This window comes from Rhodopseudomonas sp. BR0M22 (assembly GCF_010907035.1).
Taxonomy (GTDB): Bacteria; Pseudomonadota; Alphaproteobacteria; order Rhizobiales; family Xanthobacteraceae; genus Rhodopseudomonas.
In genome coordinates this window covers 57,672-98,860 of the sequence record NZ_QUMK01000008.1, presented here as the reverse complement: position 1 = coordinate 98,860, position 41,189 = coordinate 57,672, and the positions used below count along the sequence as shown (strand labels likewise).

General features: G+C 66.1%; 40 protein-coding genes (1 of these 40 only partly in view). 13 read left to right on the top strand and 27 right to left on the bottom strand.

Going from position 1 to position 41,189, the window contains the following annotated elements; all coding sequences use genetic code 11:
- The 9 genes from DY468_RS04285 to DY468_RS04245 all read right to left on the bottom strand — a co-directional run.
- The coding region (locus DY468_RS04285) for an acetyl-CoA carboxylase biotin carboxylase subunit (RefSeq protein ID WP_205511906.1) at positions 1–1,665 on the bottom strand (1,665 nt) is incomplete at its 3' end.
- Positions 1,662–3,284, bottom strand: coding sequence for an acyl-CoA carboxylase subunit beta (locus DY468_RS04280; RefSeq protein ID WP_164602686.1), 1,623 nt, complete (start codon positions 3,282–3,284; stop codon positions 1,662–1,664). The genes DY468_RS04285 and DY468_RS04280, both read right to left, overlap by 4 nt.
- Before the next feature lie 132 nt (positions 3,285–3,416).
- A complete protein-coding gene (locus DY468_RS04275; RefSeq protein WP_164602684.1) occupies positions 3,417–5,021 on the bottom strand; it encodes an AMP-binding protein in 1,605 nt (534 codons plus the stop codon).
- 163 nt (positions 5,022–5,184) lie between these two features.
- Positions 5,185–6,051 carry a beta-keto acid cleavage family enzyme gene (locus tag DY468_RS04270; protein WP_164602683.1) on the bottom strand — a complete coding sequence of 289 codons (867 nt, stop codon included), beginning with the start codon at positions 6,049–6,051 and terminating at the stop codon, positions 5,185–5,187.
- Positions 6,052–6,171: 120 nt separating this feature from the next.
- Positions 6,172–6,996, bottom strand: a complete 825-nt coding sequence (locus tag DY468_RS04265) for a helix-turn-helix transcriptional regulator (protein WP_164602681.1) — start codon at positions 6,994–6,996, stop codon at positions 6,172–6,174.
- Positions 6,997–7,160: 164 nt separating this feature from the next.
- Complete coding sequence (locus DY468_RS04260) at positions 7,161–7,811, bottom strand: glutathione S-transferase family protein (RefSeq protein WP_164602679.1); 651 nt, start codon at positions 7,809–7,811, stop codon at positions 7,161–7,163.
- A gap of 215 nt (positions 7,812–8,026) precedes the next feature.
- Positions 8,027–9,181: an acyl-CoA dehydrogenase family protein gene (locus DY468_RS04255; RefSeq protein WP_164602677.1), complete on the bottom strand. Its 1,155-nt coding sequence runs from the start codon at positions 9,179–9,181 to the stop codon at positions 8,027–8,029.
- A gap of 137 nt (positions 9,182–9,318) precedes the next feature.
- A complete protein-coding gene (locus DY468_RS04250; protein WP_164602675.1) occupies positions 9,319–10,458 on the bottom strand; it encodes an acyl-CoA dehydrogenase family protein in 1,140 nt (379 codons plus the stop codon).
- A 102-nt stretch (positions 10,459–10,560) separates the two neighbouring features.
- Entirely contained in the window at positions 10,561–10,872 is a 312-nt protein-coding gene (locus DY468_RS04245) for a c-type cytochrome (RefSeq protein ID WP_164602673.1), read from the bottom strand.
- A 222-nt stretch (positions 10,873–11,094) separates the two neighbouring features.
- Between DY468_RS04245 and DY468_RS04240 the strand changes: the two genes are divergently transcribed.
- Entirely contained in the window at positions 11,095–13,218 is a 2,124-nt protein-coding gene (locus tag DY468_RS04240) for a hybrid sensor histidine kinase/response regulator family protein (protein ID WP_164602671.1), read from the top strand.
- A gap of 49 nt (positions 13,219–13,267) precedes the next feature.
- On the opposite strand, the gene DY468_RS04235 is transcribed toward DY468_RS04240, so the two are convergent.
- The 4 genes from DY468_RS04235 to DY468_RS04220 all read right to left on the bottom strand — a co-directional run bounded on the left by DY468_RS04235 (position 13,268) and on the right by DY468_RS04220 (position 17,073).
- On the bottom strand, positions 13,268–13,705 hold the full coding sequence (locus tag DY468_RS04235) for a hypothetical protein (protein WP_164602669.1): 438 nt from the start codon (positions 13,703–13,705) through the stop codon (positions 13,268–13,270).
- A gap of 166 nt (positions 13,706–13,871) precedes the next feature.
- Positions 13,872–14,663: a COG3904 family protein gene (locus DY468_RS04230; RefSeq protein ID WP_164602667.1), complete on the bottom strand. Its 792-nt coding sequence runs from the start codon at positions 14,661–14,663 to the stop codon at positions 13,872–13,874.
- A 4-nt stretch (positions 14,664–14,667) separates the two neighbouring features.
- Complete coding sequence (locus DY468_RS04225; RefSeq protein ID WP_164602665.1) at positions 14,668–16,035, bottom strand: hypothetical protein; 1,368 nt, start codon at positions 16,033–16,035, stop codon at positions 14,668–14,670.
- Between the two features lie 129 nt (positions 16,036–16,164).
- The gene (locus DY468_RS04220; RefSeq protein ID WP_349644242.1) at positions 16,165–17,073 is read right to left on the bottom strand and encodes a DUF6662 family protein; all 909 of its coding nucleotides are present in this window, start codon (positions 17,071–17,073) and stop codon (positions 16,165–16,167) included.
- A gap of 652 nt (positions 17,074–17,725) precedes the next feature.
- On the opposite strand from DY468_RS04220, the gene DY468_RS04215 reads away from it, so the two are divergent.
- Both DY468_RS04215 and DY468_RS04210 read left to right on the top strand, forming a co-directional pair.
- On the top strand, positions 17,726–18,610 hold the full coding sequence (locus DY468_RS04215; RefSeq protein ID WP_246700873.1) for a sulfite exporter TauE/SafE family protein: 885 nt from the start codon (positions 17,726–17,728) through the stop codon (positions 18,608–18,610).
- Between the two features lie 180 nt (positions 18,611–18,790).
- Complete coding sequence (locus DY468_RS04210) at positions 18,791–19,015, top strand: hypothetical protein (RefSeq protein ID WP_164602660.1); 225 nt, start codon at positions 18,791–18,793, stop codon at positions 19,013–19,015.
- 68 nt (positions 19,016–19,083) lie between these two features.
- Here the strand turns inward: DY468_RS04210 and DY468_RS04205 are convergent, their stop codons facing one another.
- The 9 genes from DY468_RS04205 to hutW all read right to left on the bottom strand — a co-directional run bounded on the left by DY468_RS04205 (position 19,084) and on the right by hutW (position 27,200).
- A complete protein-coding gene (locus DY468_RS04205) occupies positions 19,084–19,260 on the bottom strand; it encodes a hypothetical protein (RefSeq protein WP_164602659.1) in 177 nt (58 codons plus the stop codon).
- Positions 19,261–19,457: 197 nt separating this feature from the next.
- Positions 19,458–20,312, bottom strand: a complete 855-nt coding sequence (locus DY468_RS04200; RefSeq protein ID WP_164602657.1) for an energy transducer TonB — start codon at positions 20,310–20,312, stop codon at positions 19,458–19,460.
- Positions 20,309–20,749, bottom strand: a complete 441-nt coding sequence (gene exbD, locus DY468_RS04195; RefSeq protein ID WP_164602655.1) for a TonB system transport protein ExbD — start codon at positions 20,747–20,749, stop codon at positions 20,309–20,311. Before exbD ends, DY468_RS04200 begins: the two co-directional genes overlap by 4 nt.
- A gap of 5 nt (positions 20,750–20,754) precedes the next feature.
- Positions 20,755–21,555, bottom strand: a complete 801-nt coding sequence (gene exbB, locus DY468_RS04190) for a tonB-system energizer ExbB (protein ID WP_164602653.1) — start codon at positions 21,553–21,555, stop codon at positions 20,755–20,757.
- Positions 21,548–22,084: a heme utilization cystosolic carrier protein HutX gene (hutX, locus tag DY468_RS04185; RefSeq protein WP_164602651.1), complete on the bottom strand. Its 537-nt coding sequence runs from the start codon at positions 22,082–22,084 to the stop codon at positions 21,548–21,550. Before hutX ends, exbB begins: the two co-directional genes overlap by 8 nt.
- A gap of 17 nt (positions 22,085–22,101) precedes the next feature.
- Positions 22,102–22,434, bottom strand: coding sequence for a heme-degrading protein HmuQ (gene hmuQ, locus DY468_RS04180; RefSeq protein WP_047309093.1), 333 nt, complete (start codon positions 22,432–22,434; stop codon positions 22,102–22,104).
- Between the two features lie 77 nt (positions 22,435–22,511).
- Positions 22,512–24,863 carry a TonB-dependent hemoglobin/transferrin/lactoferrin family receptor gene (locus DY468_RS04175; protein WP_164602649.1) on the bottom strand — a complete coding sequence of 784 codons (2,352 nt, stop codon included), beginning with the start codon at positions 24,861–24,863 and terminating at the stop codon, positions 22,512–22,514.
- Positions 24,864–25,080: 217 nt separating this feature from the next.
- Complete coding sequence (locus DY468_RS04170; protein ID WP_164602647.1) at positions 25,081–25,752, bottom strand: SDR family oxidoreductase; 672 nt, start codon at positions 25,750–25,752, stop codon at positions 25,081–25,083.
- Between the two features lie 8 nt (positions 25,753–25,760).
- Entirely contained in the window at positions 25,761–27,200 is a 1,440-nt protein-coding gene (gene hutW, locus DY468_RS04165) for a heme anaerobic degradation radical SAM methyltransferase ChuW/HutW (RefSeq protein WP_164602645.1), read from the bottom strand.
- Between the two features lie 332 nt (positions 27,201–27,532).
- Here hutW and DY468_RS04160 point away from each other — a divergent pair, with 332 nt between their 5' ends.
- From DY468_RS04160 to DY468_RS04135, 6 genes are all read left to right on the top strand, one after another.
- The gene (locus DY468_RS04160) at positions 27,533–27,736 is read left to right on the top strand and encodes a hemin uptake protein HemP (RefSeq protein WP_164602643.1); all 204 of its coding nucleotides are present in this window, start codon (positions 27,533–27,535) and stop codon (positions 27,734–27,736) included.
- Positions 27,733–28,707, top strand: a complete 975-nt coding sequence (locus tag DY468_RS04155; RefSeq protein ID WP_164602641.1) for a heme/hemin ABC transporter substrate-binding protein — start codon at positions 27,733–27,735, stop codon at positions 28,705–28,707. Before DY468_RS04160 ends, DY468_RS04155 begins: the two co-directional genes overlap by 4 nt.
- The gene (locus DY468_RS04150; RefSeq protein WP_164602639.1) at positions 28,704–29,786 is read left to right on the top strand and encodes a FecCD family ABC transporter permease; all 1,083 of its coding nucleotides are present in this window, start codon (positions 28,704–28,706) and stop codon (positions 29,784–29,786) included. Before DY468_RS04155 ends, DY468_RS04150 begins: the two co-directional genes overlap by 4 nt.
- The gene (locus tag DY468_RS04145; RefSeq protein WP_164602638.1) at positions 29,783–30,589 is read left to right on the top strand and encodes a heme ABC transporter ATP-binding protein; all 807 of its coding nucleotides are present in this window, start codon (positions 29,783–29,785) and stop codon (positions 30,587–30,589) included. The genes DY468_RS04150 and DY468_RS04145 overlap by 4 nt, the downstream gene beginning before the upstream one ends.
- 206 nt (positions 30,590–30,795) lie before the next feature.
- Positions 30,796–31,278, top strand: coding sequence for a flavodoxin FldA (gene fldA / locus DY468_RS04140; protein WP_164602636.1), 483 nt, complete (start codon positions 30,796–30,798; stop codon positions 31,276–31,278).
- A complete protein-coding gene (locus DY468_RS04135; RefSeq protein WP_164602634.1) occupies positions 31,257–31,673 on the top strand; it encodes a DUF2023 family protein in 417 nt (138 codons plus the stop codon). Before fldA ends, DY468_RS04135 begins: the two co-directional genes overlap by 22 nt.
- A 244-nt stretch (positions 31,674–31,917) precedes the next feature.
- On the opposite strand, the gene cynS is transcribed toward DY468_RS04135, so the two are convergent.
- The 4 genes from cynS to DY468_RS04115 form a co-directional block, all read right to left on the bottom strand.
- Positions 31,918–32,406 (bottom strand): cyanase, encoded by a 489-nt coding sequence (cynS, locus tag DY468_RS04130; protein WP_110785074.1) that lies wholly within the window; start codon positions 32,404–32,406, stop codon positions 31,918–31,920.
- Positions 32,407–32,449: 43 nt separating this feature from the next.
- Positions 32,450–33,337 carry an ABC transporter ATP-binding protein gene (locus DY468_RS04125; RefSeq protein WP_164602632.1) on the bottom strand — a complete coding sequence of 296 codons (888 nt, stop codon included), beginning with the start codon at positions 33,335–33,337 and terminating at the stop codon, positions 32,450–32,452.
- Positions 33,338–33,342: 5 nt separating this feature from the next.
- Complete coding sequence (ntrB, locus tag DY468_RS04120; RefSeq protein WP_164602630.1) at positions 33,343–34,182, bottom strand: nitrate ABC transporter permease; 840 nt, start codon at positions 34,180–34,182, stop codon at positions 33,343–33,345.
- A 120-nt stretch (positions 34,183–34,302) separates the two neighbouring features.
- Positions 34,303–35,688, bottom strand: a complete 1,386-nt coding sequence (locus tag DY468_RS04115; protein WP_164602628.1) for a CmpA/NrtA family ABC transporter substrate-binding protein — start codon at positions 35,686–35,688, stop codon at positions 34,303–34,305.
- Positions 35,689–35,850: 162 nt separating this feature from the next.
- Between DY468_RS04115 and DY468_RS04110 the strand changes: the two genes are divergently transcribed.
- Positions 35,851–37,776: a sigma 54-interacting transcriptional regulator gene (locus DY468_RS04110; protein WP_164602626.1), complete on the top strand. Its 1,926-nt coding sequence runs from the start codon at positions 35,851–35,853 to the stop codon at positions 37,774–37,776.
- Positions 37,777–37,818: 42 nt separating this feature from the next.
- Here DY468_RS04110 and DY468_RS04105 read toward each other — a convergent pair whose 3' ends face one another.
- Entirely contained in the window at positions 37,819–38,394 is a 576-nt protein-coding gene (locus tag DY468_RS04105; protein ID WP_164602695.1) for a helix-turn-helix domain-containing protein, read from the bottom strand.
- Between the two features lie 262 nt (positions 38,395–38,656).
- Here DY468_RS04105 and DY468_RS04100 point away from each other — a divergent pair, with 262 nt between their 5' ends.
- The 3 genes from DY468_RS04100 to DY468_RS04090 form a co-directional block, all read left to right on the top strand.
- Complete coding sequence (locus tag DY468_RS04100) at positions 38,657–39,289, top strand: response regulator transcription factor (protein ID WP_164602692.1); 633 nt, start codon at positions 38,657–38,659, stop codon at positions 39,287–39,289.
- A gap of 89 nt (positions 39,290–39,378) precedes the next feature.
- Positions 39,379–39,765 carry a response regulator transcription factor gene (locus tag DY468_RS04095; protein ID WP_164602624.1) on the top strand — a complete coding sequence of 129 codons (387 nt, stop codon included), beginning with the start codon at positions 39,379–39,381 and terminating at the stop codon, positions 39,763–39,765.
- A gap of 34 nt (positions 39,766–39,799) precedes the next feature.
- Positions 39,800–41,189, top strand: partial view of a trifunctional serine/threonine-protein kinase/ATP-binding protein/sensor histidine kinase gene (locus tag DY468_RS04090; protein ID WP_349644241.1) — the beginning only. It continues 3,701 nt past the right edge of the window; the window shows 1,390 of its 5,091 coding nt (coding positions 1–1,390); it begins with the start codon at positions 39,800–39,802; its stop codon lies off the right edge, out of view.

Here is a 41,189-nt window from a genome sequence, read left to right as displayed (position 1 = left end):
GTGGAACACCGCGGACTCGCCGAGGTCCTTCGCCTGGAAACGGACGCTGCCAGCGGACAGCTCCTCGATCACAAAGCTGATCGATTGCCCCTCCTGGCTCACGACGTAGCTGCCGTCGCGCTCACGCACCACCTCGCAGGCCTGCTCCGCGCCGTCGAGCTCGAACTTGAGCCGGGTCGGAAACACCGCCGCGAGCGAACGGCCCGGCCGATGCGGCGGCGCGTGGCGGTCGGTGACGTAGAGCAGCAGCGCCGCGACCGCGGGTGCCGGCACCGCATCGTCCGGCAGCGACCGTACTAACGCGTCGCGATGCTGCCCGATGAAGGCCGTGGTCGCCTCCCCGGCGGCGAACACCTGGTGGCGCAGACAGGCGGCAAGGAAGCCGCGATTGGTGGTGACACCGAAGGCAATGGTGCCGTCGAGGCCATGGATCAGCTTGCGCCGCACCTCATCCCGGCTGGCACCGACCGCGATCACCTTGGCGATCATCGAGTCGTAATACGGCGGAATCTCCGCACCCGATTGCAGCGCGTGCTCGACCCGCAGCTCGCCCGGCATCCGCCACAGCGCCATCCGTCCCGATTGCGGCATGAAGTCGTGGTCGGCATCCTCCGAGCACAGCCGCACTTCAATGGCGTGGCCCTTGAAGGTCACATCGTCCTGGCGCAGCGGCAGCGGTTCGCCGGCGGCGATCCGAAGCTGCAGCTCGACCAGATCGAGCCCGGTGATCGCTTCGGTCACCGGATGCTCGACCTGCAGCCGGGTGTTCATCTCCATGAAGTAGAAGTTGCCTTCGCCGTCGAGCAGAAACTCCAGCGTGCCGGCGCCTTCGTAGCCGATCGCCTTTACGGCATTCACGGCAACAGTGCCCATCTGCTCGCGCAAAGCTTCCGACACCGCCGGTGACGGTGCCTCCTCGATCAGCTTCTGGTGCCGGCGCTGCACCGAACAGTCGCGTTCGCCGAGATGGATGGTGGCGCCATAGCGATCGCCGAACACCTGAATCTCGATGTGGCGCGGCTGCAGGATCGCGCGCTCCAGGATGACGGTCGGATCGCCGAACGCGCTCTGCGCTTCCGAGCGCGCACTGCGCAGCGCATCGGGCAGCGCCGCAGCGTCTTGCACCAGCCGCATGCCGCGGCCACCACCGCCCGCCACCGCCTTGATCATGATCGGAAAGCCGATCCGCTCGGCTTCGCGGATCATCGCAGCGTCGCTCTGGTCTTCGCCCTGATAGCCCGGCACGCACGGCACGCCGGCCTTCAGCATGATCTCTTTGGCGCCGGCCTTGTTGCCCATCGCGGCAATCGACTCCGCCGACGGTCCGATAAAGACCAGCCCCGCATCGCGGCAGGCAGCGGCGAAGTCTTCGTTCTCGGCGAGGAATCCGTAGCCGGGATGCACCGCGTCGGCGCCCGCAGTCTTCGCTGCCTGGATGATCGCCGGGATGTTCAGGTACGACTGCGACGGCTGCGCACCGCCGATCGCCACGGCCTCATCGGCGGCGCGAACGTGGGCGGCGTCGCGATCCGCGTCGGAATAAACGGCGACCACACCATATCCCAGCCGGCGGGCACTGCGCATCACCCGCAGCGCGATCTCGCCGCGGTTGGCGATCAGGATCTTGGAGAACGGCGTCAGCTTCAACATACGGGTCACACTCATGGCCGGGACACCGCGAACTGCATGCGCTGCGGCTCGCGCGCTTCGCTCTCACGACAGATCGCCAATACTTCGGAGAGCACGGCGCGAGTGTCGCGGGGGTCGATCACGCCGTCGTCGAGCATCCGCGCCGAGGTCGCGAACACGTCCATCTGGCCGTTGAACACCGCGGTGATACCGGCCTTCATCTGATCGAGCTTTTCGCGGTCGACCGGCACGCCCTTCCGCGCCGCGCCGGCCTCGGCGACGATCGCCATGGTTTCGGCGGCCTGCTCGCCGCCCATCACCGCGGTCTTGGCGTTGGGCCAGGAGAAGCAGAACCGCGGATGGAAACCGCGGCCACACATGCCGTAATTGCCGGCGCCGAACGAAGCGCCGCAATAGATCGTGATCTGCGGCACGGTGGCCGAGGTCACCGCCTGGATCATCTTGGAGCCGTGCTTGATCATGCCGGCTTCCTCATAGGCGCGGCCGACGATGTAGCCGGTGGTGTTGTTGAGATACAGGATCGGGGTGCGCGACTGGCAGCAGGCCTGGATGAAATGCGTCGCCTTGTTGGCGCCGGCCGGATCGAGCGGACCGTTGTTGGTGATGATGCCGATCGCCATGCCGGCGATCCGCGCCTGGCCGACCACCGTGGCGGGGCCGTAGTTCGGCGACATCTCGGTGAAGTCGGAGTCGTCGACGACCCGCGCGATCACCTGGCGCATGTCGACCGGACGCTTGTGATCCATCGGCATGATGCCGAGCAGTTCTTCCGGATCGTACAGCGGCGGGTGATAGGTCGCGGGATCCGGCCCCGGACCGTAGCGGTCCCATGGCAGCCCGGCCATGATGTCGCGCGCGATCCGCAGCGCGTCCCGGTCGTCTTCGGCGAGGTAATCGCCGAGACCGGAAATCGAGGTGTGCATTTCGGCGCCGCCGAGTTCTTCCTCGGTGGCGATCTCGCCGGTGGCCGCCTTGAGCAAAGGCGGCCCTGCGAGAAACGCCCGGGTCCGGCCGCGCACCATCACGATATAGTCGGACAGGCCGGTCTGATACGCGCCGCCCGCGGTGGATGAGCCATGCGTCACCGTCACCACCGGCAGTCCGGCGGCGGACATTCGCGCCAGATTACGGAAGATGTTGCCGCCGCGGACGAAGTCCTCGACGCGGTAGCGCAGCAGATTGGCGCCCGCGCTTTCCACCAGTTGCACGAACGGCAGCCTGTTCTCCAGCGCCAGCTCCTGAATCCGCAGCGTCTTGTCGAGCCCGAACGGCTGCAGCGCACCGGCGTCGATGCCGGAATCGTTGGCGCTGATCATGCAGCGGATGCCGGCCACATAGCCGATGCCGCCGATCACACCGCCGCCGGGCACGCTCTTGTCGGCGTTGGCGGTGTCGAACATGTAGCCGGCGAGCGTCGACAGTTCGAGGAACGGTGTGCCGGGATCGAGCACCAGCGCGACGCGCTCGCGCGGCAGGAGTTGCCCGCGCTTGTGGAAGCGCTCGGCGGAGCCTGCCGACAGCGTCCGCGCCCGCGCCTCCAGCATCCGCATCCGCTCGATCAGCGCCAGCATGCCGTCGCGATTGGCCCTGAAGCCCTCACTCCCCGGCGCTACGGTGGATTCGATGATTGCCATTCACGCTTCCCTTAGTCGTTTCCGTCATTCCGGGGCGCGACCGCAGGTCGCGAGCCCGGAATCTCGATGTGTTCTGAACCTCGGGATTCCGGGTTCACGCCGCGTCGCGGCGCGCCCCGGAATGACGGTGAATCACCCCGTCTGCCCGAGCATGAAGTGATCGGTGTAGGCGCTGCGCAGTTCGACCTTGCGCAGTTTGCCGGTCGCGGTCATCGGCATGTCGTCGACGATGCGGAGCAGCTTCGGCACCTGGAAGCCGCCGAGATGCTTCTTGCAGTGCTCGATGATCTCGGCCTCGGTCGCAGCCGCACCGGGCTTGAGCTTGACGAAGCCGGACACCGCCTCGCCCCATTGCGGATGCGGCAGGCCGACAACCGCGGCATTCATCACCGCCGGGTGCGCCAGCAGCGTTTCCTCGATCTTGACCGAGGCGACGTTCTCGCCGCCTGACTTGATCATGTCCTTCTTGCGGTCGAGGAACAGCACCTCGCCGTGCTCGTCGATCAGCGCCAGATCACCGGTGTGGTGCCAGCCGAATTTTCGCGCAGCTTCCGTAGCTTCGGGATCCTTGTAATAACCGAGCATCACGTTGGGGCCGCGATGCACGATCTCCCCCACCTGACCGACGCCGAGAAGGTTGCCGGCGTCGTCCATGATCGCGGTCTCGTTGACCAGCGTCGACTCGCCCCAGTAATTGCCGAAGCGAGCGAGCTGGCGGTCCGGCTGCGACATCGTCGTCGCCGGATACATCTCGGTCTGCCCCGACGGCTGGACAAAGGTCGGGCAGAGCTCGGCGATCGCGCGTTCCAGCAGCGGCCGCGGCATCGGCGCCATGGTGTAGATGCAGCAACGCAGGGTCGAGAGATCGAACTCCTTGCGCCGCGGATGGTCGAGGATCACCTGATACATCAGCGGCAGGCCGATGAAGACGGTGAGCTTGTCGCGCTGGATCGCCTCCATGCAGGCGACCGGATCGAAGCCGCGCATCAGCGCCATCTTGCCGCCGACGATCAGATAGCTCAGCAGCACGACATGAGCGGCACAGTGGAACAGCGGAAATTGTCCGGTGATGCCGTCAGTGCGCGACAGCTGCATCTCGATCGCATTGCTCATCGCCGCCATCGTCACCGCAAGGTGGCCGTGCATCGCCCCCTTCGGCCGCGAGGTGGTGCCCGAGGTGTAGATGATCATCGCCAGATCGCGATCGTCGAACGCCACTTCAGGCTCGATCTCGGACTGGCCGTCGAGCAGTTGATCGAAGGTCGGCAGTCCGGTTTCGGCGGCCTTGCCGGCCAGATTGACAGCGATCAGATCGATGCCGCGCGCTTCCAGCGCAGCGCGGCGCTCCGGCTGGCCGTGCAGATTGTCGTCGATCACCGCAACCTTCACGCCGGCGTGGTCGAGGATGTAGCTCATGTCGTCCGGACCGAGCATGGTGTTGATCGGCACCCAGACGAGGCCAGCACGATGAATGCCGAACAGCGCTTTGACGAACTCGACCGAGTTGTTGCAGATCGTCGAGATCTTGGCGCCCGGCTGCAGCCCGCGCGCGACCAGAGCATTGGCGAAGCGGTTGGCGTCGCGTTCGAGTTCGCCATAGCTGACCTGACGGGCGCCGTCGGTCAGTGCGATGCGGTTCGGAAACCGCTTCGCCGATTTACGCAAGATGTCGCCGATCGCCACGCGGCCGATCCGCCCCGGCCCCGGCACGCCGCCGGTCGCTTCAAGACTGGTCATGGTTCACTCCCTCGAGGTGAGGCAGCTCTTCCGGCTGCTTGATGATAGAGCCTGTCCACCTGGTCATTCCGGGGCGCGCGCAGCGCGAACCCGGAATCTCGACACGCGCAGAACATCGCGGGATTCCGGGTTCGCGCTACGCGCGCCCCGGAATGACTCGTGATTAGTGCAGCACACCAAAGATCTTGCGCGCCTCTTCGGGCGAGGCAATCTCACGCCCTGCCCGGCGGGCGCAGCCGGCGATCTCTTCGATCAACTGCCCGTTCGAGGTCACCTTCTCGCCATTGGCCAGATAGAACGTGTCTTCGAGCCCGGTGCGCAGATGGCCGCCGAGGTCGGCGCAGGCCTGATGCAGCGGCCAGATCTCGGCGCGGCCGATCGCGGTGACCTGCCAATGCGCTTCGGGGCGCTTGAGCTTCAAGAGGATCGGCAGCAATTCGGGATCGGCCGGCATGCCCGAGGCGACGCCCATCACGAAGTTGTATTCGAGCGGGCCGGCATACATCCCGGTCTGCACATACATGCCGACGCAGCGCACGATGCCGACGTCGAAGCATTCGAACTCAGGGATGGTCCCGGCGTCCTTCATCGCGCCGAGGAAGTCCGCGATCTTTTCGACCGAATTGTCGAACATCATCGGCGGCCAGGCCCAGGTGTTGTCGGCCTTGACCTTAAGGTAATTCAGCGAACCGGCGTTGCAGGCGGCGATCTCCGGTTTGGTCTCGCGGATGCAAGCGAGCGGGCCCTGGTAGTTCGGACCCGAGGTGCCGGAGGTGTGGTTGATGATGATGCCCGGGCAGGCGTCGCGGATCGCCTGCTGGATCTCGCGCGAGACGTTGACGTCCCAGCTCGGCAGATGGCCCTTGTCGGGGCGCTGATCGCGCAGATGGATATGAACGATGGCAGCACCGGCATCATAGGCCGCCTTGGCCTCGCGGGCCATCTGTTCCGGCGTCACCGGGACGTGGTGCTGCTTCGGATCGGTCAGCACGCCGTTCAGCGAGCAGGTGATCACCGCCTTGTCGCTCATTCGCTTCCAGCCCTTTCAGGTTGCTGTAGCGCCGCCTGGGATTGCGACGCGAACCATGTTGGGCAGAATGATGCTGAGCACGCGCCGGCGTATCTTGCGCCGACGCGCTGAGTGCAGTGGCTAGGTGCGGCCGTGCCGCAGTTCGGCGACACGCATGCTGTGCGGATCGCTGCGCCAGATCGCCAAATGGCGCGAGCCGGAGAAGATCGCGCGCGGCTGCAGGCCGTAGAAGCGCCGGATCGAATGGCTGAAGTGCGTCGAGTCCGGATAGCCGATGTCCTGCGCCAGATGCGCGAGGTTGATATCGGAGTTGACGAAGTGCAGCAGATGCCGCGCCCGCTTCCAGGCGCGGAAGGCGCGGAACGAGACGCCGGTCTCGTCCTTGAACAGATGCAGGAAGCGCGACTGCGACAGGTTGGCGGCGCTGGCACAATCCTCGGCGCTGACGGTGTCGGTGCCGACGTCGTTGATGCGGGCGATCGCACGGGCGACACGCCGATCAATCGCGCGCGCCGGCAGCGGTTCGCCGAAGAACAAATCGTCGAATTCGGACGTTGTGAAGCCGTCGCGGCGCCCGGTCTCGACCAGAGCCCGATAAGCCTGGCGGATCCGGCTCGCGAGTGCCGGCGCAGTGGGCCCGGCAATCCGCGCTCCCAGGGCTGCCATTGGCGCCGGCAGCACGGTTTCGGGCTCGATCACCAGGCTGATGATGCAGCGCGAATCCGATTCGACGTTGTGTGGCAGATACGGCGGCACGAACGCGACCGCGCCGACCTGTTCGGGCCGGCCCTCGATCGTCACCCGCAAACTGCCCTGCATCGAAACATAGATCGCGTAGCCGCCGCTGGTGCGGCGTCGCGGACGGCCAAGCAGGCCGGCATAAAACACCCGTTCCGGGCTGATCAGCATCAGATGGCCGGAATCCGGACAGTCGTCGTTCGTCATCGGTCCTCCCGGGGCGGGTTGTCGCCCGTTGCCGCATTGTTCTGCGGTGCCCTCTTCGCGGAGCATCACGGACAATACAGCAACGCCCGGCGTTGTCACCGGGCGAGATGACGCGGAAGTTCCGTCCCCGGCGGAGCCTCTCGCCGGGGACGCGACGTCGGAGTTCAGGCCCGTTTCGGCACCTTTTGCTCTTCGCCGGCACGGGTTTCAGCTTCCAGAGCCCGCTGATAGCCGTCTCGCTGCTGCAGCCGGGCCCAGTAAGCTGTCACGTTCGGGCCAAAATCCTTGGCGAGGCCGAGATTACTCGCCAGCCGCAGCGCGTAGCCGATCACCACGTCGGCCGCGGTGAACCGACCGGCGCAGAGGTAGTCGCCCTGCCCGGCCGCGGCCTCGACAGCGCGCAGCCGGCCAAGGAACCACTTGCCGTAGTCCTCGACCACCTGCGGCTGACGCCGTTCCGCCGGCTCCAGCGTGCCGTAGCGCAGCACCAGAGTTTGCGGGAAGGTCAGCGTCGCGTCGGAGAAGAACATCCAATTGAGGTACGAGCCATAGGCCGGATCATCGACCCCGACCACCAACGGCGTCGGGCCGTGGCGCGTGCCGAGATACTGACAGATGCCGGACGACTCCGTCATCTTGGTGTCGCCGTCGATCATGAACGGAATGGTGCCCAGCGGATTGATCGCCAGATACTCCTTGGCGAGCGCCCGGGGCGGAAACGGCAACATCTTCAGCTCGTAATCGAGCCCCATCTCCTCCAGCATCCACAGCGGCCGAAACGACCGCGCACCGTGGCAGTGATACAGCGTGATCATGGGTATGTGTTCTCCCTGTCATTGTTTGTTAGCATCGCCACAGCCAATCGCACAGCGCGCTCCCTCGCCCCGCCCTTGCGGGGAGAGGGCTGGGGTGAGGGGCGACGCAAGCACTGCCTCTCCGACTCGCGGATACGCCCCCTCACCCGGATTGCTGCGCAATCCGACCTCTCCCCGCGCGCGGGGAGAGGTGAACCGCGGCTGCGGTCACGCGCTTACGCCTTCCCCGGCAGCGTGCCGTTCATCTTGCACAGAATGCCGAGCATCACTTCGTCGGCGCCGCCGCCGATCGCGGTGAGGCGGCTGTCGCGATAGGACCGGCTCACCAGTGTCTCGTTCATGAAGCCCATGCCGCCCCAGAACTGCAGGCAGGCGTCGGGCACTTCGCGCCCCAAACGGCCGGCCTTGAGCTTGGCCATGGTGGCGAGCTGGGTAACATCCTCACCGGCAACCAGCGCTTCGGCGGCACGATACACCAGCGAGCGCAGCAGCTCGACCTCGGTCTGCAGCTCGGCGAGACGGAAGTGGATCACCTGGTTGTCGAGCAACGGCTTGCCGAACGCCTTGCGGCCGCGGGTATACTCGATGGTGTTCTGGATCGTCTTCTCGTGGGCCTTGAGGCACGCCGCCGCGCCCCACAGCCGCTCCTCCTGGAACTGCACCATCTGATAGGTGAAGCCCTTGCCCTCCTCGCCGATCCGGTTGCGCTTCGGCACCCGCACCTCGTCGAAGTAGATCTGCGCGGTGTCGGACGAGCGCATCCCGAGCTTGTCGAGCTTGCGCGCGATCGTGACGCCCTTGGTCTTCATCGGCACGCAGATCAGCGACTTGTTGCGATGCACCGGGCCCTCGCCGGTGTTGCACAACAGGCAAATCCAATCGGCCTGGGTGCCGTTGGTGATCCACATCTTGCCGCCGGAGATCACGTAGTCTTCGCCGTTGGATTTCGCCGTGGTCTTGATCGAGGCGACGTCCGAACCCGCGCCCGGCTCCGACACGCCGATGCAGGCGACGTAGTCGCCGGCGATCGACGGCGCCAGAAATTCCTTGCGCAGCTCGTCGGAGCCGAACCGCGCTAGCGCCGGCGTCGCCATGTCGGTCTGCACGCCGATCGCCATCGGCACCGCGCCGCAATTGATCGCGCCGAGCTCCTCCGCCATCATCACCGCGTAGGAGTAATCGAGCCCCTGCCCGCCATATTCCACCGGCTTGTTCAGCCCGAGGAAGCCGAGGTCCCCGAGCTTCTTGAACAGTTCGTGCGCGGGGAAGATGCCGGCGTTTTCCCACTCGTCGACGTGCGGATTGATGTCGCTCTGAATGAACTTCTGCAGAATGCGGCGCGGTTCGTCGTGGTCCTGGCTGAACAGCATCTGGCTTCTTCCCTGGTCATTCCGGGGCGCACGCCGCAGGCGGGCGAACCCGGAATCTCGCTTGTTATTATCGTTCGTCGTTATCACCTCGGGATTCCGGGTTCGCGCTGCGCGCGCCCCGGAATGACGGTGTGAGGCTAAAGCCCCATCTGCCGGCTGGCGAGGTCCTTCATGATTTCCTCGGTGCCGCCGCCGATGGCGTTGACCTTGACGTCGCGATAGATCCGCTCGACCTTGACGCCGCGCATGTAGCCGGCGCCGCCGAAGATCTGCACCGCTTCGGAAGCGCAGAACGCCATCGTCTGCGTCGCCTGGTTCTTCAGCATGCAGATTTCGGCGATCGGGCTTTCGCCCTGATCGACGCGCCAGGCGAGCAGCTCGAGCATCGCCTGTGAGGCGGCGATCTTCTGCGCCATGTCGACCAGCTTGTGGCGGATCACCTGATGCTTCACCAGCGGCTTGCCGAAGGTGACGCGCTGCTTGGCGTATTCCGTCGCCTCGTCGAGGCAGACCTTTGAGGCGGCGATGCAGCCCGCCGCCATCGTCAGCCGCTCGCTGTTGAAGTTCATCATGATGATCATGAAGCCGGCGCCCTCGGTGCCGAGCAGATTGGCGGCCGGGACGCGGCAATTGTCGAAATGCAGTGTCGCTGTGTCGGACGCCCACCACCCCATCTTCTTCAGCGGAGTCCGCGTCAGTCCGGGCGTATCGCCGGGGATCAAGAGCAGGCTGACACCGCCCGGCCCGTCGCCGCCGGTCCGCACCGCGGTTGTGATGTAGTCGGCCCGCATGCCGGAGGTGATGAAGGTCTTCTCACCGTTGACGACGTAGTGATCGCCGTCGCGCACCGCTCGGGTGCGCAGGTTGGCGACGTCGGAGCCGCCCGACGGTTCGGTGATCGCCAGCGCCGAGATTTTCTTGCCCGCCAGGATCTCCGGCAGCACCCGCGCCTTCAGCTCGGCCGAGCCGGCACGCGCGATCGGCGGCGCGCCGATCGAATGGCTGTTGAGGCTGGCGCTGACGCCGCCGGCCGCCGCCCGCGCCAGCTCCTGGGTGGCGACGATCCACATGAACTGATCGCACGGCGTGCCGCCGTATTCTTCCGGAAAACCGAGGCCCAGCAGCCCGATCGCCGCGGCCTTCTCGTACAGCTCGCGCGGGAAGCCGCCGGCTTCGTCCCACTCGGTCGCAAACGGCTCGATTTCATTCTGGACGAAACGCCGTACCACGTCGCGAAACGCAATGTGGTCCGCATTGTAGAATGGTGAGTTGGTCAATCCTCGCACCCGCGGTCAGCCCTTGCTGGCGGCGAGGATGCCGGGAAACACCGGAACCGCCTTGCGTCGAGGCGCTGGCTCCTGGCGCGGCCGTTACTCGCGTCAGCGGTGCTTCTGCCCCGCGATATAGGCTGCCAGATCCTTGGTGTCGCTTCGGCTCAGCGCCATGTTGGCCATCTTCGGATGCGGTTCGAGCAGGAAGAACGCCAGCCTCTCTTCGTTGAAACTCGGCTGCGAGGCGATCGCGGCGAACGACGGCGCCATGTCGCTGCCCTTGCGCTGCTCGTCCGAGACGACGTGGCAACCGTTGCACCAGCGCGTGGCCAGCGTCTCACCGTTCTGCGCATCGGCGGCAAGCGAGGGGCTGCTGCCGGCAATCAGCATCAGCGACAGGCCGAGGGTCAAAACACGCATCGACGGCTCCCGTGCTCGTCAGACGGCGACCGCCGCCGGGCAAATCACTGTAAGTTCCGCTGTTTACTTCAACCTGCGCCGGGGCGATAGATGGTCGATCGGCGGGGGGCGCCTTGCGGTTCCCGCCCTGCTTTTGCCGCCACTGAGTTGCAAGAGCGTTGCTCGATCCTCGAAGGTGCATCATCGATCCGCTCATGGCCCCGCTCTGGAAGCTCCCGCCCCATGCTGGCCGCACAGCGTGATTCACTGCGGCTGCTCCGCGCGATCCTGGTCGCATCCGTGGTGCTGCCGATCGCGCTGTTCAGCTATGCCTCGTGGCTGTCCTATCGCACCAACGACGCCAATGCCGACCGCCAGATCGACAAGACACGCGATGTCGTCACCGAGCATGCGCTGAAGATCTTCGAGTCGGTGCAGCGGTCGATCGCCGAGACCGCCGAGATCGTCCGCGACATGTCGGACGACCAGATTCGCGCCGCCGAACACGCATTGCACGACCGGCTGAAGCGCCTGGTCGGCGGCTCCGAGCAGATCAAGTCGATGTGGATCTTCGACAAGACCGGGCGCCCGCTGGTCACCACCATGCAGGTTCCGGCGTCACACCCCGATCTGTCCGATCGCGATTATTTCAAGGCGCATCTCGGCAAGGACGACGGCCTGTATGTCGGCCGCGTGCTGGAGCCGCGCCCGCCGTTCGATGGGGCGCCGTTCTTCAGTGTCAGCCGCCGCCGTGACGCGCCGGATGGCAGCTTCGCGGGCGTGATCCAGGCCTCGGTGTTGCCGGATTACTTCGAGGGCTTCTACGCCAAGGTCGGCCGCGAGGACGGCAGTTTCGTCGCCCTGGTGCGCGACGACGGCACCATCCTGGCGCGAATGCCCGAGATCGATCGCACCGACCTCTCGGTCAAGCCCGACGGGATCGTCGGCCAGGCGATCAGCGAGGGCCACAACGAGGGCCGCATGACCACGGTGTCGTCGCTCGACGGCATCGAGCGCCGCGTCGCCTTCCGCAAGCTGCCTAACCTGCCGGTTTACGTGTTCGCCGGCCTGGAGACCCGCGCGATCCGCTCGATGTGGGTGGCGCAGATCGGCGCCTATCTGCTGGTCGGCCTGCCGGCGACCGCCGCGCTGATCGCGATCGTGATGCTGGCGATGCGGCGGACGCAGAAGCTGTACGAAGAGGCCGACCGCCGCCAAGCTGCGGAAAACGCGCTGAAGCAGGCGCAGCGGCTGGAGTCGCTGGGCCGCCTCACCGGCGGCGTCGCGCACGATTTCAACAATCTGCTGATGGTGGTCGGCGGCTCGGTGCAGAAACTCCGGCGCCGTCACGACGACCTTCAGGACATCCGCAGCTTCGACATGATCGACTCGGCCGTCGCCAAGGGCACGGCGCTGACCCGGCAGTTACTGTCGTTCTCGCGCCGCCACAACGTCGCCGCCAAGGCGATCGATCTCGGCGAAGCCCTGCACAAATTCGCCGACGTGCTGCGGCAGTCGGTGCGCAGCGACATCGGCCTCACCATCGAATTGCCGAGCGGGCCGGTCGTGGTCATGATCGATCCCAACGAATTCGAGATCGCGCTGCTCAACCTCACGCTCAACGCGCGCGACGCGATGCCCGAGGGCGGACGCATCACCATCTCGATCCACACCGAGACGCTGAAGAATTTCGGCCCGCGCCGGCTCACCGGCCGCTACGCCATCCTGTCGTTCGCCGACACCGGCGTCGGCATCCCGGACGACATCCGCGAGCGGGTGTTCGAACCGTTCTTCACGACCAAGCCGGTCGATCGCGGCACCGGTCTCGGCCTCAGCCAGATCTACGGTTTCGTCCAGCAATCGAGCGGCGCCATCACGGTCGACAGCGAAGTCGGCCGCGGCACCCGGTTCGATCTGTTCCTGCCGCTGACGTCGGAAGCGCCGGCGCGCGACGAATCCGCCCCCCAGATGGAGGTGCGCGGCGCCGAAACGCCCAAGACGCTGCTGCTTGTGGAGGATCACCCGGACGTCGCCGCAGTTGCGGCGGACTACGCGGCGCAATGCGGCTTCACGGTGGTCCCGGCCAACTGCGCCGAAGCCGCGATCGAGGTTCTCAACCGCCGCCGCGATATCGATCTGGTGTTCAGCGACATCGTGATGCCGGGCATGAGCGGCCTGGAGCTGGCACGGCTGATCCGCGAGCACCATCCAGAAACGCCGGTGATCCTGGCGTCGGGCTACAGCGACCGGTCCGCTTCGGCGCTGAGCGAAGGATTCCCGTTACTGCAGAAGCCCTACACATTGGAAACGATGCGCACCGCGCTGACACAGGCGATGCAACGCGCAGCGATCAGGCCGACGGCCTGACCGTGCGCGCGCGGCAGGGACGGACGATCCGCCCTGCCGAGGATCGAGGTTACCAGTGGCGATGATGATGCCAGTGCCGGCGGTGCCAGCCCGGGCCATAGCCGGCGCGGATCACCGGCGCGCCGTAATAGCCGTAGGCACGATACGGCCGGTAATAAGAGCGGTAGCCGTAATACACCGGACGGGGGCGATAGTAGTAGCGCGGACCGCCCCACCCCCACCCGTCACCATAATACGCCGGACCGCCGTAATAGGTCACGACACGCGGCGCATAACCGTAGCCACCGTAGTAAGGACCGCCGCCGTAATAGCCGTAGCCCGGACCGTAGGCGTAAGCCGACGAGGCCACACCGGCGATCAGCGCGCCAGCAGCGAGACCACCGATGAACGGACCAATCCCGTTCCGGGCTTCGGCCGGAGCCGGAGCCGCAACGGTAGCAACCGCAAGGGTGGCGACAGTTCCGAGAACCAGAGCAGTTTTCCTCATGGAGCACATCCTGTGAGCGTTGATGTGGTCGATTAAACGGCAGTTCCCGGCAAAAGTTGCGGGAACCTGAGCGTGCGATTGGAATTCATGCGTAGAATTCATGTACGTCAGGGAGCGAAAGACGGAACCAAGCCCGTTGTCGCACCCGGCAGCAGACGCCGGAGGATCACGACTTCGCCGCTGAGACCGGTGCGGTGACGATGCCGTATTTGGTCAGTTCCTCGGGCTTGAACACGAACAGCCGGTCTTTCGGCGTCTCCATTGCGCGGATCCAGACCTCGAGATCGATCCCCATGTCGCGCAGATAGCGCTGACAGCGCGCCGAGATCCGCTGCGCGTCGCTCATCTGGTCGCGCGATGCGCCACTCTCGGCGCTCTTGAGCGCGAACACCTGATGCACCCCGACCGCTGCTTTGGCGCCGACACGCCGCTCGGTGCCGCCGAACAGCACAAGCGGACAGGACGAGGCGCAGTACTTGCCGGGTTCGACTTCGGTGGCCAGCTTGTGGTCGCGGATCATCCGCCCCATCGACAGCGCGTCCGACACCGAACCGCCGGGCGAATTCAGCACCACCGTCTTGATGTATTCGGCGTGGCGCGCGAGCTCTTTGCCGAAAGCCTCCGCACTGCCCGGCGTGATCGTCCCGGTCGCCATCAACCGTCCGCCGCCGACCAGTTCGAACGTCATCGCCTCGCCCAGCGCGCCGCCGGGCTGAGGCAGCGGCGTCAAGCGGTCGCCGTCCGGCAACCACGGCGACAGCACCGCAGGCAATGCCGGCAGGCTGAACGGCGCCGTGTCCGGCTGCGTGCCGCCGTCACGATCGGCTGGCGCGCCGGCAAGATCGTAACCGAGTGCCGCGATGGTGCCGACGATCAGCAGCCGGAAGATCAGGCGCAAGACCGCATCCTCCGGATTGCCGGAGAGCCAGACATGGACGCGCTGCGACAACGTCGTCATGCGGTTACTTGACGTGGCGCGCCGAGACCAGCGCGGTGACGTTCTCGTCGGCTGCGGCTGCGGTCTCGGCCGTCGGGGCCGGCTGATCGGGCGCCAACGGCGCGACTGGCTCAGCTACCTGACGGCTGGCCTGCTCGACCTCGCGTGCCATCTGCAGCGCCGCCATCAGCTCCGCCGCGGTCATGGTCGATGCATGGGAGGCCGGCAGTCCCTCGCGGCGGATCGCGGCGTGGACGACGCACAGGATCAACACCAGCACCGCCGGCATCAGGTCAATCGAGATCGCGCCGGCCCAGCTCGGGATGAAGTCGCCCGCATAGCGCAGCACCGCCTCGGCCGGCGACATCGCCTGGAACCGCGCCGGCTCGATTTTCGGACGATCGAGAATCGCATCGGCCGCCGCAGCGAGCGAGGCCGCCTGCGCGGCCACAGCCCCTTCGACCTTGCCGACCACCGCGGTCTGCCGGTCGGCGAGATCGACGCTGCGTCCGCTCGCAGCCGGCGCGATGAACGAGGACGACAGCGAGGTCGCGGCGCGTTTCACCGCCGGCGCCACCGAAGTCTGCTGCAGATTGGCGATCACCCCCATCAGCGCCAACGACTCGGTGGCGAAGCCGTCGCTGCGCTCGCCGATCGGGCCGCGGTCGGACACCAGCTCGCGCATCTTGGCGAGATGCTTGCCGCCCTCTTCGAACAGCGTCGAGACGCGCTTGCCGGAGGCTTCGACCTCCTTGGCGAGGCTGTCGAGCTGACTCGACATCTGGGTCAGGAGTTGCACCACCGTGCCCGATCCGGCGGTGCCGGTGAGCGAGCCGGTGCGTTCGGCTTCGGCGAGTTTGGCGAACCGCGACGCGGCGATCTGAATGTCCGGCAGCAGCCCCTGCGCGGCAATCGCGTTGGTGTTGGCGGCGTCGAGATCGCGTGTGTAGTCCTGCACCGTGATCGCCAAATGCTGCCGGATCGCCGCCGCGCCGGCCAGCGCCGAGGCGTTGAGCCAGGACGACATCGCCACGATCATCAGCGAGCCGAGCAGCATGCAGCCGAACATCAGCCCGCGGCCGGCGCGATCGACGACATGCGGCATGAACTGCATCAGGAATACCCAGAACGCGTAGAGGCCGACCGACACCGCGACCGAGTAGATCAAGGCGGCGAAGAACACCGTGGTGGCGCTGCCGTTGAGCAGGTCGCGCACGCCGAGATAGGTGTAGACGCCGGCCGCCAGCGCCAGAATCGCGGTCGTCAGTTTCAGCATCACTTCGAGCCGCACAACGCCGCGCGACAGCAGCAGCGAGGGCGGAACCATGGTCGGAGCGACGGACGACGGAGACTGTGACGACGAACTGGCGGCCGGAGAAACGGCTTCGGGCATCTGGACATCCAACTGGTGCGCAGCTTGCGCACGACCAACGCCCCCGCGTTCAGATGCGACTGTTAGTTGTGGAGTTGGACCAGATTATGGTGACGCCGCAGCGCTGCCGCATTGGCGCATTGCGCCGGTTCAGAAATGCGCGTTGAGCCGCAGCATCGCCTGGTGACGTTCGAAGTGATCGAGATCGAGCCGCTGCGGATCGCCGAGCGCCCGGCCGGCGACCTGCACTTGCCAAGTTCCGGAGACGCCGAGCGTCGGGGTGATCGCGTAGGAAAAGGTCGGGCCGACGAACACCGCGTCGCCGCCGAACCGGTCGAGCCCGCCGCCGTCATAGGCACGCAGATAGCGCAGCCCGACGCCGGCGACGAAGGTCGGCGCGAACGCATAGGACAGCGCGCCATGAAGCTGCAGCTCGGAATCGTGCCCCCAGAGGCCGGTGCCGTGCTCGCGGGTCGCCGCGGTGCCGTACCAGACGTTGAAAGCGGCAAACAGCCGGTCCTTGATCAGTTCGCGGTCGAACAAGGCGGCGAATTCGGCACCGTACTGCTCGATCCGCACGCCGCTGCCCTCGTCGACGCGACTCCAGCCCGGCTGAACCTGCAGCGTCAGTCCGAACGGCGCAGCCTCGCGGTCGATCAGCTTGTAGCGAACCTCGAACCCAGCGCCGTTGAACGACAGATGTCGGCGGTCGTCGTAGCCGGGAACGGCATCGATCCGCTGCGCACCGATCGCGAAGCCCGGAGCGATCCGGAGACGATCGGTCAGGGTGTATTTGACCTGGGTCAGCGTTGTGAGCGCCGCGTAACTGCCGCTGCGCTTACCGAAACCGGCGACGTTCTCCAGCTCGACCTCGATCTCGCCCGGCCGCCCGATATCGGAGCCCATGCTGAAGCCGAAGATGTGCTCGGTGTCGATACCCTCGGCATGGTGGCTGCCCGGCACCGTCTCCGGCTTGTCGGCGGCGACGTGCGGCGCCGCAAGCTGCGGAGACCGCGCAGCGCCGCGCCAGTCTGGCGCCTCCTCGCCAACCCCGGGCACGGCGCCCGCCAGCAGAGCGACCAAAGACCGGGCTGCGTAGAAGCCACCGCGACGCGTCCCAGCTAGGGCGAGCCCCCGCCGTCCCCTGGCGCCCGCCAATCCCGATTGTCCGTCCGCCATCCCGATCCCCGAAAGGGCCGCCAACACCGGCCCGGAAAGCCCCATTCGTGCCCCGCATCCGACGTGCATCGATCCTGCACCACAACCGGGCGAGAGCGCCGCAAAATTCAAACAGGGAACATTCTGATTTATTTGCAACTGCAAATCAATCGCAAATAGATCGCCTCTACAGGCGCACGATTTCTGGCGCGGCGTGCATCGGAGAAGACAGGGTGGCCCCAGGGCTGGCGGGGGTAGCCCCGGGGCCAGTCATCGCCTACCGGGGAGGTCTCGGCGCTGACAGCAGGATCTCCGGGCCAAGGGCTGACCTACGGTGAGCGTCCTGTCTGCGCGAACTCTGCACGCACTGTGCAGCGAACGAAAGCGACATCGATTGGCGTGGTTCCAGCAGCACTAACCAATCATCTTCGATCGAATCGAGCGAATTAGTTCGAAATCAACACCCAAGTAGAACTACCATCCCCTTCCCGCTGAGATCTCAGCATCCCGCCTCGGCAGCATCATCGCCGTCCCCCGAAACCACGATCCTGCGTTGCCGCGGCGTGCCGTCGCCGCGTACAACCTGACGGGCCGAGTCGCGCGCGACGCGCGTCGTCCATGGGGAGGCGATCAACTGACGGGTTTCCACGGCATCGCAATCGATCCGAGCTATGCGCTTGCAGGCGCGGTCACTGGATTCGTCGTCGGCCTCACCGGCGTCGGCGGCGGCGCGCTGATGACGCCGATTCTGCTGCTGGTGTTCGGCATCGCGCCACATGTGGCGATCGCGACCGATCTGTGGTTCGCCGCGATCACCAAGCTGGTCGGTGCGACAGTGCACAATCGCAAGGGCAACATCGATTGGCGGATCGTCACCCGGCTGTGGGCCGGAAGCCTTCCAGCCGCCGCACTGATGGTCGCGATCGTCGCGCTCGCCGATCCAGTCGGACGGACCGAGTGGCTGACCAGGCTCATCGGCGTGGTGGTGATCGTCACCGCCCTCGGCATCGTGTTCGCACCCGCCCTGCTCGCGTCGCTGTATCCGTCGTCACGCACCGAAGATACATCGCCATCCCAGGATCGCACCGCGCTGACGGTGCTGACCGGCGCGACACTCGGTGGATTGGTGGCGCTCACTTCGATCGGAGCCGGCGCGCTGGGCACAGTGGCGCTGCTTTATCTGTATCCGCGCCGGCTCTTGCCGCATCGGCTGGTGGCGACCGACCTCGCCCATGCCATCCCGCTCGCAACCGTCGCCGGCGCCGGCTATCTGATCGTCGGCATGGTGGATTGGGGAATGCTCGTCAGCCTGCTGATCGGTTCGATTCCCGCGGTGATCCTCGGCGGTCTGTCAGCCGGCAGGCTGCCCGGCCGCGGGCTGCAGATCGCGCTGGCGGTGGTTTTGTTCGCCGCCGGCCTCAAAGGGCTGCTGATGTAGCCGCAGGGCTTCGACCAAAGACGAATGCGACCGTAGAACACATCGAAACTGCCGGAACGTTCGGTCACCCTAAGCGTTGCGAAGCGTCTAGATCGACCACTCACGCTCGTGTCGAACGATCGGCATCATGCCCCTGCGTTCGATGCAGCCAAGAAGGCACCGGAACTCCGGTGAGATGTAATGCCCGACGCCTGCGTCATCGAAGTTCGCGCCCGCACTGCGGGTATCGTGGTTCGCGAGGGAGACAATTATTGCTTCTTCGCCGCTCATCGCGACTTCCACGCGCTGGAGCGTCAATCGTTCGATTCGCTGCTTGCCGCTCAGACCGCCGCCTCGCGCTGCGCCAGCGATGCGTCGGCTGCGATTCGGATCGATCCCCCTCGCTCCGAAGCGCTACGCGCGTAATCCGTCGCAGCAACACCTCACCGACGAGGCACCGCACCGCTGCTCACGCGCGGCGCGGTGCGGGCTGATCAGCCGCGTCGGCGTTCCGCCACGACGCCGATGCCGAGGCGACCGCTCTCGGCGAGCTCACGCAGCCGATGCCGCGCCCAGACCCGCATCGCCAGCCCGGGCCGCTCGGCCTCACTGCGCGCGCTGTCGAACGGTTCGTTGTGTTTCGATTGCTGCTCGGCATCGACGTTCGCCATCATTCCCTCCGCATGGCTGTTCGACTCCGGCCGCACGCTGTCTCGCGTCGCGCGCCGTGCACGCAACTACATGCATGATTTGATCTGCTGGCGGCGGTAGTTTCTGTGCATCGCCGCCCTGAATCGTTCCAAACTAACGACGCGTGGCGATCGATGGTGCAGAAGACGACGATGCGTAGCAGCGCTGTGACCGCGAATTACCTCACCGAGAAATTCACCGGCACGCTGAAATTCAGCGAAGCCTGAGTGATCTCGGGCGGGAATGCCGGCAACGGCTGGGCCCTGTGCACCATTGCCAGGGTTTCGGCATCGAGCGCGGCGCTGCCCGACGACCGTGCTAATCGCGCGCCGAGCACCTGGCCGCCGCGCCCGACCGTGAAGCTGAGCGTGGCAGTGCCCTGCACGCCGGATGCGCGGGCCTCGGACGGATAGCGCTTGAACCGCTGCAGATGCGCCGCCAGACGCTGACGATAGCTCGGCAGCACAGCGGCGGCGCGCGCACCGGCGAGCGACGCCATCGCATCGGCGGCGCGGCGTTCCGCCCGCTGCGGCGAGGTCGTCCGCGGTGCCGGCGGTCGTTCGGAGGGATGCTGTTTGGCGGTGCGCTCGCGCCGCTTCGGTGGCTCGCGCTTCGGCTCGACCGGTTTCGGCTGCTCGATCTTCACCGGCTGGGGCTTGTCCGGCTCCGGCGCCGCTTTGGCTTCCGGCGGCAGCGCCACCTCGGGCTTCGGCTGCGGCGGAGTCGGCGCGATCTCCGGTGCCGTCGTCGCCTGCGGCGTCGGCTCGGGCTCCGGCTCCGGTTGCGGCGCCTCGGCCTCCTGCATCTCCGGACCCGGCGCGAGATCGAGCGAGCTCGGCTGCGGCGACGCCGTGACGGGCGCCATGTCGACCATGATCGCGGCCAGCGGCTCGCCGGGCGGCGGCGTCTGCGTGTAGTACGCCAGCGCCGCCGCGACCGCCACGGCGTGGACTCCGACGATCACCGCGGCCGACAGCAGCCAGCGCGACGCCCCCGGCGCCGCCGCGGTGTCGTGCAGCGCGCGGGCGTTCATGGCTGCGCGGCGTGGCCGTCCAGACCGACCAGCGCCACCTTCAGATAACCGGCATCGCGCAGCAGATTCATCGCCGCCATCAGATCACCGTAGCTCACCGCCTTGTCGGCGCGCAGGAAGATCCGCTCGTCCTTGTTGCCACCGGTCGCGGCATCCAACGCCGAAACCAGCGCGTCGCGCGGCACGATGTCCTCGCCGAGTGCCAAGGACAGATCCGGCTTCAACGAGACGAACACCGGCTTGTCCGGCCGCTGCTGCGGCTCGGCGGTGCTGGCCGGAAGATCGACGCCGACATCGACCGTGGCGAGCGGCGCGGCGACCATGAAAATGATCAGCAGCACCAGCATCACGTCGATGAACGGCGTGACGTTGATCTCGTGCGCCTCGACCATGTCGTCGTCGCCACCGCCGCGGCGGCCCGCTATCTTGGCAGCCATCGCTCTCACCTCACCGCACGCGCCCGCATCGGCGGTCGCGCCGCCTCGCGGCTGATCATCAGCAAGAGCTGCGCGGACGCATCGCCGAGCAGCGCCCGATACGCCGACACCCGCCGCGTCAGATGATTGTAGATCACCACCGCCGGGATCGCCGCGACGAGGCCGAGCGCGGTCGCCAGCAGCGCTTCGGCGATACCCGGCGCCACCACCGCAAGATTGGTCGTGTTAGCCTTCGAGATCCCGATGAACGCGTTCATGATCCCCCACACCGTGCCGAACAGACCGACGAACGGCGCCACCGCGCCGATGCTGGCAAGCAGCCCGGTGCCGATCGCCGCGCGCCGCGCTTCCGCCGCCTCGACCCGCTCCAGCCGCAGCGCCACGCGCTCGCGAAAGCCGTCGTCGTGAGCGCCGCCGGACAGGCTGGCCTCGCGATCGACGGTGTGAATCATCTGCGCCACCGCGTCGCGCTGATCGGCGGTTTCGGCCGCGGCCTGCTGCAGCGTGGTGTCGCTCTCCAGCCGGTCGAGGCCACGCCGGGCGACCGCAACGTTGCGGCGCAGTTCGATCGACTTCGCCAGCCACACCGTCCACGCCGCCAGCGACGCCGCGACCAGACCGACCATCACGGTCTTCACCACCACGTCGGCGCCGAGGAACATGCCCCACGGCGACAGGTCGCGCGGCAGCGTCGCCAGATCGGCCGCCGCGGCGCAAGCCTCCCCCGGCAGCGCCGCGGCGACGACGGCCAGTGCCGCAATCGCAGCACCGGCCGATCGAGCCGCGGCGCCTTGGGGTTTACGCATTGCGCGCCTCGCTGAACTGCTCAGCGAGCGCATGAAATCGTGCGAGCTGATCGCCGCGCAGCTCGCGATTGGCGTCGCGACCGACGAACACCTTGAACATGATGCCGCCGTCGCGGTTGAGGAACGCCACGAAGGCGCTGGCCTTACCCATGAACGGGCGCTCGACGAACGCCATCGCGCCGCAGTTGTCGTGACGCAGATGGCCGTGCAGCCCCTTCGGCTGCATCAGGTTGAAATAACCGCGACTGACTTCGCCGCGCGGCACTTGGCCGGTGAATTCGAAGATCGCATCCTCGGTGTGGACGATCAGCGTCACCTCGCCCCAGGCCGCGATGTCGTTCATCGCCGCGACGAATCCGTCGCCCGGCCCGAGCCGGACCATGCCGTCCGGCAGCGCCTCGATCACCGCGAGCGGCGACACACTCCACTGCTTGGCGACCTCCTCGATCACGGCGGCCGGGTTGGCCGCCATGAAAGCACGAAGATCCCCGGTCTCGGACGTCACCACCGATGCCGCTGCAGTCGCCATCACACTCTCCTTCCGTCTTACGCCGCCGCGGCGTTGCGCTCGCTGCGGATCACCTCGAACCCCTCGAACCGCGGATGGCCGAGATAGATGCTCTGCCCGGTGTCGTTGCCGGCGCGGGCATGCGAGCGCCGAAACTGTTCGGATGTCGTCCATGCTTCGAACGCCGCCTTGCTGGCCCAGGTGGTGTGGGTCGCATACAGCGTGTGATCCTCCGCCACCGGCCCCTTGAGCAGATGGAATTCGACGAAGCCATCCATCTCGCTCAGATAGGATTCGCGCGCGGCCCAGATGTCCTCGAAGGTCTGCTCGGCGCCGCGTTTCACTTGAAACCGATTCATCGCGATGAACATTTTCTCTCCTTGCTGGCTTGTTGCTCGCTGGCTTGTTGTTTTGGCTCGCCGCGCTCCGGCCCGATGGAACCGGAGGTTCACGCTCCCCCGAAGTGAACCTTGATGCCGCCCTTGTAGACGATGCCCGGCCCCGGGCTCGTCCACAGCACGTCGTTCTGTCCGGTTCCGTCCACCGACGATCCCGGGACCGCATACGGACGATAGTAATTGTTGAGCAGATTATCGATCGAGAAATTCAGCGTGACGTCCGCCGTTGGACGGTACGCGACGTTGAGATTGACGAGATCATACGACGTTCCTGGCAGATAGCCGGCCGGCAGATTGGTATTGGCCGCATAGGATGCCCATTGCGCCGCGATCGTCAACTGCCGGTCGAGCAGCCGCAGGCCGCCCGTGGTTACGACCTTGCGCGCCGGCACCGAGGCCAGCCCGAGTCCGGTGTCGGTATCCTTGCCGCGGATCACCGCGGCGTTGACGCCGACGAACCACATCCCGGCGTCGTAGGAGGTCTCGACCTCGACGCCCTCGATCCGGGCGTGCGGGATGTTCTGATACTGATAATACTTGCTGGCCACGCCCGTTAACGGGAAGCCCATGAACACGGTCCTGTACACTTCGGGCGTGGACCCGACCAGTTCGATGTAATTGTCGACGTCGTTGCGGAAGGCGTTGATCTTGCCGCGGAAGCTGTCGCCGGAGACGAAGATGTCGTTGTATTTCAGGTTGATGCCGACTTCCTTGTTCTTGCCGACCTCGGGCCGCAGTCCGGTGTTCGGGATCAGGCAGAACAGTCCGGAGGTGCCGTTGCCGCAGTTGAACAGCGCCGGACCTCCGCCGGTGGCGTGAGCGCCGGCGATCAGCGTCTCGGTGATCGAGGGCGCGCGATAGCCTTCCGCATAGGCGACATACGGGGTGAATCCCGCGATCGGGGTCACGCCCACCGTGACCTTCGGCGACAGCCGGCTGCCGCTCGCCGTGCTGGATTGCGACGTCAGTTCGTAGTGATCGTAGCGCGCGGCGCCGATCACTTCGAGCCAGTGCGCGTAATTGTTCTTCACCTGGACGAATCCGCCCGACACGGTGCGCTCGCCGCTCGGCGTCGTGATGTTGGAATTGCCGCGCGAATCCCAGGTCGTCACCTTGTCGTTGAAGGCGTCGACACCGTAGGTGACCGCGGTGCGCCAGTCGCCGTATTCGAACCGCGAGGTGTTGTTGACGTCGATGCCGATGGTATCGAGATTGTAGCCGCGGGTGTCGCCGATGCAGCCGGAGATGTCGTTGCCGAAATTGCCGGCACCGCAATAACCCGAGCCGCTGGTCGAATAGTGATAGGTCTTGGTCTGGTCGCTGTTGGTACGGTTGCCGTACAGGCCGATGTTCCAATCGAACCATGTGTCGTCAGGCCGCGAGTATTTCCAGTTCAGCGTGCCGGTGTAGCTCTGCAGATTGGTGCCGTACACCGACGAGCCCTGATACAGCGCCCGCTGCGCCGTGGTCACCACCGGGCCGCGATTGAACTGGCCGACGTCGTAATTGAAGTCCTGGAAGATGCCGCCGATCTTGACCTCGTGGCCGTCGGCCGGCCGCACCGTGAATTTCAGCAACCCGGCCGCCAGATCGTTGCCGGTGTTGCCGATCTCGGTGCCGGCGCCATCCTTGTAGTTGCCTTGGGTGCGGTACACCGCGCCGCCGAACACATCGACGCTGGGATCCACCCGCACGCCGCCGAACACCGAGCCGAGTCCGCGTGCATTGTTGCTGCCGTAGGAGCCGCTGAGATCGACGCCCCAGCGCTCGCCGGCCCGCACCACATCGTCGATGTCCTTGGTGCGGAACGACACCACGCCGCCGATCGCGCCCGAGCCGTAGATGTTGGCGCTCGGCCCACGGACCACGTCGATGCCACCGATCAGTTCGGGGTCGAGGAAGAACGAGCCCTGCGCGCCGTGGCCGGAGCGCTGATAGTTCTGCCGCGCGCCATCGACCACCACCGCAACCCGGCCGAAATCCTGCAGGCCGCGGATGTTGATCGAGGTCGACGGCTCGTCGCCGCGGTCCTGGAACGACACACCGGGCGTGGCGACGAAAACGTCCTGCAGCCGGTTCGGCGGGAATTGCTGGATCTGCTGCAGCGTGATGGCGCTGGCCGGTGCCAGCGCATCGATCGCCTTCTCCTCGTTCTTGCTCGCCACCACGGTGATGGCGTCGAGCGACTGCGTCGATCCGGCCGCCTGGGCATAGGCGTCACGCGGATTGGCGGCCGGAGCAGCAGACTGCGCGGCAGGCACGGCACGGTCTCGCTTCGCCTCTGTCTGCGATCGGGATGAAGCCTGCCCGGTCGCGGTCTGCGCGACAGCCGGTGCAGTCGCCAACGCGACAAAGGATACGGATAGCAATAGCGCGCAGGCGCGCGAGTTCAGCCCCACCATGACAGCCCCAGTGTTGTTAGTTGACTCTGGCTGGCGGGCTCGCACGAGGCGGCTGGCTGGCAATTTGCCGTCAGCACAACTGCTAACGGCTCTCATTTTTGGTAACCGAGCGACGGTTCCCGGTCAATCGGACCGTGGCGCTGATTAAAGCAATTATAACCAATCCGTGGACGCGGCGCCGGCCATGCGCGATCAGCGCGCCATCGCACGCCGCGACTTACGCCGCGACGGCGAGATCGAATTCGGCGATGTCCGCCGGCTCTGCCGGCAAGGTGGTGCGATCGACCGCCGACAGCACGCGGCCGATGCTGGCCGGCGTCGCCAGCGCGTCGAGCAGCAGCGTCGCGAGGTCGGCCCGTGCGATCCGGCCGTGCACGCGCGGGTCGTCGTACAGCGCCCCCTGCCCGGTCGGTTCGCCGTCCGTGAGCCCGCCCGGCCGCACGATTGTCCAGTCGAGCGCGCTGTGCCGCAAATAATCTTCGGCGCGGGACTTGGCGTCGAGCACCGGCCCGATCGCCGCGATGATTCGCTCCGATGCATAGGCTAGGCTGTCGCCGCAGGCGAGCGACGACACCTGCAGCACGCGCCGCACACCGCAACTCGCCGCGGCGTCGGTGATCGTGTTGTTGCCGATCTCGTCGATCAGTAGCGCGTCCGGTCCAGTGCCGCCGATGGTCGAGATGATCGCCTGCGGCTTCAACCCGTTCAGCACCGCCGCGACCGAGCTGCGATCAGCAAGATCGACGCTGGCAACACCGGCAATGCCGTTCAGCTCGTTGAGCCGCACCTCGTCCCGCCCGGCGGCGAACACCGTCCAGCCGCGCCCCGCACCTTGCGTGACAAGATGCCGCCCAGTACGCCCGGTGGCGCCAAAGATCACAACACGCATCTGTCCTCTCACATCGTCGCCGCCGTCGACAGGCCGGCCGTCAGCCCGCTGGTCAGATTGCTGATCCAGAACGATCCGGCAAGGCTCGGCGAAAATCCGTCGCCCTGCAATTCGCCCAAGCCGGCCGCCGTCCAATTCGCCAGCAGCGGCGTAACAGCGACGCGGAATCCCGGCCGCAGCGCTTCGACCGCGGCCAGATCGAGCCGCCCGGTCTCGAGCCCCGCGGCGATCATCGCATGCGCGGCATGATCAGGCGGCACCAGCGCCAATCCCTCGATCGGCGCACGGTTTTGCGCGATCATGTCGCGGCGCTGCGCGATGTCGATGACGTTGCGCCAGCGATGGCCGTGCGCCTGACCGCCGGCGCCTGCGCCGAACGGCAGGCAGGCGACGCCGCGCTTGATCGACGCGTTGTAGCGGTTGCGCTCGCGCAGCGACCTGACCAGATGCGACTGCGACACCTGCAGCCAGCCGTTCTCGGTCAGCCGCTCGACTCCCTCGGCGTAGAGCCGCGCCTGTGCGGCCGGAGTCGCCGGCCGCGGCAATTTGCCGTTCTCCACCGCACGCGCCATCGGCCCGCCCGGAAACATGTTGAGCGCGTAAAGCGTGACACCGTCGAGACCGATGCGGCCCACGGTGTCGATGTCGCGCCGCCAGTCGGCGTCGCTCTGCCCCGGCAGCCCATAGATCAGGTCGCACACCACCGAGGTGCGGCCGAGCGCCATCAGCTCGGAGAGGAACGCCGCAACCTCCTCACCCGTGCGTTTACGGCCGAGCCGCCGCCGCACGTCGGTTGAGAAACTCTGCACGCCGATCGACAGCCGGTTGACGCCGGCATCGGCGAGCCGTGCAGCTTTGGCGATATCGAAACCGTAGGAACGCCCCTCCAGCGTGATCTCGCAATCGGAGCTGAGCGGCAGGTAGCGATGCAGCGCCTCGATCAACCGCGACAAATCGTCCGCATCAAGCGCCGACGGCGTGCCGCCGCCGATATAGATCGCATCGATCGGCGCGCTCGCGATCAGCGGGGAATGAGATTTCGCCGCCAGCTCCGCGATCAGATCATCCACATAGGCCGGGCCGGCCTCGGGCCGCCAGACGTTTTCGAAGAAGCCGCAGAACAGACAATGGTTCTGGCAATACGGGACGTGCAAATAGGCCACGGCCGTCTCGCTGCGCGGCGTCGCGAATACCCGCTCGATCACCACGTCGGCATTGTCGGCATCGATCGGCCGGCTGCCGCGCCACGGCGGCGAGAACGCCCGCTTGCCGAACGCCTCGGTGAGCGGATCGCAGCCGACCCGCACCAAGTAATCCCCAATCGATACAGGCTTGAGAGCCGCCGGATGGCCGGCGCCGTGCCCCCGTAGGCCGCCATGCCCTGGGTGACTGCCGTGCCCGCCATGCGCCGGCGCAGCGATCCGATCGCCCTGCTTCGCCTCAGCCATTCTCACCGCCCGCGCTCCATCGTCCAACGGGCAGCAGCGCCAGCCGCGCCCGACGCAACGTCAGCCGACGCATGCGCGTGCGAGTAGCTGGCCGGCCCGACCATCCGATCACACTCGTAGTTTGCAGAAGTTGCTGGCGGGCGCTGCGAAACGCAGGGAGCTGGCTGGCGCACCACAAGGCACAGTTCGGCCTCGCGTTCCTTGAACGTTACGATGCACCGCAGCGCTCGCTCAAGCGCCGATCACGCCGTTTATAGTAATTATAAGACACATTTTCGGATCACCGCTTATAACCAATCGCTCACGTCGAACTCAGAACAACCAGAAGCGGTATGATGACAACATCCGATCGATTGGGCGCAGATCCTACGCAGGCCGTCGCGAGCCCGGGTGGCGCGCGCGCCGTCAGCATCGTCGGCAACCAGATCGACAGCCGCGACCTGTTCACGATGGATCGGGAAATCGTGATCGCACACGGCGACGACCGCTACCGCCTCCGCCTCACCTCGCAGAACAAACTGATCCTGACCAAATGATCGTGCTGATTACTTTTGCGTGCCGCCGCCGCGCCCTGCTCGCCGCCGCGCTCCTTGCCTGCGCAACCGCGCTGCCGGTGCACGGCGCCGAGCCGGTCAAGGTCACCGACGCGCATGGCCACGATGTCGTGGTCGCCGATTCCTCGCGCACGCTGTCGATCGGCGGCGCGATCACCGAAGTGCTCGCTGATCTCGGGCTGGAGAAGCGGATCGCCGGCGTCGACTCCACCAGCGTGTATCCGCCCGAAGCGGTCGCCGGGAAACCCAATGTCGGGTACTTGCGCCAGCTGTCGTCGGAAGGCGTGATCGGTCTCAATCCGACCCTGATCCTGGCGATGGACTATGCCGGGCCGAAGCAGACCATCGATGCGATCAATTCGGCTGGCATTCCGATGGTGTCGGTGCCGGAGACGTATTCCGAGAAGGGGCTGCTCGACAAGATCGCGCTGATCGGCCACGCGATGCAGGCGGACAAGGCCGCCACCTGTCTCGCCTCCGCGGTCGGCGACGATTTCGCAACGCTGCGCAAGCTGCGCGCGGCGATCACCACGCCGGTGCGGGTGATGTTCGTGATGTCGCTGGTCAACGGCCAGGCGATGGCCGCCGGCCGCAACACGGCGGCCGACGCGGTCATCGCGCTCGCCGGCGGCGTCAACGCGATCGACGGCTACGACGGCTACAAGGCGATCAACGAAGAAGCGATCGTCGCAGCCCGGCCCGACATGGTGCTGACGATCAAGCGCGGCCGGGATTCGTTCGAGGCCGATGCGTTCTATGCCCATCCGGCGTTCGCACTGACGCCGGCCGGGCAGCACCGCGCCTTCCTGGCGATGGACGGGCTGTATCTGCTCGGCTTCGGGCCGCGCACACCGGCGGCCGCGATCGAAGTCGCGTCGAAACTGTATCCGCAGCTCGCAGCAGAGGCCGCCGGCTTCAAGCCGAAGGCCACCACGGTCGATTGCCGCTCATGAGCGTGCTCGCACTGCATCGCCGCGATCGCACCGGCGCGCCGCGCCCGCCTGCGGGGCTGGCTTTGGCAGTGCTCGGTATGGTGCTGATCGCCGCGATGGCGCTGGCATTGACGGTCGGCGCCGCCGGCATTCCGCTGTCGCGCCTGCCCGCCGCACTCGGCCTGTCCGGCGCCGCGACCGATCCCATCACCACCCGCGATCAGCTGGTGCTGTGGTCGATCCGGATGCCGCGCATCCTCACCGCCGCGATCGTCGGCAGCCTGCTCGCCGCCGCCGGCGCGCTGATGCAGGGTCTGTTTCGCAATCCGCTGGCCGATCCGGCGCTGGTCGGCGTCTCGAGCGGCGGCGCCTTCGGCGCGGCCGCCTCGATCGTGTTCCTGGAGCATGTGCTCGGCCCGCATCTACGCGGCCTGCAGGAATATCTGCTGGCGTTTGCCGCCTTCGCCGGCTCGCTGGTGACCACCATCCTGCTGTACCGGATCGCGAGCCGATCGGGCCGCACCTCGATCGCACTGTTCCTGCTCGCCGGCCTAGCGATCGCGGCGATCGCCAATGCCGGGCTCGGCGTCCTGGTGTTCGTCGCCGACGATCGACAGCTCCGCGACATCACCTTCTGGATGCTCGGCTCGCTCAGCGGCGCCAACTGGCCCAAGGCCGCCTCCACCGCCTCCGTACTGCTGATCGCGCTGCTGGTGCTGCAGCGCCTCGCCGGGCGGCTCGATCTGTTGGTGCTCGGCGAGACCGAAGCCTATCACAGCGGCGTCGATGTCGAGCGGCTGAAGCGGGTCACGATCGTGCTGGTGTCGGCAATGGCCGGCGTCGCGGTCGCGGTCGCCGGTGTCGTCGGCTTCGTCGGCATCGTGGTGCCGCATCTGCTCAGGCTGGTGATCGGCCCGTCGCATCGGCTGCTGCTGCCGGCCTCGGCCTGCCTCGGCGCGGTGATGCTGCTGATCGCCGACACCGTCGCGCGGACCATCGTGGCGCCTGCCGAGATGCCGATCGGCATTCTCACCGCCGCGATCGGTGCGCCGTTCTTCCTCGCCATCCTGCTGCGGCAGCGCAAGCTGGTCGGCCCATGAGCGGCGTGCTGAAAGCCGAGGCCGCCTCGTTCGCGCTGCCCGGAGCCGTGCTGGTCGACCGCGTCGATCTCAGCATCGCGCAAGGCGAACTGGTGGCGATCGTCGGCCCCAATGGCGCCGGCAAGTCGACACTGCTGCGGATGCTGTCGGGTGATCTGCGCCCGACCTCCGGCACCGTGTCGCTGGACGGACGCGCGCTCGCGGACTACTCGCCGCGCACGCTCGCCGCCCGGCGCGCAATGCTGGCGCAGCACACCACCGTCTCGTTCCCGTTTTCGGTCGAAGAGATCGTGGCGATGGGCGCCGACATCGATCCGCGCAAGGCGGCACCGCTGTTCGACGCAGCTCTACGCGACGTCGGCCTCGACCAGTTCCGCCACCGCAACATCACCACGCTGTCGGGCGGCGAGCAGCAGCGCGCGCATTTCGCCCGCATCCTGGTGCAATTGTGGAGCGGCGAAGCAGACACCGGCCCGGGCCTGCTGCTGCTCGACGAGCCGACCTCCAGCCTCGACATCCGCCACCAGCTCGATCTCGCCGAGACCGCGCGGCGCTGCGCCCGCCGCGGCACCACCGTGATCGCGATCCTGCACGACCTCAACCTCGCCGCCCGCTTCGCCGACCGCATCATCGTGCTGAGCGGCGGCCGGGTCGCCGCCGACGGCGCCCCCGCCGCAGTGCTGCGTCACGAGCTGATCGCCGAGGTGTTCGACGTGGCGCTCACCGTCAACACCGACCGCGCCGGCCAGCCCTTCGTGCTGCCGGAACTGGCGGACGCTCGCCGCAGCGCTGCACACGCCTGACAGAGCGCCACACCGCCTCTGCGTACCACCTGACACACATTCTAAATCGTCGCGGCCCCGATCGGTCCGGTTTTGGACCAGTTCAATTTGTTCGTCCGCGCCCTGCCGCTTAGCTTGGATGAGCGCGGCGTTATCAAACGATCGCCGCGACAACGATTACCACCAGAAATCACTTTTCATCGTTCGCAGCGAAAGACCGACAGCCTATGAGCGTCAACGTGATATTCGGCTCCGATTCCGGCGTGACCCGCTCGATCGCCTCGCGCATCGCCAAACGAATGCAGGGGCGCGCCGTCGATATCAAATCCGCCTCCACCGCCGATTTCGAAACCTGCAGTCTGCTGATCCTCGGTGCGCCGACCTACGGATTCGGCGATCTGCAGGCCGACTGGGAAGCCAACATCGACAAGCTCACCTCCGCCAATCTGACGGGGAAGAAGGTGGCGCTGTTCGGCACTGGCGACCAGACCAACTACCCGGACAGCTTCGTCGATGCGATGGGGCTGCTCTACGACCACGTCGTCGATCTCGGCGCCGACGTCGTCGGATTCACCGACACCGCCGGCTACGACTACACCGCGTCCAAAGCCGAGCGCGACGGCCGCTTCGTCGGCCTCGCCCTCGACGAGGACGGACAGTCATCCAAGACCGAAAAAAGGATCACCGAATGGATCAGTCGTCTCACATGAGCGCCGCCACCTTGCAGATCTTCCAGCATCACCTCTACGAGCTGTCGAAGGGCATGCGCCCGCTCGCGATGATGACGCTGCCGGCGGTCGACGCCACCGCGATCGTGGCACGGCTGCGCACCGCGGGCATCGCCCATCACGTCCACGAAGCCTGCCAGCATCGCATCAACGTGGTGTTCGGCGTCGCTTCGGCGGTGCGCACGGTGCAGGGCTTCATGACCGGGCCGCTGTGTAATCTGTCGGCCGAGCACGACTTCATGCTCGGCATCCTGCTCGGCTACGACCGCGAACTGCAGTGCCACCGCTTCCTCGCCCGCAGCGGCGGCGATGTGGTCGATCCGGTCGCCGAGCCGACCCATACCGTAGCGCCGAACGAGCCGGTGCTGATTCACTGACGAACAGCGGTGGATCGCCGCTCGACCATGTGCCTGCACGGCCCCTGGTCCGCAAACGCTATCCGTGATGGGAGGCGTCGCTCCCACCCCTCACGTCATCGCCCGCGCAGGCGGGCGATCCAGTATCTCAGAGCGCTGGTTGATCCGTCGTGCGCTCGCGAACAACTCTCTGCGATACTGTGTCCCCCGCCTGCGCGGGGGACGACGACGATTGGCGTCAGGTGCTGTTCGACGGCTTCGCGCCTCACTCCTCCTTGAAGCCGTATTCGGCGTGGTTGCCGGTGGCGCCGTAGTATTTGTACGGCAGGAACTTGCCGGACATCGAGAGCTTGACGCGGTCGCCCTTCGGGTTCGGCAGACGTTCCATCACCATGTCGAAGTCGATCGCCGACATGATGCCGTCGCCGAACTCCTCTTCGATCAGTGCCTTCCAGGCCGGGCCGTTGATCATCACCAGTTCGTAGAAGCGGTAGATCAACGGGTCGGTCGGCGGCATGGTGAGGCCCTCGCCGCGCATCGGCACCTCGTTGAGCATCGCGGTCTCCACCGCCGACAGCCCGAACAGCTCAGCCGCCTTCGCCGCCTGCGGCTTGGTCAGCTTCATCTGACCGAGGATCGCGCCGACCACCAGCACTTCGGAATGGCCGCCGATGGTCTCGCAGATGTATTTCCAGGTCCAGCCCTTCTCGCGCTTGATGTCGAGCAGCTTCTCGGTCAGGTCGGCTCGTTTCATGGTCGGTCTCCTTGTGAGGTGGGGGATCGGTGGGTGGTGGGGATCAGCGCGCGTTCGCCTGCAGCGGCACGACCGAGGCATCGTCGATGCCGGGACGCACGATCGGCACATGCAGCGGATCGTGGTTCGGATTGCTGCTGGTGAAGGTCTTGCTGCGCGTCACCAGGAAGTCGACGATGTGGTTGCGCAGGCCGTAGTAATAAGGATGCCGATGCAGATCGATCCGAGCGCGATCCTTCGGCAGCGGGTTCTCGACGATCTCGGCGATCACCGCGCCGGGGCCGTTGGTCATGAGGTAAATCTTGTCGGCGAGATACATCGCTTCGTCGACGTCGTGAGTGATCATGAAGGTGGTCTGCCCAGTCTCCAGGCAAATCCGCCGCACCTCGTCCTGCAGCGAGCCCCGGGTCAGCGCGTCGAGCGCCGAGAACGGCTCGTCCATCAGCATGATCTTCGGCGTGATCGACAGCGCCCGGGCGATACCGACGCGCTGCTTCATGCCGCCGGACAGTTCCGAGGGCCGCTTGTTCTCCGAACCGGTGAGCCCGACCAGATCGATGAAGCGCTGGACGTGAGCCCGGACCTTGGCCTTGTCCCAGCCGCGCCACTTCGACGACACCGCGTAAGCGACGTTGCCCATCACGGTGCGCCACGGCAGCAGCGCGTGGCTCTGGAAGATCACCGCGCGGTCGAGGCTGGTGCCCTCGATCGCCTGGCCGTCGACGATCACCGCGCCCTCGGTCGGCTGGTCGAGGCCGGCGAGAATGTTCAGCACGGTGGTCTTGCCGCAGCCGGAGTGGCCGATCACGCAGCCGAATTCTCCGCGCGGCAGCGACAGCCACAGGTTCTCGAAGATCGTGGTCTGGCCCCCGCCCGCGGCCGGATAGCGCTTGGCGATCGCTTCGACGGAAATGAACTTGTCGTTCGTCATCTGGCTCACTCCGGAAACGTGACCATGCGGGTGAACCGCGCCAGCACCTGATCGAGCAGCATGCCGACGATACCAATGGTCAAGATCGCAATGATGACATTGGTGATCGACAGATTGTTCCACTCGTTCCAGACGAAGTAACCGATGCCGGTGCCGCCGACGAGCATCTCGGCGGCGACGATCACCAGCCAGGCGATACCGATGGAGATGCGCATGCCGGTGAGAATGGTCGGCGCCGCGGCCGGCAGAATCACAGTGAAGGCGCGGCGCACCGTGCCGACCTCGAGCGTGCGGGCGACGTTGATCCATTCCTTGCGGACCGAGGCGACGCCGAACGAGGTGTTGAGCAGCATCGGCCACACCGAGCAGATGAAGATCACGAAGATCGCCGACAGGCTGGAATCCTTGATGGTGTAGAGCGCCAACGGCATCCAGGCGAGCGGCGAGATCGGCTTCAGCACCTGAATGAACGGATCGAGCGCCTTGTTCATCAGCGGCGACATTCCGATCAGAAAGCCGAGCGGGATTGCGACGGCCACCGCCAGCAGATAGCCGATCATCACCCGTGCGATCGAATAGCCGAGCTGAATACCGAGCCCTTTGTCGTTGGGCCCGTTGTCGTAGAACGGTCGCTGAATGTGCTCCCACAGCTTGGCGCCGACGTCGAACGGCCCCGGCATTGCCGACTTGCCCTGGGTCGCGGTCGCCCCCATCAGCGCCGCATATTCCGGACTCATCTTGGCGACCTCGCCGCTGCCGCGCGTCGCCAGATGCCAGGCAGCGATGAAGCCGCAGAACAGCAGGATGGAGACCATCGCAGCACGGAGACGAAGGGATTTTGTCATGACGTTCACCGATCCACTGTGGTCCGGCGCTCCAGCGCCCTGTCCGCGGCGCTGCAACGTCGAACGCTGTCGCGGGCGAGCGTCGTACCCCGGCGTGTCCGGAGCACGACGCGAGCCCCGCTAGGACGCCTTCTTGATCTTGAAGCTGGCGAGATACTCTTCAGGGTTGGAGCCGTCGAACGACTTGCCCATCACCGAGAACGACCGCGTCGTCTTGTCCGGCGGCGTCAATCCCGCCTCCTTCATCAGCTTGGCGGTGTCGGTCGCCAGGTAGACCTGCTCGGCGATGCTCTTGTAGTCGATGTCGCCCTTGACCTGGCCCCAGCGCTTCATCTGCGTCATGATCCAGACTGCGAAGGACTGCCACGGGAACGGATCGAAATCGATCCGGTTCGGCTGCTTGACGACGTTGCCGAGACCGTCGGCGTAGGTGCCGGTGAGGATCTGCTCCAGCACGATCGCCGGCTGGTTCAGGTAGTTGGCCGGCGCGATCGCCTGGGCGATCTCCTTGCGGTTCTCCGGCTTGTGCGCGTAGGCGGTCGCTTCGATGATCGATTTGAGCAAGGCGCCGTAGGTGTTCGGCATCGTGGTGACGAACTCCTTCGAGGCGGCGAACGCGCAGCACGGATGGCCTTCCCAGATGTCCTTGGTGAGAATGTGGATGAAGCCGACGCCGTCATAGACCGCGCGCTGGTTCATCGGGTCCGGCGCCAGATAGCCGTCGATGTTGTCGGCGCGCAGGTTGGCGACCATTTCCGGCGGCGGCACAGCGCGGATCTGGACGTCGACGTCGGGATCGATGCCGTGCTCTGCGAGATAATAGCGCAGCAGATAATTGTGCATCGAGTAGTCGAACGGGACGGCGAACTTGAACCCCTTCCAGTCCTTCGGGTTTCGCCGGTCCTTGTGCTTCATCGCCAGGGTGATGGCCTGGCCGTTGATGTTCTCCACCGCCGGCATGGTGTACGGAATCGGATTCGATCCGACCCCCATGGTGATCGCCAGCGGCATCGGCGACAGCATGTGCGCGGCGTCGTATTCCTTGTTCAGCGTCTTGTCGCGGATCACCGCCCAGCCGGCGGTCTTGATCACTTCGACATTGAGGCCGTACTTCGCATAGAAGCCCATCGGATGCGCCATGATGATCGGCGTGGCGCAGGTGATCGGAATGAAGCCGACCTTGAGGTCGGTCTTCTCCAGCGGGCCGCCCGCGGCGAACACCTCGGCGGCGGTCTGCAGCGGGAAGAACTGCGACACCGCGGCGAGCGCCGTGGCCGCCCCGACCGACTTCAGGAACGCGCGGCGCGACGCATCCTGCGGAAACATCGCCCGCATCACCGCCGAGGCGACCACCCCCTCGAACCGCTTCTCCTCACCCTGCGTCACGGCGAGCTGCAACGAGGCCTGTTCGGCGGCGTGCTCGGCTTCGGTCGCATGACGACCGCAACTACAACCTGTGGTATGCAGCCGGCGATTGGGATCGAACGGATTGTCGAATGTTGACATGGGACCTCCTGCGCTGACGTCGGGACCAAGTTCGCAAGGAGCGTGCCAACCGCAGGATCATCGCCGGATGCGACGATATGGGCGCATTCCAATGATTGCCGGATACGAAATCTCGTAATATACGGAATTTCGTAGTCGAGTTACGAAATCTCGGAGCGCCCAATGGACCTCTCGTCGCCTTCCGCGCTGACGTCCTCAATTGATCCGTCGTTGCGGGCCTCCGTGTTCGACGGCGCGATCGAGGCGGTTCTGCTGATCGACCCGGCATCGGACCAGATCGTCGACGCCAATCGCGCGGCCTGCGATCTGCTCGGCTTCGACTACGACACCTTGCTGCGGACCAAGTTCAGCGCGCTGCACGGCTCGCAACTGCCGGCCCTCGTGGTGTTCACCCAGGCGGTGTTTGCTAAGGGCACCTATTGGAGCCACGCGCTGACGCCGACCCACGCCGACGGCGCGCAGCTTCGGCTGGAATACGCCGGCAAACACCTGTCCTACCGCGATCGGTCGCTGCTGCTGCTGACGATGAGCGACCTCGAGCAGCGCCGGCGACGCTATGTCGATGCCGTCGCCGACGACTACATGCGCGACGGTCTGCCGGCCTGGCAGCGCGTCGAGCGCGTATTTCAGAACATCGAACGCGAGAACCAGCTGATCCTGCGCGCCGCCGGCGAAGGCATCTACGGCGTCAACGCCGAGGGCAAGACCACCTTCGTCAATCCGGCCGCAGAGCTGATCCTGGGCTGGTCCGCCGATGAATTGGTGGGCAAGGAGATGCACGCCATGGTGCATCACAGCCATCACGACGGCCGGCACTATCCCGGCCAGGAGTGCCCGATCTATGCGGCGTTCCGCGACGGCGCGGTGCACACCGTCGACGGCGAAGTGTTCTGGCACAAGGACGGCAAGCCGGTCTGGGTCGAGTACACTTCGACGCCGATCCACGACCGCAGCGGCGTGGTGGTCGGCGCGGTGGTGGTGTTTCGCGACGTCAGCCAGCGCCACGAAGCCGACGAGAAGCTGCACGCCGCGCTCGCCGAAGTCGACCGCCTCCGCGAGCGGCTGCAGCTCGAAAACGATTACCTGCAGGAAGAAATCCGGATCGAGACCAATCCGCGCGGCATCATCGGGCAAAGCGAAGCGATCCAGACCACACTGCGCCAAGTCAAGCTGGTCGCGCCGACAGCCGCGACGGTGCTGATCACCGGCGAATCCGGGACCGGCAAGGAGCTGATCGCACGCGCGATCCACGAAGCCAGCACGCGGCGCGACCGTCCGCTGATCAGGGTCAACTGCGCGGCGATCCCGCGCGAATTGTTCGAGAGCGAGTTCTTCGGTCACGCCCGCGGCGCCTTCACTGGCGCAGTGCGTGATCGCATCGGCCGTTTCGAGCTCGCCGACGGCGGCACGCTGTTTCTCGACGAGGTCGGCGAAATTCCGCTGGAGCTGCAGAGCAAGCTGCTGCGCGTGCTGCAGGAAGGCAATTTCGAGCGCGTCGGCGAAGAGCGCACCCGCAATGTCGACGTCCGCCTGATCGCCGCCACCAACCGTGACCTGAAGCGCGAGGTGCAGCGCGGGCACTTCCGCGAGGATTTGTACTTCCGGCTCAGCGTGTTTCCGATCGAGTCGGTGCCGCTGCGCGATCGGCGCGAGGATATTCCCTTGCTGGCGCAGCACTTCCTCGCCAACGAAGCCCGCGAGATGAAAGCCGAGCTGCGCTTATCACAAGGCGACGTGCGGCGGCTGATGCGCTACGACTGGCCCGGCAACGTTCGCGAACTGCAGAACGTGATCGAGCGCGCCACCATCCTGGCGCAGAACGGCCGGCTCCGGATCGACCTGCCGGAATCGGCGAGCAGCCACGCCGCAGCGAGCGCCGGCCGCCACAAGCCCGATGCGCAGCCTGCGGTGATGACCGCCTCCGACCTTCGCAGCCTGGAACGCGCCAACATCGTCGCGGCGCTGCGCGCCTGCAAAGGCAAGGTGTTCGGCGACGACGGCGCCGCGGCGATGCTCGACATGAAGCCGACCACGCTGGCATCCCGGATCAAGGCGCTCGGCATCGCCTCGCCGCGAGGACAGGCGTAGGCGGCAATGGCCTTGAAGCTCCGCCGCGCAGATCATCGCGGCCTACATTGAAGCAACCCGAGCCGCCTCGCCGCGCCCGACGGCCGGGCTGGGACGATCGTGCCATTCGCGCCGCCAGGCGTTGGGCGTGTTGCCGGTATAGCGGCGGAAGATCCGCGACAGATGCGCCTGATCGCTCAATCCGCAGGCGAGCGCGATCTCGGACAGCGGCAAGTCGGTGGTGCGCATCAACTGCTTGGCACGGGCGACGCGACGCTCCAGCACGAAGGCTCGCGGTGCTGCACCGGTGCTCCGACGGAAAGCCCGGGCAAAGTGCCCCGGGCTGAGACCGATCAGCTGCGCCAGATCGCGGATCAGCAGGCTCTCGCCGAGGTGCTGGTCGACATGCAACAGGACCCGGTTGAGCTGCCAGCGGGCAAGTCCGAGCCCAGGCGCTTGATCGGCTCGCTCGGCGGCCGCTTCTGGGGCATGGCGCGCCTGGACTTCCCGCAGCAGCAACGTGGCGCGCGCCAGGCACGCACGGGCAGCAAACGGATCATCCTCGACGGCGTCGGAAGCCTCTTGGAGCATCTCCGCCAGACAGGCAAAGGCCTCTGTCGGGCTGGCTGGGGAGGTCATGGCTCGGCCTGGGGTTGTCAGCTTCGTTGACAGGGATTGAACGACCACTCGGCAATGCGTTGAAGTCGGACCAACGTGCGTTGCGGTGGTGCATTGGTTTCACCGCCAGCAAACCAAGGTTTGCCTTGCGCTTTTGACAAGAAACCGAATAGCCGGTTGGCTTCGGCGTCGATCGACGCTGGCTTCGGCGCTGAAAACTGGATTGCCTCCCAAAGCTCGATTAGGTTTCAGCTGTACGGAATCAGAGGACGCAGACCCCTTGATGGCTTCCCTCCCCTGTCCCCTGATCGTCGTCGTCGATGACGACGCCGGCATCAGAGAAGCACTGGAGGGACTGTTCAGGTCCGTAGGGGATGAGGTGGCGCTGTTCGGCTCGGCGCAAGATCTGCTGACGGCGGGCGTTCCGCCCGACGCCAACTGCCTGATCCTCGACGTCCGCCTGCCCGGCACCAGCGGACTGGACCTGCAGGACATGCTGTCCCGGCTCGAGGTTCGGATCCCGATCATCTTCATGACCGGCTATGGCGATGTGCCGATGACGGTGCGCGGCATGAAGGCCGGCGCCGTCGACTTCCTGACCAAGCCGTTCCGCGACCAGGAAATGCTGGACGCGGTGTCGGCGGCCGTCGCGCTCGACCGCCGCCGCCGCGAGGCCGAGCGCAAGCGCAGCGAGATCGTGCAGCGCTTCGATGCGCTCACGCCGCGCGAGAAGCAGATTTTCGAGATGGTCGCCGCCGGATCGATGAACAAGAACGTCGCCGCCGATCTCGGACTGAGCGAAATCACCGTGAAGATTCATCGCGGCCGCGTCATGAAGAAGATGGGCGCCCGATCGCTCGCCGATCTGGTGCGAATGGCCGAAGTTCTCGCGCTGCGCGCCGGTGAAGCGACGTAAAACCATCGTATGACTTATCATGCAGAAACGGGTGCCGCAGAATTTCCTCGACGTCGGCTCGTGCTGCATCACTCTTGAGGATGGCAGAAATGACCATCGGCAAGATCGTTACGGTGATAGACGACGACGAAAGCGTCCGCATTGCCATTGAGGGACTGATCCGCTCGCTCGGACACACCGCGTGTGGCTTTGCCTCGGCGCAGCATTTCCTCACCTCCGAGGTTCGGTCCGAGACGTCCTGCCTGATCACCGACGTACAGATGGCCGAAGTCAGCGGCCTCGACCTGCACGCTCGCTTGGCAACCGAAGGCGGCGCGCCGCCGGTGATCTACATCACGGCGTTCCCGGACGAGCGGATCGAGGCCCGAGCCCGATCGCTCGGTGCGATCGGATTTCTAAGCAAGCCTTTCGACGCCGAAACTCTGGTACACTGCATTCAGCGCGCGCTGGCATCCGGCCCTGATGGCCGAACCTGATTGGCGGGCCGAGCAAAACAACTGGATCGGTGCCGTGAAACAGATCGACGCCCCGATGGAGTTGGTGCGGCGCGAAGGCGGCTTCAGTGTCTTTCGGCGCCGAGCCGACAGCATGGCTCCGCCCAGCCTCGTGGTGATGGCCGATCTCGACGATCCGCCGGCGGCGCAGCAGCTCGCCCGCGAATTCGCCCTCACCCGCGATCTCGATCCTGACTACGTCCTCCGCCCGCGCGACCTGGTGACGATCGACGGCCGCACCGCGCTGATCATCGACGATCACGACGCCCAGCCGCTGACCGAGAAGCTCGGGCAGCCGCTGCCGGTGGCGCGGCTGTTACGTTGGGCCATCGGCATCGCCCAGGCGCTCGGACACATCCACGGCAAGGGCCTGATCCACCGCAATCTGAGCCCGGATGCGGTCTGGGTCGATCCGTCCGACCAGGTTTGGTTGACCTGCCTCGCCTGCGCCTCGCGGCTCCACCGTGAGCGGCCCGACATCGTCGGGGCTGAGATCAGATCTGCGACCTACATGTCGCCGGAGCAGACCGGGCGCCTCAATCGCTCGATCGATTCGCGGAGCGATCTCTATGTGTTCGGCATCCTGCTCTACCAGATGCTGGCCTCGGGCAGTCTGCCGTTCTTCGCCTCGAGCCCGGGCCAATGGATTCACTATCACATCGCCCGCAAACCAAACCCGTTGCCGAACGCTTCTGCGGCCACGATGGCGATCGAACGGATCGCATTGCGGCTGCTCGAGAAATCCGCCGACAACCGTTACCAGACTGCGATCGGCGTCGAGCGCGATCTGCGTGCTTGCCTCGCCGCCTGGGAGACCTGCGGCACAACCGCCGGCGTCCGTCTGACCGAGCACGACGCCGCAGGCATCGTCCGGATGCCCGAGAAGCTGTACGGCCGCGAGACCGAGATCAACGCGATCCTGTCCGCCTATCACCGCGCAGCCTCGACCGGCACCACCGAATGGGTCCTGATCTCTGGTTATTCCGGCGCCGGCAAATCATCGGTGGTCAATGAGCTGCGCAAGAGTCTCGCGCCGACCAATGGCTGGTTCATCGCCGGCAAATTCGATCAGTACAAGCGCGATATCCCGTTCGCCACGCTGGCCCAAGCATTTCGATCCCTGGTACGACAGATCCTCGGCCTCGACTGCGGAGAGTTGGACCAATGGCGCACGGCGCTGCAGGAGGCCGTCGGCGAGCACGGCGAGCTGATGGTCAATCTCGTCCCCGATCTCGCTCTGGTGATCGGCGATCAGCCGACGCTGCCGGACTTGCCGCCGCAGGAGAGCAAGAGCCTGTTCGAGGCCGTGCTGGCCCGCTTCCTCGCCGCCATCGCGCGCGCCGAGCATCCGCTGGTGCTGTTTCTCGACGACCTGCAATGGCTCGACAAGGCGACCTCCGAATTTC

Excerpts from the sequence above, each read along its gene's own strand:
- DY468_RS04230 (WP_164602667.1), bottom strand. The coding sequence starts at position 14,663 with ATGACGACGTTGTCGCAGCGCGTCCATGTCTGGCTCTCCGGCAATCCG.
- hutW (WP_164602645.1), bottom strand. The coding sequence starts at position 27,200 with ATGGCTGAGGCGAAGCAGGGCGATCGGATCGCTGCGCCGGCGCATGGC.
- fldA (WP_164602636.1), top strand. The coding sequence starts at position 30,796 with ATGAGCGTCAACGTGATATTCGGCTCCGATTCCGGCGTGACCCGCTCG.
- cynS (WP_110785074.1), bottom strand. The coding sequence starts at position 32,406 with ATGAAACGAGCCGACCTGACCGAGAAGCTGCTCGACATCAAGCGCGAG.
- hutX (WP_164602651.1), bottom strand. The coding sequence starts at position 22,084 with ATGGCGACTGCAGCGGCATCGGTGGTGACGTCCGAGACCGGGGATCTT.
- DY468_RS04115 (WP_164602628.1), bottom strand. The coding sequence starts at position 35,688 with ATGTCAACATTCGACAATCCGTTCGATCCCAATCGCCGGCTGCATACC.
- DY468_RS04235 (WP_164602669.1), bottom strand. The coding sequence starts at position 13,705 with ATGAGGAAAACTGCTCTGGTTCTCGGAACTGTCGCCACCCTTGCGGTT.
- DY468_RS04110 (WP_164602626.1), top strand. The coding sequence starts at position 35,851 with ATGGACCTCTCGTCGCCTTCCGCGCTGACGTCCTCAATTGATCCGTCG.
- exbB (WP_164602653.1), bottom strand. The coding sequence starts at position 21,555 with ATGCGTAAACCCCAAGGCGCCGCGGCTCGATCGGCCGGTGCTGCGATT.
- exbD (WP_164602655.1), bottom strand. The coding sequence starts at position 20,749 with ATGGCTGCCAAGATAGCGGGCCGCCGCGGCGGTGGCGACGACGACATG.
- DY468_RS04210 (WP_164602660.1), top strand. The coding sequence starts at position 18,791 with ATGCCCGACGCCTGCGTCATCGAAGTTCGCGCCCGCACTGCGGGTATC.
- DY468_RS04205 (WP_164602659.1), bottom strand. The coding sequence starts at position 19,260 with ATGGCGAACGTCGATGCCGAGCAGCAATCGAAACACAACGAACCGTTC.
- DY468_RS04225 (WP_164602665.1), bottom strand. The coding sequence starts at position 16,035 with ATGCCCGAAGCCGTTTCTCCGGCCGCCAGTTCGTCGTCACAGTCTCCG.
- DY468_RS04145 (WP_164602638.1), top strand. The coding sequence starts at position 29,783 with ATGAGCGGCGTGCTGAAAGCCGAGGCCGCCTCGTTCGCGCTGCCCGGA.
- DY468_RS04150 (WP_164602639.1), top strand. The coding sequence starts at position 28,704 with ATGAGCGTGCTCGCACTGCATCGCCGCGATCGCACCGGCGCGCCGCGC.
- hmuQ (WP_047309093.1), bottom strand. The coding sequence starts at position 22,434 with ATGTTCATCGCGATGAATCGGTTTCAAGTGAAACGCGGCGCCGAGCAG.
- DY468_RS04255 (WP_164602677.1), bottom strand. The coding sequence starts at position 9,181 with ATGCTGTTCAGCCAGGACCACGACGAACCGCGCCGCATTCTGCAGAAG.
- ntrB (WP_164602630.1), bottom strand. The coding sequence starts at position 34,182 with ATGACAAAATCCCTTCGTCTCCGTGCTGCGATGGTCTCCATCCTGCTG.
- DY468_RS04260 (WP_164602679.1), bottom strand. The coding sequence starts at position 7,811 with ATGATCACGCTGTATCACTGCCACGGTGCGCGGTCGTTTCGGCCGCTG.
- DY468_RS04095 (WP_164602624.1), top strand. The coding sequence starts at position 39,379 with ATGACCATCGGCAAGATCGTTACGGTGATAGACGACGACGAAAGCGTC.
- DY468_RS04100 (WP_164602692.1), top strand. The coding sequence starts at position 38,657 with ATGGCTTCCCTCCCCTGTCCCCTGATCGTCGTCGTCGATGACGACGCC.
- DY468_RS04240 (WP_164602671.1), top strand. The coding sequence starts at position 11,095 with ATGCTGGCCGCACAGCGTGATTCACTGCGGCTGCTCCGCGCGATCCTG.
- DY468_RS04105 (WP_164602695.1), bottom strand. The coding sequence starts at position 38,394 with ATGACCTCCCCAGCCAGCCCGACAGAGGCCTTTGCCTGTCTGGCGGAG.
- DY468_RS04160 (WP_164602643.1), top strand. The coding sequence starts at position 27,533 with ATGATGACAACATCCGATCGATTGGGCGCAGATCCTACGCAGGCCGTC.
- DY468_RS04155 (WP_164602641.1), top strand. The coding sequence starts at position 27,733 with ATGATCGTGCTGATTACTTTTGCGTGCCGCCGCCGCGCCCTGCTCGCC.
- DY468_RS04275 (WP_164602684.1), bottom strand. The coding sequence starts at position 5,021 with ATGACCAGTCTTGAAGCGACCGGCGGCGTGCCGGGGCCGGGGCGGATC.
- DY468_RS04170 (WP_164602647.1), bottom strand. The coding sequence starts at position 25,752 with ATGCGTGTTGTGATCTTTGGCGCCACCGGGCGTACTGGGCGGCATCTT.
- DY468_RS04135 (WP_164602634.1), top strand. The coding sequence starts at position 31,257 with ATGGATCAGTCGTCTCACATGAGCGCCGCCACCTTGCAGATCTTCCAG.
- DY468_RS04175 (WP_164602649.1), bottom strand. The coding sequence starts at position 24,863 with ATGGTGGGGCTGAACTCGCGCGCCTGCGCGCTATTGCTATCCGTATCC.
- DY468_RS04200 (WP_164602657.1), bottom strand. The coding sequence starts at position 20,312 with ATGAACGCCCGCGCGCTGCACGACACCGCGGCGGCGCCGGGGGCGTCG.
- DY468_RS04280 (WP_164602686.1), bottom strand. The coding sequence starts at position 3,284 with ATGGCAATCATCGAATCCACCGTAGCGCCGGGGAGTGAGGGCTTCAGG.
- DY468_RS04125 (WP_164602632.1), bottom strand. The coding sequence starts at position 33,337 with ATGACGAACGACAAGTTCATTTCCGTCGAAGCGATCGCCAAGCGCTAT.
- DY468_RS04270 (WP_164602683.1), bottom strand. The coding sequence starts at position 6,051 with ATGAGCGACAAGGCGGTGATCACCTGCTCGCTGAACGGCGTGCTGACC.
- DY468_RS04245 (WP_164602673.1), bottom strand. The coding sequence starts at position 10,872 with ATGCGTGTTTTGACCCTCGGCCTGTCGCTGATGCTGATTGCCGGCAGC.
- DY468_RS04265 (WP_164602681.1), bottom strand. The coding sequence starts at position 6,996 with ATGACGAACGACGACTGTCCGGATTCCGGCCATCTGATGCTGATCAGC.